Raw genomic sequence first — 56,916 nt, forward strand, 5'->3', positions numbered from 1 at the left:
TTCAGCGCGGCATCGAGCGACTGTGGAATGCCCAGGCCGCGTGCGAACAGGTTCATGGTGCCAGCCGGCAATATGGCAAGCGCTTTGTTCTTGCCCATCAGCCTGGCGGCCGCGGCGGAAATGGTTCCGTCGCCGCCACCGGCCAGCACGACATCGACGGCACGGCGCGAAGCGACGCTGTCGAGGGTTTCGACCACGTCCTTGCCGGCAACGACATCGATGCTGAGAGAATGGCCAGCACTTTCCAGGGTCCGACGCATCCTGTCGGAAAAAGCCGCGAGGTCGGTGGTGCGCATGGTGCCACCGTCCCGGTTCAGCACCGCCGCAAATTTCATGCCCCGCTCCGCTGCCTAAGACACAGTCCGGCCGGCATGCGCCCAGCCGAAGGCTGAAACGCAGCGAAGCGGAAAAGGTTCCGGCGGCACCGGGATCCGCGGTTGCATCCAGTGGGCCTGCCCCGCATTTCGCTTCAGGTTTTCATCACCAATGCCACGCGGCTTTTTGTCGGAACAACAGCATGGTCACGACGTTGTGAACTTGTAGAAATGCCGCGCTCGATCTCACCGGCGACGGTCAAAACCGGGCGCGGCGTGCACGCAACTCAGGCACGCAGGAGAGATGATCATGATCCGCACCCTTTTAGCTTCGACCGCACTCGCAGCCCTGGTCGCGACCGGCGCCTTTGCGCAGACCGAGGCAAGCCCGGGACCGGCCACACCTTCCGTCCAGCAGCCCGCCGCTGGTTCGGCGATACACGCCGAAGGTAGCATCGTCACCAACATCATCGGCGAATCCGTCTATAACGGCCCCGGTGACGACGCCGAAAATATCGGCAAGGTCACCGATGTCGTCTTCGACAAGGATGGCATGACGAAATCCGTCGTCATCGGCGTCGGCGGCTTTCTCGGTGTCGGAACGAAGGATGTCGCCTTCGACTACGACAAGCTGCAATGGGCCGAGAAGAATGGCGACCGGTGGCTGATTGCCAAGACAACCAAGGACGAGTTGAAGGCCCAACCTGAATTCGACAGCAAGCCTTATGAACCCGCGTCAGCGCCTGCGGCTTCCAACGCGGCAGCACCCGCGGCAACGGATACGGCACAGGCACCTGCCGCCGCACCGGCCGAGCCGGTAAAGCGCGCCGATGGCAATCTTGCCACCAACATCATCGGTGAGACCGTCTACAACGGCACCGGCGACGACGCGCAGAACATCGGCAGCGTCAACGACATCGTGCTGAGCAAGGAGGGCAAGGCCCAGTCACTGGTGATCGGCGTGGGCGGGTTCCTTGGCCTCGGGGCCAAGAACGTGACCTATGACTTCAACAAGGCACAGTGGGCCGAGAAGAACGGCGACCGCTGGCTGGTGGCGCAGACCACCAAGGAAGAGCTGCAGGCGCAACCGGATTTCAACCGCAAGGCCTATGATCCGGTGCCGGCAACGACGGCGTCCAATGCACCGGCGGCAACCACTCCGGCCGCCGCGCCCTCCGGCACGACGGCCCCCGCCGCTCCGGCAAACAAGACGGCGCAGGCGCCGGCATCCCCAGATGCCTCGGCTCCCGACCAGACGCAGACCGCGGCCATCGACAAGTCGGCGCTGACGGAAATGCCGATTGGCGAAATCCGTGGCGAGGACCTGAAAGGCACGACCGTCTATGGCGCCAATGATGCCAAGGTCGGCGAGATCGGCGATGTCGTGCTGACGCCCGACAACAAGCCCGACGCCGTGATCGTCGACGTCGGCGGCTTCCTCGGCATAGGCTCGAAGGAAGTGGCTGTCGGCATGGATAATTTGAAGTTCATGACCGACAAGAACGGCAAGAAGTACCTGTACACGACCTTCACCAAGGAACAGCTCCAGGCCCAGACCGCCTATGACAAGGGCAGCTATGCCGAGAAGCGGGACCAGCAGCGGATGATTGTGAGGTAAGGGAATAGGGATAGGCAGTAGGCAGTAGGGAATAGGGAAGAATAGAGCTGGCCAACATCAGGCCGCCGCGGATGCTCTACTGCCTACTGCCTACTGCCTACTGCCTACTGCCTACTGCCTACTGCCTACTGCCTACATACCCAGCCACACCATTGTCCGTCAGTTCCGCCAGCGCCAGTGACTGGTCGAGATGTTCGGCACGCCAGGCGAGAAGCCGCTCGGCGAATTCCAGACGGGTGGACAGATGCGCAGGGCTGGTGGCGAGGTTGGTCAGTTCGCCAGGGTCTGCCTCGACGTCGAAAAGCAAGGGTGGCAAGCCGCCGCCGAAATGTACGTATTTGAATTTTTTGGTGCGGATGACGGCCAAATTGCACTGGCGCGAGGCAATGCCGAAATGCCGCTCGGCCTCGCCGTCCGCGATCGAGCGGAAATCGAACTCCCAATGAGCGGCGTCGCGCCAGACAGCGGGCGTTCCGCCGCTCAGGAACGGTTTCAGCGAGCATCCGTCGAGATGCGGCTCGGGGGCCCCACCAAGCAGATCCATAAGCGTGGGTAAGATGTCGACCGCTTCGGTGAAGCGATCGACCGTGCTGCCGGCGGCTTTGCGATGTCGCGGATCGCGAATGACCAGCGGGATGTGGTAGCTGCCGTCGAAGTAGCCGCCCTTGCCCAGCATGAAATGGTCGCCCATCATCTCGGCGTGGTCCGACGTCAGCACGATGAGGGTGTCGTTCCACGCACCCGCGGCCTTGACTGCTTGCCAGATGCGGCCGAGTTGCGCGTCCATCTCCGCGATCATGCCGTAATAGATCGCGCGGATCTGGCGGAAATCATCCTCGCTCCAGTCGTGCACTTTGCCCACAGCGCCGGATCGGAACTTCGCGCGTTTCTGCCGGCCAAGATCATAGGCGAGATAGGGATGGCTCTGCGCTTCGGCGCGCCAGCTTTCCGCGCGGTGAAAGACCGGGCCGTCGGCCGGATCGTACAGCGTGTTGTAGGGCTCCGGCACGATGAAGGGTGGGTGCGGGCTGATGAAGGAGAGATGCGCGAACCAGGGCGTGGCCTGCTCCTGCTCGCCCAGCCAGCGGATGAACTCACCGGCAAGGAAAGCCGTCGGCGTATGGTCTTTCGAATAGGCTGGCGGCGCCTCTGTCACTGCGTCGGCATGATCTTCCAGGGGACGATGGATGCCGGGCGATCCGGCGCTGACATCGATGCCTTGCTGCTTCAGCCAGGAAAGCCATTGCTTCTGATGCTCGGGCAGCAGCTGGCGCACCGTGAAACCCGGCAGCACGCCTTCGTAGCTTTGCAGCCTTGGGTCGCCTGGCGCCAGCAAGCGCGGATCGAGCGACACATCGGTGTAGCCGAACAGCGTCGGGTCGTAGCCCAGACTGCGCGCATGCAGCGCAATGTTGCCGTGGCGAGCGTCGAGTGGCGTGCCGTTGCGGCAGACGCGATTGTTCATCTGGTAGAGGCCGGTGTAGAGGCAGGCGCGAGCCGGCGAGCAAGGTGCGGCGCCGCCATAGTGGCGCTTGAACAGCACGCCTTCGGCGGCCAGCGCATCGGCATTCGGCGTCTTCACCACGGGATGGCCGGCGGCCGAGAGGCTATCGCCGCGCCACTGGTCGCAGGTAATCAGGAGAACGTTGGGGCGCCTGCCTGTTCCAGCCACGTGTTATACCTTTCGCTGCATTGTTCGAACGCCGCTCATGGACCGATTTCCGGCAATGGCGCAAGACCGCTTCTGTCACTCGATTGGTGAACAAATAGCTTTCGATTGTTCACTTTTGCAGCACAGTCCATTCTGTGTTTGCCGCCTTTGCCGCAAACGGTGGTGTCCTCATATTGGCGTGGACAGCGGCGAGGGCCGCACAGACACCAAGGGAAGGAGCAAGACAATGCTCGACCAGATCAAGGGGCTGCATCACGTCACCTCGATGGCCAAGGATGCAAGGCAGAACAACGATTTCTTCACCCACAAGCTCGGCCTGCGCCGGGTTAAGAAAACCGTCAATTTCGACGCGCCCGACATCTACCATCTCTATTATGGCGACGAGGTCGGCACGCCCGGTTCGGTGATGACTTATTTCCCGTTTCCCAACATCGGCAAGGGCCGTCGCGGGGTCGGCGAAGTCGGCACCACGGTTTATTCCGTGCCGCAGGGCACGCTCGCCTATTGGGAAAAGCGCTTTGCCGATGAAGGCGTGACCGGCGTCTCGCGCGGGGAGAGCTTCGGTGAGAAGCGGATCAGGTTTGATGGCCCCGACGGCGACGGTTTCGCGCTGGTCGAGGACAAGGCCGACAGCCGTGCGCCCTGGGCCAAGGGCGGTATTCCCGCCGACGAGGCGATCCGTGGCTTTCACTCGGTTGCGCTCAGGCTGAAGGATGGCGGCGCCACCGAGGAGCTCTTGAAGTTCATGGGCTACGAGGAAGTCGAGAATCGGGCACGGTCAGGCGGCTGGCGCTGAAGAACGGCAACGGCGCCGATGTCGTCGACATCGAATCGCTGCCGACGGCGGCCTTCGCCGATCTCGGCGCCGGCTCCGTCCACCATGTCGCCTTTGCCGTCGAGAACCGCGCCAAGCAGCTCGAAGTGCGCAAGGCTCTGATCGACACCGGCTATGCGGTGACGCCGGTGATCGACCGTGACTATTTCTGGGCGATCTATTTCCGCACACCGGGCGGTGTGCTGTTCGAAGTCGCCACCAACGAACCGGGTTTCGACAGGGATGAAGATACCGCTCATCTCGGTGAGGCGCTGAAGCTGCCGACGCAGCACCAGCACCTCAGACCCTATCTCGAACAGCATCTGCAGAAACTGGAAGGCTGAAGCCATGAGCAAGGACGCCTACATCCACAAGGTGCTGCCCGGTTCGCCCGGCGGTCCGTTGCTCTTCGTCTTCCATGGCACGGGAGGCGACGAGAGCCAGCTTGTCTCACTGGGGCGCGATCTCGCGCCTCAGGCCACCATCATCTCGCCGCGTGGCGATGTGTCCGAACAAGGCGCGGCGCGCTTCTTCCGCCGTACCGGTGAGGGCGTCTATGACATGGACGATTTGGCGCGGGCGACGGGCAAGATGGCAGGGTTCGTCAAGGCGCATGTCGAGGCTGCGAAGCCATCGGCGGTGCTTGGCCTCGGCTATTCCAACGGCGCCAACATCCTGGCCTCGGTGGTGTTCGGGGCACCGGCACTGTTCGACGCTTCGGTGCTGATGCATCCGCTGATCCCGTTCGAACCACAGGTCAACGGCAGCCTCGCCGGCCGTCACATCTTGGTGACCGCCGGCAAGCGCGATCCGATCTGCCCGCCGAACCTGACGACACGGCTCGAAGCCTATTTGCGTGCCGACGGCGCCGATGTCACAGTGGAGTGGCACGATGGCGGGCACGAGGTGCGGCCGAATGAGATCGAGGCGGCCCGGCTTTTTTTTGCCGGTGCCGCGCAAGGAGTCTAGAGATGCCCGACCAACTGCCTGAAATCGAACTGGAGGATCGCGGCTCCAAGGGCCGCTATGTCTTGCGCGGCCCCGGTGGCGCCGAGGCCGAGATGACCTTCACCAAGATCGGCGAGCACCAGATCATCATCGATCACACAGAAGTGCCGGACGTCTTTCGCGGCCAGGGTGCCGGGCTTCGGCTCGTGACCCGCGCCGTCGAGGATGCGCGTGCGGCGGGCAAGAAGATCATCCCGCTTTGTCCGTTCGCCAACGCCCAGTTCCGCCGGCATAAGGAATGGGTCGACGTGCTGAAGCAATAGGATCGTACAGGCGGGTGATCAGCTGCGCGGGGACAAAAGCGCAGCCACTGGCACGGCTTTGTAATTTGCGCGGGTAGCACATCGTGCCTAAGTGGGTATGATAATCGCTCCCGCGCCGACAAACGAACCGAATGATCCCCCAATGACCGCATCCGATCTCGTCCCCGTCTTCGACGGCCATAACGACACGCTGCTCAGGCTGTATCAGTCCAAGGACACGGACGTCGAAAAGCTGTTTAGCGAGGGGAAATCGGGCGGCCACATCGATCTGCCGCGCGCCAAGGCCGGCGGCTTTGCCGGCGGCATGTTCGCCATCTTTCCGCCGCCGGTCGAGAAAGCCAGGCGCAGCGCCGTACCCTCGGCACCGAGCGACAGCGAGCCTTTGCCTCCCGAAGTCCCGCGCACCGATGCGCTCAACTCGACGATCGCTATGGCCTCGATCCTGTTTCGGCTGGAACGGGCGGGGACGCTGGCCGTCTGCCGCAGCGCCGCCGATGTGCGCAACGCCATGGCCAAAGGCACGACCGCGGCCGTGTTCCACATCGAGGGCGTCGAAGCCATCGATCCCGAACTCACCATGCTCGACGTGCTGCATGCCGCGGGCCTGCGTTCGCTCGGCATCGTCTGGAGCCGGCCGAATGCCTTTGGCCATGGCGTGCCGTTCCGCTTTCCCTCTTCGCCCGACACCGGGCCTGGGCTGACCGATGCCGGCAAGGCGCTGGTCAAGGCCTGCAACGAGCTGAAGATCATGATCGACCTCTCGCATCTCAACGAGAAAGGCTTTCGCGACGTGGTTGCGCTTAGTGATGCACCGCTGGTTGCCACGCACTCCAACGTGCATGCGATCTGCGGTCATTCGCGCAACCTCACCGACTGGCAACTCGGCGCGATCCGCGAGTCCGGCGGCATGGTCGGGCTGAACTTTGCCACCGGGTTCCTGCGCGAGGACGGCCGCATGAATGCCGACACCAGCCTCGATATCATGGTGCGCCATGTCGATTCCCTGCTGCAGGCCTTGGGCGAGGATGGCGTCGGTCTCGGCTCGGATTTCGACGGCGCCATGATCCCGGCAGTCATCGGAGATGTGGCCGGCCTGCCGAAGCTGATCGATGCGCTGGCCGCGCGCGGCTTCGGACGAGCGCTGATCGAGAAGATCGCTTACCGCAACTGGCTAAGCATGCTGGAAAGAACGATAGGCTGAACCACCTATTCGAAGCCGATGCGCTTCAGCCAGTCCTTGCCGACGCCACGATCCCTGATGATCGGCAGCGGGTTTTCCGAATCGAGCCTTGCGCAGATGCGATAGACTTCGAGCGTCTCGGCGCTCATCTCGCCGCGTTTGTAGAAGTACATGGCGGCGGCATAGCGCGTGCGTCCCGACCATTTCTCGCCGAGCGGCGTGTTGACCAGCTCCCACTGCTCGGTGGCTTCCCCATCTTCATCTGTCTTGCCGGCCATGGTCAGAAATCCGCCGGCGGATTGGCGGTGCGGCGATCGAGTTTTATGAAGGGTCGCGCCACCACCTTGGCCCGCTTCATCAGCTTCTGGTATTGCAGCTCGCGCATGGCGTAGATCTCGACCCAGAGGTCCTCCACCACAGTATCACCGTAGGGCCGCGCCAGCGAGGCGATGGCGATGTTGCGCTTGGCCATCGGCGACCACATGGCGGCGCTGACCAGACCGACCTCCTGGCTTTTCTTGTGGTAGACAATGGCGTGTTCGGCCGGGACGTTGCCTTCGATCTCCAGTCCGACCAGCACATGGCGGAGCCTGCGTTTGGCGCGGGCCTCGAGAATAGCGCGGCGGCCGTTGAAATGGCCTTTTTCGGGATCGATCATGAAGCCGAGCCCGATCTCGTCCGGCATGCGCAAGCGGTCGGCGCGAATGGCGTGCTCGGCTGTGGTGAAGTCCGCATTGGCGACGATCAGCCCGGCCTCGAGCCGCGCGCGATTGAGTGCGGTGTAGCCGATGGCGCGGATGCCGCGCAGCTCGCCCGCCGCCATCAGCCGGTCCCAGAGGCTCAGCGCCTTGTCGGCCGGCACGAACAGTTCGTAGCCGAGATCACCGGTGAAGCCGGTGCGCGAAATGTTGACGGCACCGCCGTCATGGGGAAAATCGGTGAGGTCAAAGACCTTGAGTTTCTCGACGCCGACGAAGCCGGCATCGCGCAGGACGGCGAAGGAGGTCGGCCCTTGCAACGCAAGGCCGGCGACGGCCTCGGTTTCTTCCTCGACCGTGACGCTGAAGCCAATGGCGCTGTCGAGAAGCCAGGGCAGATGCCGCTCCTGCGAACAGAGCCGGAAGCGTGTCGGCGACAGCCGGAACAGCATACCGTCATCGAGGACGAAACCCGCGTCGTCGCACCACGCCGTATAGTGGACGCGGCCGGGCTTGAGCTTCGTCACGTCGCGCAAGGTGACGCGGTCGAGGAAGGCTTCGGCGTCCGGCCCTTCGATCCGGTATTTGGTCATCGGCGAAATGTCGAACAGCGCCGCCTGGCTGCGGATGGCAAAATATTCAAGCTCCTCGTCCCACAGCGAATGCGGCGCGCGGTAGCCGGCCCAATTGTACCAGTCCTGGGTCTTGGCCAGCGCATCGAGGCGCGGCTGGAACGGCGTGCCGAGGCGCAGCGTGCGGAAATGGGATTGCGCGGCGATGCGGGCAGAGTTGATTTCCACATGATGATTCATGACGGCGTTCCTTTGCGCCCCCCTCTGTCCTGCCGGACATCTCCCCCTCTTGGGGGGAGATTGGACGTCGTCGTCGGCGATTTCGCCAATTCTCGACGTTGCAAGGAAAGCGCCGACCGAGCGAACTGCCAATCTCCCCCCAAGAGGGGGAGATGTCCGGCAGGACAGAGGGGGGCGCCGTGGGGCTGGACTTCCGTGAATAGAAAAATCATGCTCACCCCTTCATCGCAATAATACGCCGCGCAGCGTTCAGGCCCGGCGCACCCGAAACACCGCCACCTGGATGCGAGCCGGCGCCAGCCAGGAACAGTCCGTCGACGGGCGTGTCGTAGCCCGACCAGCCTGAGACGGGACGCGAGATCAGCATCTGGTCGGCCTGCAGTTCGCCGTGGTGCCAATGGCCGCCGGGCATGCGGTAGCGCGCCTCGATGTCGGCCGGTGTCAGAAGCCCGGCATGGACAACGCTCTTGCCGATGCCGGGGGCATAGGTGTCGAGCTGCGCCATGATAGCCTTGAGGAAGTTCGGCTTGCCGGCAGTCCAGCCCTCTTTCAACCCGTAGGGCGCGTATTGCACCACCGCCGACAGCACACAGGCTCCGTCAGGCGCGAGCGATGGATCGGCAAGGCTGGGCAGTGTGATCTCCATCACCGGCTCGGGCGAGAATTCGCCATATTTGGACGGGTTGAAGGCGCGCTCGACATGGTCGGACGAGGGCGCGATGACGAGGCGGCCCTTGTGACCGGCGGCATCGACGCCGGCGAATTGCGGCGGCCGGTCGAGCGCCAGATTGAGCTTTGCGGCATCGCCCTTCATGCGGATGTTCTTCACCTTGCGCACGAAGCCGGTGTCGAGCTGGCGCGGGCCGACAAGATCGAGGAAGGTGGTTGCCGGGTTGATGGCGGAGACGATTGTTCTGGCGCGCAGCTCCTCGCCATTGTCGAGCGCGACACCGACGGCGCGGCCGTTCTCGACAATGATTTTTGCGACCGGAACCGATGTGCGGATTGTCACGCCGGCCTTCTCCGCCGAAGCGCGAATGGCGGTGACGACCGCACCCATGCCGCCTTGCGGCAGCATCTGCGCACCGGCCGCCTCGCCGGCCTCGCCGGCCAGGCGATAGTAGAGGCCAAGCAGCGAAGTCGGCGAGCGTGGACCGAGATGGCTGCCGAGCGTCGCGTCGAAGGCGAGCAGGCCTTTCAGCCTGATATCGGTAAGCTGTTCGTCGAGCAGGTCGGCGACGTTCATCAGCAGCACGCGCAGGAAATCGCGCATGTCTTCCTTGCCGAGCTTCTTCAGCGCCAGCGCGGCCTGGCCGAGGGCAGCCGTCTCAAGCAGCGACATACCGGCAAGATCGGGCGGCCGGCGGGAGAGGAACGGTTTCAATATGCCGGCGTAGCGCAGCAGCTGCGCGCGCAATTCCTTCCAGGCCGATTGTTCGGAGGAACTGGCGCCGGTCAGCACCTCGCCATAGGCGCCATGCAGGACAAGCGGCGGACCATCCGTGGACAGAGCAACCGACGGCATGAAGTCGGCGCGCGCAATCTTTAGCCCGTGCTTCTCCAGTTCCAGCCTTTTAACCACATCGGGATGCAGCCGGTTCAGCAGATGAGCGACGGACGAGACGCGAAAGCCGGGCGCGAATTCCTCGGTGCGCGCGGCGCCGCCGATTTCGGCTCCAGCTTCCAGAACCAGCACCTTGCGGCCGGCCTTCGCCAGCGTGGCGGCGGCGACGAGGCCGTTGTGGCCGCCACCAATGATGATTGCATCAAATGACGTCATGGGCCGGGCTCATATGCGAGGTGGATCTGGCGAGATCACGCAGGATTTCTGCCGCGGCGTTGCGGCCGGGTGCACCCATGACGCCGCCGCCGGGATGTGTCGAGGAGCCGCACATATAGAGGCCACCGAGCGGCGAACGGTATTGCGCGTAGCCCGGCACCGGGCGGTTGAACAGAAGCTGGTCGAAGGTCAGTTCGCCCTGGAAAATGTTGCCTTCGGTGAGGCCGACCTCGGCCTCGATCTCGCGCGGCGTGCGCACCTCCATATGGACGATGCGGTCGCGGAAACCCGGCGAGTACTCGGCGATCTGCGCGATCACGCTCTCGGCGAAGCCGTCGCGATCGGCGTCGGTCCAGTCGCGGCCGTTCACCTTGGGCGGCGCATACTGCACGAAGCAGCTCATGAAGTGCTTGCCCGGCGGCGCCATCGTCGGGTCGAGCGTTGTCGGGATCACCATGTCGAGGAACGGGTCGGCCGACCAGCGACCGGCCTTCCAATCGTCGTAGGCGCGCTCCATGCGCTCCATCGAATCGGTGAAATGCATGTCGCCGCGATAGATTGGTGAATCCTTCGGCAGCGCCGGAAATTCCGGCAGCGAATCGAGCGCGATGTTGACCTTGCCGGAGGAGCCGCGGATCTTGAAGTTCCTGACCCGGCGCAGGAAAATGTCGGGCAGCTCCTTTTCCTCGACCAGCTTGAGGAAAGTGCGCTTCACATCGGCGTTGGAGACGACGAGCTTGCCGTAAATCTCCTCGCCGCCGGCCAGCACCACGCCCTTGGCCTTGCCTCGGTTCACCAGCACATGGTCGACCTCGGCGCCGGTGCGGATGGTGCCGCCCGAGGCCTTGAACGAAGCGGCCAGCGCTTTGGTCACCGCGCCCATGCCGCCGCGCGCATAGCCCCAGGCGCCGACCGAGCCGTCGACCTCGCCCATATAGTGGTGCAGCAACACGTAAGCCGTGCCCGGCGACATCGGCCCGAGCGCGGTGCCGATGATACCGGACAAAGCGAAGTTCGCCTTGATGACATCGGTCTCGAAATATTCGTCGAGGAATTCCGAGATCGACATGGTCCAGAACCGCAGCGTCAGCGCCATCTCCTCGGCGGAGAGGCCGGCGAATTTCTTGCCGAGATAGAGCAGCTCGCCGAGGTCGCGTGGCTTGAGGCTGGTCGGGTCGGGCGCGGTGCGCATCAACAGCGGCTGGATGAAGCGGCACTGCCGCGTCACATCGCGGGCGTAGCGGTCATAGGCTTCGGCGTCGCGCCTGGAGAAGCGGGCGAATTCGCGCCGATGGGCATCGTGGTCGCGGTAATTGGCGAGATAGTCGCCGTCGCGGGTGAACACCGCGCCGCCTTCGTAGGAGATGACCTGCAGGCCGAAGCGGGGCAATTCCAGGTCGCGCATGATTTCCGGACGAAACAGCGAGCAGACATAGGAGCAGTTGGAATAGAGGAAGCCCCGGGTCAATTCGCGGCTGGTGGCGGCGCCGCCGACCCAGTCGTTCTTCTCGACCACCAGCACGTCGAGGCCGGCGCGCTGCAGATAGCAGGCGTTGACCAGTCCATTGTGTCCGCCGCCGATGATGATCGCATCCCAAGCTTTCATTTTGGCTCAATTCCCACGTGCGACCCGCTGTTCATTTTTGCGTGATCTGTTCCCGATTGCGCGGAATTTGGCACGGCATCGGCCATTCTGTCCAGTCATACTGAATGAATGTTCAACAAATGATGTTGCGTTTTCCTCGGCATGCGCTACGCTTTGCCGACGTTCGAAACGGGCATTCATCGATTGGGGATCGAATGATCGAAACGGCAGATGCCGAGCCGGAGTATGACGACACCGCAATCCGCTTCCTCGAAGCGCTGTGGGGCGATGGTTACCTGTCGCCGGGTGGACCCGAGGAGGTCGACAGGGTGATCGAGGGGCTTTCGCTTGAGGGCAGGACGATCCTCGATATCGGCTGCGGCTCGGGCGGCATCACGCTGCATCTGGTCGAGCGCCACGGCGCCGCGCACGCCACCGGTTTCGATGTCGAACAGCCGGTGATCGAGGCGGCCCGACGGCGAGCTGCCGCGCGCGGGCTCACGGATCGCGCCAGCTTTCTCCAGGCGCCACCTGGACCGCTGCCTTTCGCCGATCGCTCCTTCGATGTCGTCTTTTCCAAGGACGCGCTGCTGCATGTGGCTGACAAGGACGCCTTGTTCGCCGAGATATTCCGCGTGCTGAAGCCCGGCGGTGTCTTCGCGGCCTCCAACTGGATGATTGGGCATGACGGCGAACCGTCACCCGAGATGAAGGCGTATGTCGCCGCCGAGGGCCTGTCCTTCGCCATGGCATCGCCGGCGCGCTATGCGCAGGCGATGCGCGGTGCGGGCTTTGCCGATGTCACCGTCACGGACCGCAATCCCTGGTATCGCGAGGTGGCGCGCGGCGAGCTGGAAAGGCTGAAAGGACCACTCTATGCGCCGGTCGCAGCCGCGGTCGGCGCGGCCTATGTCGACAAGAATATCAGGACCTGGGAAGCCATGCAGAAGGTGCTTGACAGTGGCGAGCACCGTCCCACTCATCTGCGCGGTTGGAAGCCGGTTGGATAGCCGGCAATGCTGGAGACCGTCACATCCATGAAGACTTCCGAAGCCAGGGACATTCTCGCTGAAACGGCGCCAAAGGGCGATGCCGAAAAGCGCGGCCGCAAGGCCTCGAAGGAGGTCCGTCGGCTGCAGCTGATCGAGGCGACGATCGATTCGCTGGCCAAGCGTGGCTATGCCGAGACGACGATGGCCGATGTCGCCGATGGCGCGGGCCTCTCGCGCGGCATCGTCAACTTCCATTTCGAGAGCAAGGAAAAGCTGCTGATCGCGACGCTGCAGCATATGTATGACGAGTATTCGGCGCATTGGCGCGCCTCCCTGCAGAAGGCAGGCGACGATCCGGCGCGGCAGCTGCAGCAACTGGTGTGGGCCGACTTCGACCGCTCGATCTGCAACAAGCGCAAGCTCGCCGCCTGGCTGGCCTTTTGGGGCGAGGCCAAGTCGCGGCCGACCTACCAGGCGCTGAGCAGTTCGCGCGATGCTTATTACCAGCAGGTCTTCATCGATCTCTGCACGACGCTCAAGCAGAGCGGCTCGTATGGCTATGAGCCACAGGTGATGGCGCTGGCGCTCAGCGCCATGCTGGAGGGGCTGTGGCTGCGGCTGATGATGGGGACCGAGGACACCACCCGCGAAACCGCCCTGCTGGCGGCCAACGAATTCCTGTCGGCTGCTTTCCCGAAGCACTACCCGCTGAAAGGCGCGACCAAAGCATAAGAAAACCACAGAGGATGGAACAGCAATGAAGACATTGACGAGACGCCTGACACTGACGCTCGCGCTGGCGGGAACGCTGGCGGCTTCGGCCGCCGCATTGGCGATCGCCGCCGACAAGGACCTGGTCGTATTCGACTGGTCCGGCTATGAAGACCCCAGCTTCCACCCGAAATATGTCGAGAAGAACGGCGATTCGCCCACCTTCGCCTTTTTCGGCGACGAGGACGAGGCCTTCGAGAAGGTGCGCTCCGGCTTCAAGGCCGATCTCGGCCATCCCTGTTCGCAAAGCGTGACGAAATGGCGCGAGGCCGGCCTGCTGCAGCCGCTCGACACGTCGAAGATCACCGGCTGGAAGGACCTCAACCCCGGCATCATGGGGATGAAGAACCTTGCCACGACCGATGACGGCAAGGCTTGGTTCATGCCCTGGGACTGGGGCAACACGCAGCTGACCTACAACTCCTCCAAGATCGACGAGAAGGACGTCCAGTCGCTGAAGGCGTTTGCCGATCCGAAGTTCAAGGGCCGGGTGTCGATCGGCGACAATGTCGATGACGCCTATGCGCTGGCGAGCCTCGCCATCGGTGTCAAGGACTGGACCAAGATGACGGACGACCAGTTCAAGCAGGCGTCCGACTTCCTGCGCCAGGTGCACAAGAACGTGCGCTCCTACTGGACCGACACCACCGACGTCGTTCAACTGCTGAGCGGCGGGGGGGTCGACCTCGCCTGGGCCTGGAACGATGCGACGGTGCAGTCGGTCGCGGCCGGCGTGCCGGTCAAGTCGAAGAAGGACACCAATGAGGGCATCTCGACCTGGGTCTGCGGCTATGTGCTGTTCAAGGATGCGCCCGGCAATATCGACAAGGCCTATGACTATCTGAACGCCGTCAACGATCCTGAGACAGCCAAGGTGCTGGTCAAGGACTGGGGTTACGGCCAGGCCAACGCCAAGGGCATGGCCGGCGTCGATCAGGCGATCCTGAAGGAAAAGGGCTATGACGACGTGCAGAAATTCATCGACAAGACCCTGTTCCAGTCGCCTGTTCCCTCGGATCTCAAGCTCAAGATGATCGCTGAGTTCGAGAAGATCAAAGCCGGTTACTGAGCCGGTTTCGCCTCTCCGTCCACGCGCCGGGATGGCGGGTGGACGGGCTCGCCAAGAGAGCCGAATTCTCCTAACCTCGCCGTAGCTTTTTCGCGATGGGGGAGTTTGCCATGAAGTCAGTGCTACGCCGCCTTGCCCTTGCCCTTGCCACTGTCTGCATGATCGGTGCCGGTCCGCTCCATGCCTTCGGCGAAGGCGGTGGCGATCTCGTGGTGTTCGACTGGTCGGGCTATGAGGACCCGCTGCTGCACCCGGCCTACACGACCAAATATGGCGCCGAGCCGACCTTCGCCTTCTTCGGCGACGAGGACGAAGCCTTCGAGAAGATGCGGGCGGGCTTCAAGGCCGACATCGCCCATCCCTGCTCGCAAAGCGTGGTCAAGTGGCGCGAGGCCGGCATGCTGCAGCCGCTCGACACCTCCCGGATCGCGGGCTGGAAGGATCTCAATCCCGGCATCATGGCGATGAAGGATCTAGCCGTCACCGCCGATGGCAAGGCCTGGTTCATGCCCTTCGACTGGGGCAACACGTCGTTGCTCTACCGCACCGACAAGGTAACGGCCGACGAGGCGCAGTCGCTCAGGATCTTCGCCGACCCGAAGTATAGGGGCCGCGTCACCATCGGCGACAATGTCGACGACGCCTATGCGCTGGCAAGCCTGGTCATTGGGCTGAAGGACTGGACCAAGATGACCGATGCCCAGTTCCAGGAGGCGTCCGCCTTCCTGCGCGATGTGCACAAGAACATCCGCTTCTACTGGACCGACGACACCGATCTCAACCAGGCCTTCATCGGCAATGAGGTCGATCTCGTCTGGGGCTGGAACGAGACCTATGTGACGCTGAAGGGGCAAGGCTTGCCGATCGCCATGAACCGCGACAGCAAGGAAGGCATTTCGACCTGGGTCTGCGGCTATGTTGTGATGAAGGATGCGCCGGGCAAGCTGGATGAAGCCTATGATTTCCTGAACGCGGTCAACGCTCCCGCTGTTTCGGACTATCTGGTCAAGACCTTCGGCTATGGCCACGGCAACGGCGCCGGCATGGCCGCGATCGACCACAAGGTGCTGGCCGACCGCGGCTTCGACAATCTCGACAAGTTTCTCGACAAGACGCTGTTCCAGCAGCCGGTGGCGCCAGAACTGAAGCAACGCATGGTCGCCGAGTTCGAGAAGATCAAGGCCGGCTATTGACGAACGATTTGGAAAGCACCGATGTCGTCATCGTCGGCGCCGGTTTCACCGGCCTGTCGGCAGCGCTCGAGCTGAAGAAGACCGGCATCGATTTCCTGCTGCTGGAAGCACGCGACCGTGTCGGCGGCAGGGTCGAAGCTGTTGGCAATGGGCTTGGCGAACGGATCGACAGTGGCGGACAGTTTTTCTGCGAAGACATGCCGGAAGTGACGTCGCTGGCCGCGGCGCGCGGCAAGGCCTTCGTCGAAACCTACGTGAATGGCGATTTCATCACCCATCCGTCGATGTCGATCGAAGAGGCCGCGCGAACCTATCATGGCGCGATGGCGATCCGCGAGCGCATGAACAGGATCGAGCCGGACGATGCCTCGATTGCCGGACTGACCGTCGCCGACTGGCTTGCCCGCCAGCCCGATCCGGCCGATGCCAGGGCGGCCTTCCGTTCTATGATCGAAGGCCTGTGGTGCCTGGCGCTGGACCATGTGCCGCTCTGGCATCTGATCGACAATGACCGGCGCATCACCAACGAGGTGCCGGAGCTGCAATATTTCCTGCGCGACACCATGCAATCGCTGGCCGACGATCTGGCGGGCGATCTGGGCGGCCAGGTGCGGCTCGGCGAGCCGGTCACGCGCGTCGAGCACGGTCCGCAAGGGGTTCGTGTCGTCTCGGCCAGCGGCGCCATAGAGGCGCGAGAAGTGCTGGTCGCGCTGCCGCCGGCGACGGCCGCGAAGCTCGATTTCGAGCCTGCCTTGCCGGTGGCCCTCAACAAGGCGCTTGGCGTGTGGGAAAGCGGTGCGGTGATCAAACTGCTCGTGCGCTATGCCAGGCCGTTCTGGCGTGATCGCGACTTGTGCGGCATGGTGATGTGGCGCGACCTGCCGGGGCTGTTTGCCTGCGACGCCAGCAAGGATGTCGACCACGCCGCGCTCGTCGTGTTCATCGGCGGCCCGCTGGCGCTGCGCTGGCGTGATCTCGGCGAGGCTAGGCTGCGCGCGGAAGTCACCGCCCGCCTGGAGGCAGCCCTCGGCCCGGAAGCCGGCGCCGTCATCGATTTCAGTTGGCGAGATTGGACACATGACCGCTGGAGCGGCGGCGCCTACAGCGATCTCGTCGTCGACGTGACGGCGAGGCACGCCGAGCGAACGATCCTTGCCGGCGCGCCGCCGGTGCATTTCGCCGCGTCGGAACTGTCGCCGTCATTTCCGGGCTATGTCGAGGGCGCGATCGTGGCGGGGCGCATCGCTGCCAGGAAGATCGCGGCCGCGCTTCAGTCCGACATCGCCACCAGGGCCTCGGGGTCGTAGGCGAGGCGAATCGGAGTGCCGACCGGAATGTCGTCGGCGCCGAAATCGTTGGTTTCGGTCACCGACAGCGGCTTTTCCAGGCCCGGTATCTCGACGATCAGATGGGTGATCTCGCCGAAATAGTGGCGCTCGACCACCTTGCCGGCGACCTCGAACTTCGCGGTTGCATTGTCCCACAGCACGCGCAGGCGCTCCGGCCGGATCCCCAGCGTGGCGCCACCGCCGTTGCGCACGAAAGCCTTCGGCTTGTCGGTCTTGACGCGGCCGAAGCCCAGCGTGTCGACGACCAGCGAGGCGCCGTTCTCCTCGACGATCTCGGCCTTGACGAAGTTCATGCCGCCGAGGAAGTCGGCGACCTGGCGGTTGACCGGCCGCTGGTAGATTTCCTTCGGCGAGGCGACCTGGGCGATCCTGCCGCCGAACATCACGGCAATGCGGTCGGACATGGCGAGCGCCTCATACTGGTCGTGGGTGACCAGCACGAATGTGATGCCGACCGCCTGCTGCAGGCGGCGCAGTTCGACCTGCATCTGCTCGCGCAGCTTCTTGTCGAGCGCCGACAGCGGCTCGTCGAGCAAGAGCACCTTGGGTCGCATCACCAGCGCGCGGGCGAGCGCCACGCGCTGCCGCTGGCCGCCGGAGAGTTCGGTGGCAAGCCGGTTGCCGAGCCCGGTCAGCGACACCTGCGCCAGCGCTTCCTCGACGCGGCGCTTCTCCTCGCCGCCTTGCAGCCTCAGCCGCTTCAGCCCGTATGCGACGTTCTGCTCGACATTGAGATGCGGGAAGATCGCGTAGCTCTGGAACACCATGTTGGTCGGTCGGCGGTTGGCCGGGATGCCTTCCATCGGCTGGCCGCCGACCGCGATCGAACCGCTGGTCGGATTGTCGAAGCCGGCGATCATGCGCAGCAGCGTGGTCTTGCCGCAGCCGGAAGGGCCGAGCAGCGAGAAGAACTCGCCTTCCCTGATGGTCAGCGAAGCATCGTCCAGCGCCTTGAACGCTCCGTAGCTGCGGGTGACGTTCTTGATCTCGATCATGGATCGCTGCGCCTGCTCAGGCATAAAGGCCTCCCTCGTTCTGGGTGCGTCTGGCCGCACGGCGACGCAGGATTTCGGCGATTGTCATCAGCAGGAAGGAGGCAACCAGTAGCAGCGTCCCAAGTGCCAGCACGCCCGGCAGCTTCGCCGCGAAGCGCAACTGGCCCCAGATATAGATCGGCAGCGTCGCCTCGGTGCCGGTCAGGAAGAAGGCGATGATGAACTCGTCGAGCGAGATGGTGAAGCAGACCAGCAGGCTGGAGATGATGGCCGGCGCCACCATCGGCAGCGTCACCCGACGGAAGGTGCCGAAGGCGCTTTCGCCGAGATCGGCGGAGGCTTCCTCCAGGCTGCGGTCGAAGCCTTCGAAGCCGGAGGTCAGCACCGTCATCGAATAGGGAATGCAGATCAGCACGTGGCCGAGCACGACGGTGAACAGCGAGAGGCTCAAACCCAGTTGCAGCATCACCAGCAGCATCGAGATGGCGACGATCACTTCGGGCAGCACCAGCGGCGCCATGATCAGGCCGTTGATGGTGCGGCGGCCGGGATAGCGGTAGCGGGTGATCGAGCGGGCGGCGAGAATGCCGAGCACCGTGGCGAGAACCGAGGCGCAGACGCCGACCTTCAGGCTGTTCCAGGCGGCGTCGAGCAGGGCCGGGGTGTTGGGCAGGTCCTCATACCATTTGAGCGTAAAGCCGGAGAGCGGAAACTTCGGCGTCGCGGCCGTGTTGATCGAGAAGATCGGCAGGAAGATCACGGGCAGATAGAGGAAGACGACATAGAGGAAGGCATAGGCGGACAGCCAGCCGCTGGACAGGAAGCGCCGCACCGCCGTCATCGTGCCAGCCTCTGCAGCGCGCGAATGACCAGCACCGTGGCCCCGGCCATCAGCGTCACGATCACCATGGTGGTGACGGAAAGGGCGGCGCCCAGCGGCCAGTTGGAAGCCTTGCCGAACTGCGCCTGGATGGCGTTGGCGATCATGACGCCGTCCTTGCCGCCGACGAGCTTGGGCGTGACGTAGTCGCCGACGGTCGGGATCATGACGATCAGCGCCGCCGAGATGACGCCCGGCGCCGACAGCGGCAAGGTCACGCGCAGGAACGAACGCAGCGGACCGTCGCCGAGGTCGGTCGCCGCCTCGACCAGCGTGCGGTCGACCTTTTCCAGCGAGACGAAGATCGGCAGGATGGCGAAGGCCGCCCAGGCATGGGTCAGCGTGATGATGACGGCGCTCGAGTTGTAGAGCAGCGCGGTCGACGGCTCGTCGATGATGCCGAGACCCATCAGGCCGGAATTCAGGACGCCGTTGTAGCCGAGAATGACCTTCCACGACATCACGCGCAGGAGATAGCTGGTCCAGAACGGGATGGTGATCAGGAATAGCCAGAGGCTCTTGTGACGGCCGCCATGGAAGGAAATGAAGTAGGCGATCGGGTAGGCCAGGACGACTGTGAACAGGCTGACCGTCAGCGAGATGTAGAGCGAGCGCCACAACAGATCGCGATAGATCGGCTCGGTCAGCGCGATGCGGTAGTTCTCCAGCGTGAAGGTGCGGTCGATGGTCAGGTAGTGCTGCGTCCAGAAGGAGTGGGCGATGACCACCAGGATCGGCAGGACCAGCAGGATGAGCGCGTAGAGAAAGGTCGGGCTGATCAGGGCAAAGCCCTGTACGGGTTCGGATTGCAGAAGGGCATTTCGTCTGGCCCGCGTCATGCGCAACGGGGGCGACCCTTCCGCGGCCGCCGTCATTGCCAAACTCCGCGGGGCCAGACTCGGGAGGGCAGGACTCCGGGTGTGATCTCGGTTGCTGGCCTGGACTGTCCCGCCATGCGGCATCCCATTGTGCTGGCGCCGGCTGTGTTCCCATTTTTGGTTTTGGAGCGCGATCGGACGCAAAACCGGTGACCACTTTTGCTGATCGCGTTCCTAGCTTGCCGGCTTTCTTTCATCATGCGCGCATCCGCCGATTGAAATCAAGCGCTATTTCTGAGATATTGATTGAATGGACATTCAAAATATGGTGAAGAAAGCCGCCATTTCCGGCATTTGCCGCCGAATTTTAAGTCCGAGAAAAGATTGATAGGCGGTATGGAGGCGACAATGGCGGCAGTGAGAGACCTGAAGGCGACTGAAATGGCAGCGCATGGCGGCGATGATGCGATCGAACTGGGCAAGCGCCACCTCATCCAGCCTTGGCCGTATGCCGGGTCCGTCGGTGCCGAAGCGCGCGCGCTGATCGGCGAGGGCGATGGGATCTACATTACCGACAGCACCGGCAAGCGGCTGATCGATGGGCCTGCCGGCATGTGGTGCGTCAATGTCGGCCACCGCCGCGAGGAGCTGGCCCGAGTGATGTACGACCAGGCGATGGCGCTGTCTTACAACACGCCGTGGTACACGATGAACGCGCCGTCGGCGGAGCTTGCCATGCGTATCGCCGGCCATACGCCTGGCGATCTCAGCCATGTCTTCTACACCACCGGCGGCTCTTCGGCCGTCGAGACTGCGCTGCGCTTCATGCAGTTCTACAACAATGTGCGCGGCCGGCCGGAAAAGAAGCTGATCCTGAGCCGAGGCGGCGCCTATCACGGCTCGACCTATCTGTCGGCCTCGCTCAACGGCCGCCCGCGCGACCGCGACTGGATGGATGGCGCCGACGAACTGGTGATCAAGCTGTCGTCGCCAGATCCGTTCCGTCGCCCGCACGGCATGAGCCTTGCCGCCTTCACCGATTTCCTGGTCGACCAGTTCCGCGACACCATCGCTCGCGTCGGCGCCGACAAGATCGGCGCTTTCGTCGGCGAGCCGGTGCAGGCCTCCGGCGGCGTCGTCGTGCCGCCCGACGGCTATCTCAAGCGCATCCGCGAGATCTGCCGCGACAACGACATCCTCTATGTCTCCGACGAGGTGGTGACGGGCTTCGGCCGGCTCGGCCATGTCTTTGCCTCGGGCGACGTGTTCGGCATCGATCCCGACATGATCACCTTCGCCAAGGGCGTCACCTCGGGATATTTCCCGCTCGGCGGCGTCATCATTTCGGAGCGGCTGCTGGAGGAACTGCGCCGCTCGAACCATCCCGACGCCTTGTTCGGCCATGGCCTGACCTACACCAGCCATCCCGTCGGGTGCGCCGTGGCGCTGAAAAACCTCGACCTGCTGGAACAGGGCGTGCTTGCGCACACGCAGGCGGTCGCGCCCTATTTCCAGGCGCAGCTGAAGACGCTGGAAGAGCTGCCGCTGGTCGGCGAGGTGAGAGGCGTCGGGCTGATGGGCTGTGTCGAATGCGTCGCCGACCGCGAAAGCAAGGATCCGCTGCAGCTCGACAAGGACGTCGGCAAACGCATCGACGCGCATTGCCACGAGCTCGGCCTCCTAGTGCGGCCGCTGATCAATATGTGCGTGATGTCGCCGCCGCTGATCATTTCGCGAGAGCAGATCGACGACGTGGTCGGCATCCTGCGCGAAGGCATTTCGCGCACCATGGACGATCTCAGGAAAGAGGGCGTGTGGCGGGGGTGAAGCTTGTCCCTTCTCCCCGTTTCACGGGGCGAGGGTGCCGGCAGGCGGATGAGAGGCGGCGCCAGCGTTGGCGATTGTTCGCATTCGCATCTCGTTGCCTGCCCGATGCAATTCCGCAAGGCTGCCCTTCACCTGCCTGCCGGCATCCCCTTCCCGTAGACCGGGCGAGAGGGACGCTCGCTTCGCGGTCAGCATCTTACGACCGCGACCGCAGCGCGTCGTTCAAGTTCCACATGTCCTTCTCCTCCGGCGCTGTCTCCAGGCCCAGCACCGGCAGCATCTTGCGCAGGTGGTCGTGGTGGGTGCGCACGCCATATTCGAGGTCGGAGAGGTAAAACCCCTCGAAGGCTTCGGACAGCATGGATTCGTTCGACCACACCGACAACTGCACGTCTTCCGACATCGTGTCGCGGTCGATGCGGAAGGAGAGGTAGCGGGCGGCGGCCTGCTCGCGGCTCTCGTCGCGATAGCGGTAGATGGCGCCGCGCAGCAGCGTCTGCCCGGTCGACAGCGGAAACTCCTGATAGAACTGCACCGATTCCGGCATCACCGAGATGACCGCATTGGGGAAGATGCCGTAATAGACCCAGGCCTTCTTCAGATAGTCGGGCAGATGCGTCGGCTCGGGCGCGATCTTGACGTAGTTCCGGACGCTCCAGCGGCGGCCGGCATGCGGGTTGTAGGTGGCGAAGGAGCGCGACACGCCGTTGATGAACGGCTCGTCGAAATAGGTCGCGCCATATAGATCCTGCAGGGCAGGATGGGCCATGGCGACATGATAGCCTTCATTGTCGACATCGCGCACCGACTTCCAGTTGACCGGCGTCTTCTGGTTCCAGATGCCCCAGGAGGGCACCATGTCGGCGGCCTTGTAGTGCGCGAATTCGGGCTCGATCGGCTTCATCAGTTCGGCGACCGAAGGCTGCGGCCCGCCATTGCGGAAACGGATGAAGATGAAACCCATCCAGATTTCGAGATCGAGCTGCATCAGTCCGAACTCGGTCTTGTCGAGATCGGGGAAAGAGCGCGGGCGCGCGGCGCCGCGCAGCGTGCCGTCGAGATTGTAGACCCAGCCATGGAACGGGCACACCAGCGCGTTCTTGCAATTGCCCTGGCTGTCGGCGACGACGCGGCTGCCGCGATGGCGGCACATGTTGTTGAAGCCGCGCACCACGCCATCCTTGCCGCGCACGATCAAGGCACGCTCGCCGACCACGTCCATGGTCAGATAGTCGCCGGCGTTGGGTACGTCGGAGACATGTCCGACGATCTGCCAGTGGTTGCGAAAGACATGCTCCTTCTCAAGCTCGAGAAGGGCATCGGAATGGTAACTCCAGCCCGGTAGTCCCCGCCGGTCCCAATCGTTGGGGATCGCCACGTCACGGAGGTGCGGGTTCATAAAAAGTCTCTTCTTTTTGTTGAATAATCATTCAATAAAAGCATATTTTTCATTGAAATGCAATGGCTTGCGAAAATCGTCCTGATTTTTCACTGAAATTCGAGCGCCGTTTCCGGTTGAATCCGATCGGGCTGTTGGCCGGGAAAATCCCGGAGAATCCGGGCGTTAGTCACGGTTTCCAAGGTGCTGTCCCGGCTCGATTCCGCATGGCGTGCCGAAGGACGAACAAGGCTTGTTGCGAGGGATCAAAATGGCCTCGGCGCTCGCCGGCTCTGCCCGCGCTGCAGCGGCGCTCTGGAACGGATCGGGCCCGAAACCGGCGGCGCGAACCTTTGTCCGACGAGCGTGCGGGCTGCGTTGTGACCGTTTTTGCCCGATTTTGCCCGGAACCATGTTTCGTTTCGGTTACATTGGCAGGCTCGCGTCACCTTTGCGCCGTTACAAAGTGCGGCTAGGTTCGTTTCATCACTAAAAAGAAACTCAGCGAAGGGGAAGGCAATGTATGCGAAAGTTGAGACCATCAGCAGCGACCACCGCCTTGAGGCTCCACAGCGCGCTGACCGCCGCCCGAAACTGGCGTTACGCCAACGCGCCAGCGACCACCCGATGGCCATGTTCATGGGGCTGGCTGCTTGCGCCTTCCTCGGCATGGCGCTTACGCCGACGGTCGGGCCGGCTTTCGCTTCGCTGAACCCGCCGGCCAACGCCATCGATGGCGCGCCGACAACCATCAAGACCGCGCGCCTGCCGATGCGCGCAATCGACTTCGCCTGCAAGGGCCAGTCCTGGGGCGCCGAGAGCGTGGATTGCCTGCGCGCCATTGCCCAGCAGTCCGGTACGCACAAGAACCGCGCCATCCGCATGATCGCCAACGCCGCACCGTTGACCGACACGCCTAACGTTTTCTGATTTCCGTCGAGGCATGATCCCGAACCGGTTCCCTCTCGGGATCGTGTCCTGACCTCCCCGAGCGCTCCTCCAGCGCTCCATTCGGCTCCCGCGGCGCAATCCGCCGGGGGCCACTTTTTATCCTTTGACCGTCGCCTGTTCGGCAATGGCGGACAGCACGCTGCGCACATCGAGCGTGCTGAACGGCTTTTCGAGGATCTGCGGCCGCTGCTGCGCCGGCAAGGCTTCGATCTCCGCTTTCGCACCGATCAGGTCGCCGGTGACCAGCACGAAACGCCGCGCCAGATCAGGCCTTTCGGCCAGCAGTTCGCGATAGATGGCAATGCCGCTGATGCCAGGCATGCGCAGGTCCGAAAACACGATGTCCGGCGGCATGTAGCCGCTCAAGGTGGCGGCGCCCGATTCCCAGACGAGCGCGACCCGCGACTTGATGCCCATCAATTCGAGGATGTCGGACAGCGAGCCGGCGACGTCAGGCTCGTCGTCGATGATCAGGGCATGGCGCAGGCCACTCGAGCGCGGCTGGTTCTCGCCGGCGGCAGCGATGCCGGCTTCAATGGCCGGCAGTTGGACGACGAAACGCGCGCCTCTCGGCAACACTTCCTCGAACCAGACATTGCCATTGTGCCGCTCGATGATCGACTTCGAGATCGACAGGCCGATGCCGGTGCCGACCCCAACCGGCTTGGTGGTGAAATAGGATTCGAAGATGCGGGAGCGGATCGCTTCGGGCACACCGGGCCCGTTGTCCTCGACCGAAAAGCCGGGTTTGCCCAGGTCGCCGCGGAACGTCCGTACCTTGATCAGCCGATCGCCGGCGACACCGGCCAGCGCATGCTGGCTGTTGATGAGGAAATTCGCCGCCACCTGCGTCACGTGGTCGGCATCGGCCATGGCCAGCAGCGGGCCGGCGGCGAAATCCGTGTCGATGATGATGCCGCTCGATCGTGCGCCATAGGCGGTGACCTCGAGAGCGGCGCGGATCACCTGGTTGAGGTCGGTTTCGGCCTGTGCCGCCGGATGAAGGCGGACCATCGACAGGAAGCTCTTGACGATGCGCCCGCAGCGCTCGGCTGCGGCGCGGACTTTCTCGGCACGAACCTTGGTCTGGGGGTCGGAAGCGAATTCGTGCAGCAGCGTCGATTGCGCGACCACCACCGCCAGCGGGTTGTTGAGCTCGTGCGAGACGCCGGCCAGCAGCGAGCCCATCGCCGCCATCTTTTCGTTCTGGTGCAGCTTCTCGCGCTGCCGGTTGATTTCCTCCTCGGCGCGCAGCCTGTCGCGCAGGTCGCGGATCGAGCCGAAGATCAGGCGACGGTCGCCGACGCGCATCTCGGTCGCCGTCAACTCGATCGGAAACACCTCGCCCGCGGCATTCTGCGTCACCGTCTCCAGCCGCTGGCCGACCATCGGCGCGCCGCGCCCCGACATGTAGTCGGCGCCCGACGTATAGCCCTTGCGGTAGTATTCCGGCACGACGGTGTCGAGCAGGTCCTTGCCGAGGATGTCGCTGCGTTGGAAGCCGAACATCTTTTCGGCGGCCGGATTGAATTCGATGATCGATCCGGCTTCGTCGATGACGATGATGGCGTCCAGCGAGGCCTGCAGCATCGTGCGGCGGATCACTTCGCTGGCATGGGCGTCGGAGAGCGAGTGTTCGATGGCGTCGCCGATAGCGAGCGCGATGATATGCAGCGTCGCCTCCTCCTCGTCGGTCCATTCGCGCTCGTCGGCGCAGTCATTGACGGCCAGCGTGCCCCACAGATGGCCATGCGCGAAGACGGACACGGACAGGAACGACTTGATGTCCTGCTTTTCGAAGTCGGTCCTCAGGAAACCCTCGAGATCGCGCGTGTGTCCGGCGAAGATCTTGCCCTGGCGTTCGTCCTCGGCCACCCGCTCCAGCAGCGGATCCGAATTGACGATCGACTGCATGATGACGGTCGGCGACGCCAGCTCTCCGCCGAAGTCGGGATCGATCCAGTAGGCGGCGACCGACTGGGCAAAGCCTTGGCCGGGCAGTTCGCGCAAGCGGAACAGGATACCGCGCTGGCACTCGATGGCGCGGCACAGCGTCTCCAGTATGCCGTCCATTTCGCGCTGCCAGTCGCCTGCCTCGCGCAGCCGGCGAACCACGCGCACGGCCGCCATCGCCGCGCCCTGCCTGAGCCCTTGCATATCCGTGCTTGCTGTTTCAGCGGTCATCGTCAGCCGTTATTCCAGGGTCCTGCCAATTCGATCGGCCCAATCGATCGGCCCAATCGATCGGCGAGCCACGGCTACGAACCTGAAACCTGTAGGCCTGGCTTTCAGTTGCCGTCGCCGGTCGGCAGCGAGAAGATATAGCCTTCGCCGCGCACCGTCCGCAGGAATTTCGGGTTGGCAGGGTCGATCTCGATCTTCTTGCGCAGGCGCATGATGCGAATGTCGACCGCGCGCGATGATTCCGGATCCTCGGTGAAGCCGATCGCCTCGGAAATCGCGGCGCGGGTCAGCAGCCGGTTGGCGCGCGTCAGGAAAACCTCGAGCACGTCGAATTCGCTCTTTGCCATGTCGATCACCGCGCCGTTGGCGCCGGTCACCAGCCTGCCGTCGAGATCGGCCTGGAAGGGGCCGAAGGCAACGGAGCGGCGATCCGTCCTGGCTTTCCTGTCCAGCAGTTCCGACGGCTGCGGAACACGGCGCAGCACGCTGCGCACCCGCGCCAGCACTTCGCGCAGCTCGTATGGCTTGACGATATAGTCGTCGGCGCCGAGCTCCAGCCCGACGATGCGGTCGAGCGCGGTGCCTGCGGCGGTCGCGTAGATGATGCCGATCGGCATTCTCGAGCGCAGCCAGCGGCCGAGCGACAGTCCGTCCTCGCCCGGCATGGCGATGTCGAGGATGGCTAGATGGAAGGGCTGCGTCTCGATCAGGATGCGGGCCGCGGCCGCGGTTTCCGCGGTCGTAACGTCATAGCCGGCGGCGCCGAGATACTCGGCGACCGCGTCCCTCAGGTCGGGCTCGTCCTCGACGATGACAATTCTTGCCCGCACGATGCTCTCGCTCCCACTTTCAGTGGAAAGTAGATTGGGTATAAACATGATGTCCAGCACTCATATCCGGTTGCCAGGGAACGGTTGGAGAATATGGCCCCACGAGCCGTCATTGCGCTTGTTTCCGTCGCCGACGTGATTGCGACCGAACTTGCCGATCATCTCGAGCGGCGTGGCCATGACGTGCGTCAAGCGCGGCAGCCCTGGGAAGCCGAATCGTTGCTGTCGGGGAAGGGCGTCGATGTCGTCGTTGTCGGCGACAGCCTCAGCCAGGCGGATGGCCGGGATCTGCTGCGGCGTTACGGCGGCCAAGGGAATGGCGGCGAGGACGGACCGGATTTCATCCTGATCTGCCGGCCGGCCGACCTCGTCGACAAGGTGCTGGCGCTCGAGCTTGGCGCTGCCGACGTCGTCGAGAGCCCGCTCAATGTGAGGGAACTCGCCGCCCGTGTCGGCGGCCTGCTTTCGCGACGCGGCAGGGGCAACCAGGAACTGATCGTGCTGGAGAACGCGACCGTCGACTTGAGGTCGGCGATGGTCATGCATCGCTCCGGCACCGAAGAGCAGCTGTCGCCCGGCCAGGTGGCGCTGCTCAGGCTGTTCCTGGCCAGTCCGCGCAAGGTGCTGACGCGCGACGACATCATCGCGGCGGCGCCGGCCGAAAACGCCGACGCCTTCGACCGTTCGATCGATTCGCGCATCGTGCGGCTGCGCCGCAAGCTCGACACCGAAACCATCACCACCATCCGTGGCGCCGGCTACCGGTTCGATCCGCCGCGTCAATTCGCCGACTGACTGCTGGGCACTCTCGGTGACGGTTTGGCCGAGCATCGGATTTTCCTGTTCGCCGATGCTCCCGGAGTTCAGCGTGCCACCAGCAGCGACGGACCCGATGGCATGTCATTGCTCATGACGAGTTCGTTTGCCTGGGCGCGCTCCTTGAGGAGCACCGTGGCAAGAGCGGCAAAGCCAAGCAGGCCCTGCGCATAAAGCAGTGCGGAAAGCACCGAGGCCGCGAATTTCGTTTTCATCGTCCGACTCCCAGAATGTCAATTCTTCAAAAAATTGAATGTGTCGCGGGTCGCCTCGGGAAACTCCCGAAGTGCCCGCGCCGCCCACGGAGCCCCCCGCAGCGGCGCGGGCCTTCGGTCCTCTCGGCAGCAAGTTGCCGGAGGGGCCGCGCAATGCCAGCAGCCGAAGGCCAACCCGCCAGAGGGCCTTCAATCGGGCGATGCGCACGCTGGTGGTAATCCAGACCGAGGCAGAAAACAGAGCGACGTGCGGGGTAGAGATCTCGCTCGAACTCATCGCCAGCCTTGTCACGGGGGCGCCGGCAAGAATGCCGACACTACCTATGGCCGCTGCCGTGATGCTGATCCTGAAGAACCAGAACTGCGTGTTCGCTTTCGTTCCCGTGGCCGTTGCCGTCTGCTTTCGTTACGTCAACCTTGCCGGCCAGCTGTATCGGCTTCATGCCGCTTGAAGCCGCGCTTTGTTGCAGATTGGTTTCGGGAAATCGGCTCTATCCTTTCATTAAGGGAAGTTCGAACTTTCGTTTCGGGCTGAATACCTATGTGCGGATTTGCACGCTCGTTCGGCGACAGCGATCGCGTCACCCGGTGACTTGGGCCGTTAACCAGAGGAAACAGATTCGAAACACAAACGAGCATTTCGCGAAATCTCTCCGAAACATGCGGAGCCGATAAGCCCCCCCATCGAATTGGAGCCGGCCAGACCGGCAGAGAGAGGGGACATCATGCACACCACCATCACCGCGAAGCTGATCAACATCACCGCCGCCACGCTCACCGGCGCCGCGCTTCTGTTCGGCGCCAACGCCGCTCACGCCGCCAACAAGATCGTAGCGCGGGTCTCGCTTTCGCAGCAGGTCATGGAGATCTCGGTCGATGGCCGGCCGACTTTCGCCTGGAAGGTCTCCACCGGTGACAGGGCGCATGTGACTCCGACCGGCTCGTTCAAGCCGACCCGCATGCATGAGATGTGGTATTCGAAGAAATACGACAACGCGCCGATGCCGCACTCGGTCTTCTTCAGCGGCGGCTATGCGGTCCACGCCACCTATGCCATCAAGCGTCTCGGGCAGCCGGCCTCGCATGGCTGCGTGCGGCTACACCCGGACAATGCCGCCGATTTCTACCAGCTGGTCGAGACCTTCGGGGCCGCCAACACCAGCATCGTCATCGTCAAGTAGCAGGCTGAAGAAGCGGGCCGGTTTACCGCCGTGCCCGTGTTCAGGCTCCCGCCGGAAATGTCCGCGGTATCGAGCTCGCTCAAACCGGTGATATTGAGCCCGCTCAAACCGGCGGTTTGAGCACAGCCAAAAAAAGAGGCCGGGGATTTTTCCGGCCTCTTTTTTGTTCTTCGGCTTTTCTATCAGTCCGGCAGGGCCGGCATCAGCTTCGGATCCGGCTTTTCCGCCAGATGCGGCAGGTCCTTGCTGGCGATGAAGGTGTAGAACATGGGCACGACGAAGAGCGTGAACATGGTGCCGACGAGGATGCCGGTGAAGATGACGAGGCCCATCGAATAGCGGGCCGCGGCACCGGCACCGCTGGACGTGATCAGCGGCACCACGCCGAGCGCCATCGCCGCCGTCGTCATCAGGATCGGCCGCAGGCGCACCTTGGCCGAGGCGATGATGGCATCACGCCGTCGCATGCCGTGGATTTCGCGCTGCTGGTTGGCGAACTCAACCAGCAGGATGCCGTGCTTGGTGATCAGGCCGATCAGCGTGATCAGGCCGACCTGGGTGTAGATGTTGAGCGTGCCGAGGCCCAGATTGAGCGGCACTATGGCGCCGAAGATCGACAGCGGCACCGCCATCATGATGATCAACGGGTCGCGGAAGCTTTCAAACTGCGCCGCCAGCACCAGATAGATGACGATGACGGCGGCCCCGAAGGCGATCAGGATCGTGTTGCCCTGCTCCTTCTCCTGCCGGGATTGGCCGGAATAGTCGATGAAGAAGGTGTCGGGCAGGCTCTCCCTGGCGATGTCCTCGAGCACTTTCAAACCATCGCCGGTGGTGACGCCGGGCAATGGCAGCGCGGAAATCGTCGATGAATTCAGCTGGTTGAACTGCTCGATCGCGGCCGGCGATGCATTGTTCGAAATTTTCACGACGGCCGACAGCGGCACCATCTCGCCCGTCACGCTGCGCACGAAGTATTGGCCGAGTTTTTCGGGGTTGTCGCGGAATTCCTGCGGCACCTGCGGAATGATGTCGTAGCTGTTGGAGTCGCGGTCGAATTGCGCCACTTCGGCGCCGCCGACAAGCAGCGTCAGCGTCCGGCCGATATCGGCGATAGGCAGGTTGAGGGCGGCGGCGCGATCGCGGTCGATGGTGACCGTCACCTGCGGCGAATCATAAGACATCGAGTTCTGCACGACGATGAAGCGGCCCGAGGCCTGTGCCTTGTTCTTGATCTGCTCGGCTTGCTGGTACACTTCCGAGGAATCGCCGGTCGAGCGCACCACCATGGCGATCGGCAGGCCGCCGCCGGAGCCCGGCAGCGTCGGCGGGGCGAAGACGAAGGCCTGGACACCCGCGACCTTGTTGATACGAGCCGTGATGTCGGCCTGCAGCTCCTTGGAATTGCGCTTGCGGTCAGCCCAATCCTTGAAGGCAAAGCCGACGAAAGCGCTGTTTGTCGTGCCACCGAAGGCCACGGCGGAGAACTGCGCCCGTGTTTCGGGAATGTCCCTCACCAGGCCGAGAATCTGGTTGACGTAGGTCTCGGTGTAATCGGATGTCGCATAGGCCGGCGCGGTCACGAGCGAGAGCAGGAAGCCCTGGTCTTCTTCCGGCGCCAGTTCGGTCGAGGTCTTGGTGAACATGAAGCCGGTCACGCCGACAAGCGCCAGCACGATGAGCAGCGTCAGCGGGCGATAGTTCAGCGAACCGGTGACGGCGCGCTCGTAGACATGCTCGACCCGCGAGAAAACGCCGTCGACGATGCGCTGGAACCGGCCGGCGTTGCCGGGCTTCAAGAGGCGCGCCGACATCATCGGGGTGATGGTGATGGCGATGACGCCCGACAGCACCACCGAGCCGGCGAGCGTCACCGCGAACTCGCGGAACAGCGCACCGGTCAAGCCACCGGTGAAGGCCAGCGGCGCGAACACGGCGGCCAGCGTCATGGTCATGGCGACGATTGCGGAGGCGATTTCGCGCATGCCGCTGAACGCCGCTTGCATGGGCGTCATGTGGTCTTCTTCCATGTGGCGGTGGATGTTTTCCACCACCACGATGGCGTCGTCGACGACAAGGCCGATTGCCAGCACCATGGCCAGCAGCGACAGAAGATTGATCGAATAGCCGACCGCGAACAGAAGGAAACAGACGCCGACCAGCGACAGCGGGATGGTGATGATCGGCATCATCACCGAACGGAAAGAGCCAAGGAACAGAAGGATGACGACGACCACGATGGCGACCGCCTCGGCGATGGTCTTGAACACCTCGTCGATCGAGGCGCTGATCTGCCCGGTGGCGTCGTAGACGACCTCGATCGTCATGCCTTTCGGCAGCGTTTCCTGGATCTGCGGCACAAGCTTGGTGAGCGCGGCCGCTGTGGTCAGCGGGTTGGCCGCCGGGGTCGGGAAGATGGCGAGGAAGGTGCCGGGCTTGCCGTTGAAGGAGACCCTGGTGTCGGTGTTCTCGGCGCCGAGTTCGACGCGGGCCACGTCACGCAGCCGCACGACATTGCCGTCGGTCGAGCGCAGCGGCAATTCGGCGAAGGCTTCCGGCGTCTGCAGCGTCGAGCGCACGGTAATCGACGAGACGACATATTCGTTCTGGGTGTTTCCGGGCGCAGACAGGAAGTTGGAGTTGTTGATCGCTGCCAGCACTTCGGCTGCCGTCACCCCGCGCGCGGCAAGCCGGACCGGGTCGATCCAAACGCGCATCGAATATTCCTGGGCGCCGAAGATCTGCACATCGGCGACACCTTCGACCGTCGACATGCGGGGCCTGATGACGCGCTCGATATACTCGGTCAGCTGCTCCTTCGTCATGTTCGGATTCTGCATCGAGATGTACATCATCGCGAACTGCTGGCCGGTGCCCTTGACGATGACCGGGTCCTTGGACGCGTCCGGCAAGGTGCCGCGCACGCCCTGGACCTTGGACAGCACTTCGGTCAGCGCCACGTCGGGGTTGGAGCCGAGCTTCATCTGCACCGTCACGGTGCTGGACGACGGACGGCTGGACGAGGTGACGTAGTCGATGTTTTCGGTCGAGGCGACGGCGCGTGCGATCGGGGCGGAAATGAAGCCCTGGATCAGGTCGGCGCTGGCACCCGGATAGGCGGTCGTGATGGTGATCGCCGTTTCATCAACCTTCGGATACTGCCGGATCGACAGGTTGAAGATGCCCTGGAACCCGAGCAGCAGGATCATGCAGGCAAGGACCGTCGAAAGGACGGGCCGGCGAATAAAGAGATCGGAAAAGCTCATTGCTGGTCGGCCTGCTTGTTCGCCGATTTGGTCGGGTCGATGGTGTTGTCGACGTTGACGGACATGCCGTTGAAGAGGCGGTTCTGGCCCGCGGTGACGATCTCGTCGCCTGCCTTCAGCCCTTCGACGATCTCGACCATGCCCTGGTTGCGGCGACCGGGCTTGACGAAGACCTGCGACAACACCAGCGCTGGCTTGTCGCCTTCCGCCGCCGGCTTGGCCGCATCGGTAGCGGGCTGGTCGGCAGGTTTAGCCGCATCGGCCGCGGGCTTGGCCGCTTCAGCGGCCGGCTTCATGGCATCGGTTGCCGGCTTCATCGCGTCCGCCGGCTTGGCATCCGCTGGCTTGGCATCCGCCGCCTTGTCGGTAGCCGCAGCGGGTTTTTCTTCCGGCTTGGCCGGCGCCGCCGCAGCCGGTTTGGCCGGTTGCACGACGAAGACGTAGTCGCCGTAGAGGCTGGTGGTCAGCGCCGTCTGTGGCAGCATCAGCACGTTCTGCTCCTCGGGCAGTTCGACACGCACCTGCACGAACTGGCCGGGGGTCAGCTTGCCGTCGGGGTTGGCGACCTCCGCCCGGATGTTCACCAGCCGGCTGGACGGGTCGATCTTGGGGTCGATGCCGCGAATGGCGCCGGCAAACGGCTTGTCGTCGCCACCAAGTCCCAAGCGAACCGTCTGGCCGATCTTGAGCAGCGGGAGCTCCTGTTCGGGAACCGTGAAGTCGGCCCGCATCGTGTCGAGATCCTGCAGTGTCACAACGGAAGTGCCGGGCGACAGATACTGGCCGAGGTCGATCTTCGGGATGCCGACCGTACCGGCGAAGGGAGCCGTCAGCTGCTTCTGCTCGAGCACGGCCTGGAGCCTGGTGACCTGGGACGCCGAAGCGGACGCCGCCGCCCGCGCGCTGTCCAGTGTCGAGTCGGAGCCGACGCCGCGTTTTGTCAGTTCGAGGGCGCGGTTCAGCGACACCTGATCGAGCGCGGCCTGCGCTTTCTGCGCGTCGAGATCGGCGCGCTCGACGGCGTCGTCAAGTTGCAGCAGCACCGCGTTGGCCGCGACTTTCTCGTTGGCGTGGAAGGGGATCTCCTTGACGATGCCGGCGGTCTCGACCGTCAGGTCGACACCACGCACCGCCCGCACGGTGCCGATCGCCTCGACGCCGGGCGTCCAGCTCGATGGCTTGACGATTGTCGTCGACACGGTCGCCGCGGGCGGCTTCATGGTGGCGAAATACTGCTTGATGCCGTTGTCGCGCAGGAAGTTGAAGCCGACGATGCCGCCGACCACGATGACGAGCACGGCCAGGACCGCAATGATGATAATGATACGGAGTATGCGCTTGAACAAGGAAGTCCCCTCAGTCGAAATCCGGCGCAAAGCGCGGACATCGGGACACATATCGACTGCAGGCCCCGATTTCAAATAGCGGCGGTCTTACTGTACCGTCTGGACGGTCTTGTCAATTGGGCCTAAGTTTGCCAAGGGAGGCGCCATGAGAGCCCAACGACCGAATTCGCGCGAGAAGATTCTCGCCGCGGCGGCAGATGTTGCCCGGGAAACCGGGCCCGGCAGCCTCTCGCTGGAGGCCGTCGCCAGCCGCGCCGGCGTGTCGAAAGGCGGGCTGCTCTACAATTTTCCGACCAAGGCCAAATTGATGCAGGGGCTGGTCGAGGACTATCTGCGCGAATTCGAGCGGGCGTTGGAAGTCGCCAATCGCAATGGCGAGGGTAAAAACCCGCTCGCCGTCTACATCAGGCTGTCGGCCAATGACTGCGAGGAAAAGCAGCCCTCGGCCTCCTGGATCTTTTCGGCGATCGCCGAGGATCCCGATTTCATGACGCCGATCAAGACGTTCAAGCGCCAGCTTTTCGAACGGCTGAAGGGCGAAACATCAGACCTCAAATCGCTGCTGGTCTGCTATCTCGCCATCGAGGGGTTGCGCAGCATGAACCTCTTCGATTCCGATGTGCTGTCGAAAGACGAGCGGGAGCTGTTGGTCTCCTCCCTGCTGGAGATCGCCAAATAGTCGGGGCGGTGCGAGCCGACAGCGCTGCCCCGTGCGCGGCTTGTCTCAGGCCGTTGGTAGGGCCTTGCCTGTCGAAGGGTCGAATAGGCGAAGCGCAGTTTCATCGAAGGTGAGATTGTGCTTTTCGCCCTTGGCGACCCGGGCTCGCGGCGGCAGGCAAGCGGTTAGCCTTTGCGTGCCGATCCGTGCCGTCGTGACCAGTTCGGGGCCAGTCAATTCGACAACCTCGATCTCCACGGGCAATGACAGTTCCGTCGCGGTGTCGCTCGCCACGCGAAGCGCTTCGGGTCTGATGCCGACGATAACGGGAGCGCCTTCGCGAGCCGCGTTCGCATAGCGCGCGGGCAGAGGCATCAGCACATCGGACTCGGCAACGGCCAGCTTGCCGCCGGTGACGATGGCCTGAAGCATGTTCATCGACGGTGCGCCGACAAAGCCCGCGACGTAGAGCGTTGCCGGCTCGTTGTAGATCTCTTCCGGTGTGCCGAGCTGTTCGATCCTGCCGTCGCGCATCACCGCGATGCGCGTCGCCAGCGTCATCGCCTCGATCTGGTCATGGGTGACGTAGACGACGGTGGTCTGCAACATCTGGTGCAACCGCTTCAGCTCGGTGCGCATTTCCAGGCGCAGCTTGGCGTCGAGGTTGGACAGCGGCTCGTCGAACAGGAAGACCTGCGGCTTGCGCACCAGCGCCCTGCCGATGGCGACGCGCTGGCGCTGGCCGCCGGAAAGCTGGCTCGGCTTGCGGTCGAGCAAGGTCTCGATCTGCAGGAGTTTCGCCGCCTCGCTCACGGCCGTCTCGCGCTCATCGGCCGCAACCCCGCGCATCTCGAGCCCGAAGCCGATATTGCGGCGCACGGTCAGGTTCGGATAGAGCGCATAGGACTGGAAGACCATGGCGATGTCGCGGTTCTTGGGGTGAACGCCGAGGATCGAGCGGCCGCCGATCAGCACATCGCCACTTGTCGCTTCGGCGAGCCCGGCGATGATGTTGAGCAGCGTCGACTTTCCGCAGCCGGACGAGCCCAGCAGCACCAGGAATTCGCCGCTCTGCAGCGCGATGTCGATGCCCTTCAGCGTCTCGACGCTGCCATAGCTCTTGCGGATGCCGCGGATTTCAAGCGCGCTCATGCATGGGCTCCTCGAGATGCATCGGCCCGCCATAGTTGCGGGGCAGAGTGGAAATGGCGCGCGAAGCGACATGCGTCGCGGCGCGAAGGCAGGCGGACAGCGGCCGTTCCTGGGCGAGGGCCGCCAGGAAGGCGGCGTTGAAGACATCGCCGGCACCGATCGTGTCGACAACGCGGACATCAGGCGCCGTGGCTTCGACGAGGTTCCCGTCGGGACCAATGGCGATGGCGCCTTGCGGCCCGCGCTTGACGACGAAGGTCGCACCCTGCCGCATGCTGGAGCGGATTTCGCGCGCGGCTTCCACCGGGCTTGGGGTTGCCGCCAGCGTCACCGTCTCGACCTCGTTGAAAAGGGCTAGGTGGCAGCGCGAGAGCCATGCCCTTGTCGCGGCGCAGTTGGCTTCGGTCCAGCCGTCGATCGGCCAGCCGGTGTCGAGCGCGACGGCAATGCCGTGGCCGTCCGCCCAGTCGAAAAACGCCTCGTAGTCGCGCGTCAGGTCTTCGGTCAGGAAGGAGCCGCAGAGCAGTGCGTAGCCGCCAGAAAGCGCGTTGCCGTCCAGAACGGACAGGACGTCGGCAAGGCTGAAGCGCGGCAGGTGGCCGCGCGTGGTGAAGAAGGTCCGCTCGCCATCCGGATGGGTCATGCCGACCGACAGCGTCGTGCCTTCGGGACGCACCGGCCATTTTTCGGCGCGGCTTGCGAAAGCCTCGCGAAGCCAGCGGCCGAACTGGTCGTCGCCGACATTGGCGGCAATAGCGAAGTCGACGCCCAGCGCCTGCCAGGCCAGTCCGCTGTTGCCGGCCTGGCCGCCAACGCGCAATTCGTCATGATCGACGACGGTTTCGGTTCCCGCCTTCGGCCATGGCGCGACCGGGCCGACGATCAAATCGACATTGACGTTGCCGATAACCGCGAGTGGACGCATCATTCGCTCCTGGTGATCTTGGTGGTGCGAACAGGCGTGCCGGCATTGTCGACACGGGCATCGGCGAAAGCGATCATCAGGCGCTGGGCGACCGGCAGCATGGCAAAGATGGCGGCCATACCGGAAGCCGGTTTGAAAGATAGGGTGGCCGCACCCACGACCGGCGCGAGCTCAGACGAATCGAAGATGACGAGCGGCGCGCCGGCCTCGACCACGGAGGTGGCCATGGCGGTCACCAGGTCCGCCGTCGGATCGTTGCCGCGAAACAGGATGACGCCGATCCGCGGGCCGAGCATCTCCATCGGCCCATGCCGCAACTGGCCGCCTTCGAGTGAAAAGCACGGCAACCGCGACAGTTCGGTGAGGCCGAGCGCCAGGGCCTCGGCGACGCCCTGCAGCCGGCGGCCGGAGGTGACGATGGTCGTTACCCTTTCCAGTGCCACAAGTGCCTGTTTGATGTCCGTATCGTGCGGCTGGTCCAGCGCGCCGAGCGCGGCATCCGGGCCGTCGCCGAGGGCTGCAAGGATGGCCAGGTGCAAGGCGAAGCTCACGGTCAGGCTGCGGGTCGCGGCGAAGGCCAATTCGGTGCCGCCGGCGCCGACCAGGCAAGGCGCGGTGCGGGCGAGAAACGAGCCGTCCTCGAGTGTCAGGCCGAAAACATCGGCGGCACCGCCGGCCTCCGCAAACCACCTGACGACCTCGGCGCTCTCGCCGGATTGCGAGGTGACAAGCACCGTCCGTCCCGCCAACGGTAGGGGCTGGCCGAGCTGTTCGGAAAGCGGCAGCGCCAGGGCATCGATGCCGAGCGCGCGATAGAGCGGCTCGACGGCGCGCCCAACCGCATGCGAACCACCCATGCCGAGCAGCAGCAGGCGTCCGGTCTTCCCGATCGAGGCGGCGACCTGTTGCGCCACGGCGGCGTTCTGTTCGAACGAAGTGCGCGCGTCGGCATGCTGTCGCGCCATTTCGCGGTCGATCGCGGCCAGTCCGGCCGGCCGGGTTTTTGTCGCAGTCATCATCATCCTTTCACACCGCCGCTGGTCAGGCCCGAAATCAGCGCCCGCTGCATGACCAGGCCGATCAGCACCGGCGGCAGAGCGGCGAGTACGCCGGCGGTGGCGATCAGCCCATAATCGGAAACACGGCCGCCGGCCAAATCGGCGATGGCGACGGTCAGGGTCTTGGCGCGCTGGTCGGAGGTGAACAGCAGCGCATAGAAGAATTCATCCCAGGCGAGCAGCACGGCAAACAGCGCCGAGGTCGCCATTACCGGTGCGGCGAGCGGCAGAGTGATGATGCGCAGGGTCTGGAACAGGCCGGCGCCGTCGATCATCGCCGCCGCCTCGATTTCGCGCGGGATGGAATCGAAGCCCGATTTCATCAGCCAGGTGGTGAAGGGCGCCAGGATGGTCAGGTAGACCAACGCTAGGCCGAAGACATTGTTGAGCAGGCTGAGATGCGACAGGCCCATATAGAGCGGCACGGCCAACGCCACCGGCGGCAGCATGTAGGTGGCGATGACCATCGACAGCGACCAGCCGATCGCCGGCGTGCGGGACACCGCCCAGCCGGCGGGGATGGCGAGGGCCAATGCCGCCAGCGTCGCCATGCCGGCGATCTCCAGGCTGTTGCGCAGCGACGAGGTGAAGGCGGCGCCGGCGCTGTTTTCAGCGGTCGACAGCAATTGCCGGTAGCGCGAGAAGTCGGCGGCCTGCGGCCACCAGCGCAGCGGCTTGGCGGCAAGGTCGGCGGCCGGCGATATGCTCATGATGAACAGCCAGGCGATGGGCGCCAGGATGATCGCAGCGAGCAGCAATGCGCAGGCGTGGATGAAGATGGTGAAGCCGAGGCTCTTGCGTTCCATCAGGCGGCACTCCCGGCGGTCTTCCTGACCAGCGTCGCATAGGCGACGGCGAGCACCGTCACGAGCAGCGTGACGATCAGCGCCAGCGACGCGCCGGAGCCGGCGCGCTGGAAGGAGAAGGCCTCCTGGTAGACGAGGATCGACAGCGTGCGCGTGCTGTTGGCCGGGCCGCCTCGGGTCATCACCCAGATAATGTCGAAGACCTTGAACGCCTCGATGGTGCGCAGCACCAGCGCCACCATCAGCGGGCCGGCGAGGTAGGGCAGGATGACGAAGCGGAAGCGGTTGAAGGGCCCGGCGCCGTCGACCAGCGAGGCTGCGGTGATGTCGCGTGGCACCGCCTGCAGGGCGGCGAGCGCGATCAACGCCACCAGTGGAAAATTCTTCCAGCAGTCGGCGACGATCAGGGCCGCCAGCGCCGTGCCGGGTTCACCGAGCCAGGAGCGATAGGCGTCGATCAGATGGAGTTGTGTGAGAGCCGCGTTCAGCGCGCCATATTCAGGATTGTAGATCAGCCGCCACAGGGTGGCGTTGACCACCGTCGGCAACGCCCAGGGCAGGATCATCAGGGCACGCAGGACGGCGCGGCCGTGGAACTCCTGATTGAGCAAAAGAGCCGCGAGAACGCCGATCACCATTTCGGCGGCAACCGAAATGACCGCGAACAGCGCCGTGGTGACCAGCGTGCGCGAGAAATTCGAGCTCGACAGCATCTTCGTGTAATTGTCGAAGCCGACGAAATCGCCACCCGTGCCGACCAGCTTGGCATCGGTGAAGGAAAGGCTGACCGTATCGACCAGCGGCCAGCCGATGACGGCGATCATGACCACGAGCAGCGGCAGCATCAGCAACCACGCACGGGTGGTCATCCAGGTGCCCGACATCAGAGCAGCCTCTCTTCATTCATCGTGATTTCAGACATAGCACGGGCGGCGCTTAGGCCGCCCGTGCTGAGAACAAGACGAGTTCAGAGGCCGCTGTTCTGCGCGGCGGTCTTCAGGGCGTCTTCCGGCGAGGACTGGCCGAGCAGCGATTCCTGGATCGCTTGCTGCAGCGCGGTCGACAGCTCCTGGTATTTCGGCGTGGTCGGACGCGGATACATTGCGGCCAGGCCGAGCTTGGCGGCGGCGATCAGCTCTTCCTGGCCCTTGGTCACCGCCGGGTCGTCATAGGATGAGGCCCAGATTGGCAGCGAGAGCTTGGCATACTGGTTCTGCGTCGCCTGCGAGGTCATGAACTCGATGTACTTCCAGGCTTCGTCCGGATGCTTCGAGACAGCCGTGACGCCGAGGCCCATCGAGCCGTTGACGGCCGAAACCTCGCTGGTGCCGGCAACGCCCGGCGCCGGCACAACGCCGACCTTGCCGACGACCTTCGAGTCCTTCGGATCGTTGGCCATGTTGTACATGTAGGTCCAGTTCAAGGCGAAAGCGGCGTCGCCGTTTTCGAAAACCTTGCGCACGTCCTCCTCCAGGAACTCCTTGGAGTTCGGGTTGGTGAGGCCGGACTTGTAGCTGTCGACCATGTATCTCAGCGCCTCGAGGCCGCCGCCGTTCTGGAAGTCCGGCTTGCCGTCCTTGAGGAAGTCGCCGCCATAGGCGCTGACCAGCGTGGTGTAGTCGCAGATCGCGGCTTCGGCCTGCGACCAGCTCCAGGCGATCGGCGTTTTCAGCAGGCCTTTGTCCTTGATGATCTTGGCCTGCGCGCCGAGCTCTTCCCAGGTCTTCGGCGGTGTCTTGATGCCGGCCTTTTCCAGGATTTCCTTGTTGTAGAACAGGTATTTGGTGTCGAGGATCCAGGGCATGCCGTAATATTTGCCGTCGTAGCGGACGGTGGTCCAGGCGCCGGGCAGCACACCCTTCTTCATGTCGTCGGTGATCTTGGACGACACGTCGATCAGCACCTTGTTGGTGGCGTATTCGGCTGGCCAGATGACGTCGAACAGCACGACGTCGTAGCCGCCGCCCGAGCCTTGGGCGAGCACGGTCTTGTCGTGCAGGCCTTCATAGGGGACGAATTCGAGATTGACCTTGAGGTCCGGATTGGCCTTGGTGAAGGCATCCGTCATGGCGCGCACATCGGCCTCGCTGTAGGCGGCCTGCGCCATGAAAAGCGCGTTGAGCGTGGTTTCGGCGAAAGCGTGCGGAACGAACAGTCCGCCAGCGAAGACCGCGCCGACCAGTGTTTTGGTGATTGTCTTAAGCATCTTCTTCTCCCATTTCCGGCGTTGATGGGCCGGCGGTGCAGATGTTTCGCATCGTCTTCCCGGATCCATGTCGCGTGACCTGATGATCACCCGGCTGCCCGGTGGCGACGGGCCGAGGCCCTGGCCATCTTGTTTTGCGGCATTCGGTTCGCATTAAGTCAACTCGCTTGACTTAATTAGTCGATCAATATTCTAATGGAGTCAAGAGGGGAAACGCCGGTGGATGACATCAGCCCGATCCGCGCCAAAAGCGGCACCAATCAGGAAGGCACCAGCGCGCACAACCGCCGTGTGATGATCGAGGCATTGCGCCTCAATGGTGCCCTGTCGCGCGCCGACCTGGCGCGGGCGACGCAGCTAACCAAGCAGGCGGTTTCCAACATCATCGAGGATCTCGAAAGCGACGGCCTTGTCGTGGCGCTCGATGCGGTGCGCAAGGGCAGGGGGCAGCCCTCGACACCCTACAGGCTGGTTCCCGAAGGCGCCTTCGCCATCGGCTTGCAGATCGACCGCTACCTGACGCGGGCGGTCGCGGTCGATCTGATGGGCAGTGTGCTGGCGCGCGCCGAGGCGAACCTGCCGTTCGATGAGCCTTCGAAGGGCGTCGAGGTGATCCTCGGCCTGATCGACGGCGTCCGGCGCGACCTGGCCGGGATTTCCTCGCAGTCGGAGAAACGGCTGGTCGGTCTCGGCGTGGCCATGCCCGGCCCTTTCGGGCTGAAGGATTCGGACGACAAATGGATGATGCCGGCCTGGCAGAAGTTTCCGCTGCTGGAGACGCTGGCCAAAGGCACGGGGCTGAATGTCGGCCTGCAGAACGACGCCGCCGCTTGTGCGACGGCGGAACGCATCGTCGGCGCGGCGCATGGCGTCGATCACGCGGTCTGCCTCTATGTCGGCTACGGCATCGGCACCGGACTGATCCTCAATGGCGAACTCTACAGCGGCGGCCACGGCAATGCCGGCGAAATCGGCATGGCCTTGCTGTCGCCGGCCGGTCCCGGCTCGACACCGCTCGAACATCGCGCATCGCTGGCCTCGCTCTACCAGCATCTCGGCCTCAACCCGGCGGACAGCGATATCTACGAGCAGATGAATGCCCTGGTCCTGGCCGGGAACCCCGGGATGATGGCCTGGATCGAGGGCGCGGCGCATGATTTGCGCTGGAGCGTGCATCTGATCGAGACGATCTTCGATCCGCAGACCGTCATCCTGACCAGCGGCGCGCCGGAAGCACTGGCCCGCCGGCTGGTCGAGGCGATGCATCCGCTGCTGCCGTCGATCGCCGACCGGCCGGGCCGGACCTTGCCACGCCTGCAGCTCGGCACAACCGACCCTTGGTCGATCGCGCTCGGCGCCGCGGCGGCGCCGATCAGCCGCGCCTTCGATCCGCTGTTCTCGGCAATCCTGAAGACAAGCTCCGGTCCGGCCTAGGAGCTTCAGGGGTCTACCCGGCGTCACACAGGGTTCATCGTCCGGACATAGCGTCTTTCCCAGTTCTTTGCTGCAATGCAATAGGAGTGGGACATGGTGGACATAGTTTCTAGCGAGGCGGGCATTCCGAGACCGGAGCATCCGCTGGATCATTCAGGTGGCGCGAAGTGGTTCCTGCCGGCCTTCGGTGTGCTTGTGCTGGTCGGCATCGTCTATGTCGGATACGCGCTCAGCCAGGACCTGGCGGTGGCCAAGACCGTGCCGTGGATCCTGCTCGGCATTGCCTTGCTGATCGCGCTCGGCTTCGAATTCGTCAACGGCTTCCACGACACCGCCAATGCGGTGGCGACCGTCATCTACACGCGCTCCCTGCCGGCCGAATTCGCCGTCATGTGGTCGGGCGTCTTCAATTTCCTCGGGGTCCTCACCTCCAGTGGCGCGGTCGCCTTCGGCATCCTGTCGCTGCTGCCGGTCGAGCTGATCCTGCAGGTCGGCTCCTCCTCGGGCTTTGCCATGGTGTTCGCGCTGCTGGTCGCCGCCATTCTTTGGAACCTCGGCACCTGGTTTCTGGGCCTGCCGGCCTCGAGCTCGCACACCATGGTCGGTTCGATCATCGGCGTCGGCCTCGCCAACCAGTTCATGGCCCCGGCCGGCAGCGCCACCAGCGGCGTCGACTGGTCGCAGGCGACCAATGTCGGCACCACCTTGCTGGTATCGCCGATCGTCGGCTTCTTCGCCGCCGCCATCCTGCTCTATGCGATGAAGCTTCTGGTGCGCAATCCGGCGCTCTACGAGGCGCCGAAGGGCAATGCCCCGCCGCCCTGGTGGATCCGTGCCCTGCTGATCTTCACCTGCACCGGCGTCAGCTTCGCGCACGGCTCCAATGACGGCCAGAAGGGCATGGGCCTGATCATGCTGATCCTGATCGGCGTGGTGCCGACGGCCTATGCGCTGAACAGGACGCCCGACATCAACTACCTCGAAGCCTACAAGTCGGCCTCCGTCAATGTCGAGACGGCGCTCGGCAAATATGCAAAGCCCGGCATCACCGTCGCCGACGCCAAGGCCGCTGTCCAGGATGCCGTTCGCACCCGGACGTGGAGCGACCAGACCACCGTGGCGCTGCAGACTTATATCCACAACACGACCGCCGGGCTGCAGCCCTATGCTTCGGTCGACAACGTGCCGACCGATCTCGTCAGCAACGCCCGTAACGACATCTATCTGATCGGCGAGGCGCTCAAGCTGATCGACAAGAAAAAGCTGTTGCCGATGGAAGCGGCCGATCTCAAGGCGGTCACCGACTACCACAAGGCGGTCGACAACGCGACGAAGTTCATCCCGTTGTGGGTGAAGATCGCCGTCGCCCTGGCGCTTGGCCTTGGCACGATGGTTGGCTGGAAGCGCATCGTGGTCACCGTCGGCGAGAAGATTGGCAAGAGCCACCTGACCTACGGCCAGGGTGCGGCCGCCGAACTGGTGGCGATGGTGACCATCGGCATGGCCGACAGGCTCGGCCTGCCGGTGTCGACAACCCATGTGCTGTCGTCGGGCGTCGCCGGAACGATGGCCGCCAACGGCTCGGGCCTGCAATGGTCGACGGTGCGCAACCTGCTGCTGGCCTGGGTGCTGACCCTGCCGTGCTCGATCGCGCTCGCCTTCGTGCTGTTCATCGTCTTCCGCCAGGTGTTCTGAGCGGAGCATGTACTTTCAGAAAAAAGGCAGCGCCGGTCGCCGACGCTGCCTTTTTCTTGTTCATCCCGAAGCGTCGCGGGACAGCACCCCCCCTCTGGCCTGCCGGCCATCTCCCCCGCAAGAAGGGAGATTAGCAGTTCATGCGCCCCGCCAGTCTTGAGAGCTATTGGAGATTGGCGAAGGCGCAGCCCTCATCGATCTCCCCCCTTGCGGGGGAGATTTCCGGCAGGACAGAGGGGTGTGTGAAGGAACTCGACGGCGGGATTGTTGCGGGTACCGCCCTTGCCCGACTCTAGGTCGGATCCTCGCGATGCAGATCGTGGATGGCAACGCCATCGACATTGGTCGGCAGGGTCAGCCATTTGCGATTGCGCAAGGTGCGCTGGGTGTCCTCAAGGCCTGTCTCCCAATGCTCGCGCATCGAGGTGCCGGAGAACTCATAGTCCTTGGCGTGACCTTCATAGCCCTTGTGCTGGTAGATCAGGTGCACGATGTTGACGATGCCGGCGTCGGAATAGTCCGCGATCAGCACTTCCTCATCCGGCGTCAGCTGCTCCTTGGGCACCCGCTTCAGCGCGTCGAGCAGGCGCATCTTCAGGCCATGGATGCGCTTGAAGTTGTCGGTGTTCTGGCGCGTGCGGCTGGAATACATGATGTCCTTGTGACGCGACAGCACGTCGGGCATGCTGCGCGGCAGGACACCGCGGGCGCTGAACAGGTCGACCTGGAAGACGAGGGAAGAACGGTCCTCTTCCTGGTCGAGCAGATATTGCAGCGGCGTGTTGGAGACGATGCCGCCGTCCCAGTAATACTCGCCCTCGATGCGGATCGCTGGGAAAGCAGGCGGCAGCGCGCCGCTGGCCATGATGTGCTCCGGTCCGATGCGGACCTTGTCGGTGTCGAAATAGACGAAGTTGCCGGTGCGGACATTGACCGCGCCGACGCTCAGCCGCTTCTTGCCGTCGTTCAGCACGTCGAAGTCGATCAGGCTCTCCAGCGTGTCCTTCAACTCGGCGGTGTCGTAGAAGCTGGTGGCGCCCTCGGCGCCCTGCTGCTCGAACCAGGGATTAGGGCTTCGCGGCTTGAAGAAGCCGGGCTGGCCCATGGTCATCGTCATCCAAGAGGAGGTGCGGTTGCGGATATCGCGATAGATATCGCCCTCGGGCGTATAGGACCAGATCTTGCGGCCCGAGATCGTTTGCCAGAACTGCTCCAGACGCTGCAGGCGGCGGCTTGACTCATTGCCGGCGATGATCGCCGCATTGATGGCGCCGATCGATACGCCGGACAGCCATGTCGGTTCGCAGCCGGCGTCGGCCAGCGCCTGGTAGACCCCGGCCTGGTAGGCGCCGAGCGCGCCGCCACCCTGAAACACCAGCGCGATACGGTCGTACTGCGCCGAGATTTCCTCGATGGTGGCGGTGGCCTCCTTCTTGCGGTTGCGTTCAAGCACGGGCTTTCTCCAGCTGGTTGGCGGCGGACAGGCCGTGATCGCCGAGATAGTCGTGGACCACCTCGCCCAGTCCCAGCGTCAGATCGGCTTTGAAATGAACGGCGGATACGATGTCGAGCACCGGCAGCTTCGCCACGTCGGCCATGACGTGTGGTCTGAGATCGAGCGCCGCCGGCGCCGTCCAGGCCTCCTTCAGCGTGATATCGGTGAGGTAGTAGCGCACCAGCTCGCAGATGCGCGGGCTTCCGTCGACATGCGGGATGATCTTGATCAGGAAATTCGGCGCGGCGAGCGCTGCGAGCACGGAATCGTGGTCGGCCTCGCGGTGCTTGTAGCCCATGGTGCCGGTGGCGCACAAAACGCTGCCATAGTGCAGCGTGCCGACGATCACCTCGCCCTCATGGATGATCTTGGGGTTGGCCAGCTTCTTCGGGAAACCCCACAACTCGCGGCCGCCGGCGATCGGCGCGTCGTCGTCGAGATACATCGAATGGACGTAGCCGCCATGCTGGCCCTTGTAGCGCACGGGGATGACCTGGCCGGTCTCGGTATAGTCGCCGAAGCCGGTCGAGTCCGGCATGCGGATGAATTCGTACTTGACCAGGGGTTCGTCGATCTCCAGCGGCGCCGGCACGACCGCCTCGAGCGCCTCACGCGTCGTGCGGTAGGTGATGATGATGTATTCGCGGTCGAAGAAACGGTAGGGCCCTGGCGGAAAGGACGGGTTGGTCAGCGGCATCGCATAGGCGCGCTTCACGACATCGGCGATTTCCAAGCTGCACCCCCAAGGTTCTTCGGGCAATATTTTCGTCAGGAATGACCGCGCGAATGCGCAAGCGATTATGTTGCACGGCACCATGACAGGGCCGTGTCAGGCTCACGACCATGGTTTCGAAGGGGGCGAGGGGCCGTGCCAGCGGTGTCGTCTGGCTGTAATCGCATCGACACATGGCTCTGCCATTGTCATGTTGCGACGCACAATTATATCGTCATGTTCCCTCCCACTTCGCGCGAGATCACCATGGGTTCCCTGTCTTCGAAGAATGCCCTCGTCACCGGCTCGACCAGCGGTATCGGCCTGGCCATCGCCCGCGCCTTTGCCGCCGAAGGCGCCAACGTCACCATCAACGGCCTTGGCGATGCCGCCGCGATCGAGCAGGAACGCGCCGGCATCGAGAAGGATTTCGGCGTCAAGTGCCGCTATTCCGATGCCAACATGATGGATGGGGCTGCGGTGAGCGCCATGGTGCACGACGCCGAGGCGGCGTTCGGCAGTCTCGATATCCTGGTCAACAATGCCGGCATCCAGCATGTCGCGCCGATCGAGGACTTTCCCGACGACAAGTGGGAAGCCATCATCCGCATCAATCTTCTGGCCGCCTTCTATGCCATCAAGGCGGTGGTGCCCGGCATGAAGGCGCGCAAATGGGGCCGCATCATCAACACGGCGTCGGCGCATGCGCTGGTCGCCTCGCCGTTCAAGTCGGCTTATGTCTCGGCCAAGCACGGCATTGCAGGCCTGACCAAGACGGTGGCGCTGGAAACCGCGCAGGACGGCATCACCGTCAACGCGATCGCGCCGGGCTATGTCTGGACGCTGCTGGTCGAAAAGCAGATCCCCGACACGATGAAGGCGCGCGGCATGACCGAGGAGCAGGTCAAGCACGACGTGCTGCTCGCCGCACAGCCGACGAAGGAATTCGTCACCGTCGAGGAGCTTGCGGCGCTGACGCTGTTCCTGTGCTCGGACGCGGCCAGGCAGATCACCGGCACGACCTTGCCGATGGACGGCGGTTGGACGGCGCAGTAGAGGGTAGCCAGCGCGTTCCGTTTGCCGGCTGATGCCCACGGCGTCGGCAGGCAAGCCCATGGTCAGGACCATGAAAGTCATCCAGCTCTCCGATCCGCATCTGATGGCACCTGGTGGTCGCCTTTACGGCAGCGATCCGCTGGCGCGGCTGGATGCCTGCCTTGCCGATATCGTCAAGAACCACGCCGACGCCGAACTCGTGGTGATTTCGGGCGATCTCACCAATGACGGCGAGCGCGCCGCTTATGCGGCGTTGAAGGAAAGACTGGCGGCATTCGCCCCGCCTTGCCGGCTGATGCTCGGCAATCATGACGACCGGGCGCTGTTTTTCGAGATGTTTCCGCAGGCGGCCGCCGAAGGGGGCTTCGTCCAGAGCGTTTTCGATGGCAGCCAAGGCCGCCTGATCCTGCTCGACACGCTGGACAGCGGACATGTCGAGGGCAGGCTATGTCAAGCGCGTCTCGACTGGCTCGACCAACGGCTGCAAGAAGCGCGAGACCGGTCGGTCCTCCTGTTCATGCATCACCCGCCGTTCCGGATACAGATTCCGGTGCTCGACGAGGTCAGGCTCGCCGGCGCCGATATCTTCCATGACGTCCTGTCGCGCCACGGCAATGTCCGCCACATCTTCGCCGGCCACGTTCACCGGCTGATCGCCGGCAGCTGGCGCTGCATCCCGGTCAGCACGCTGCGCAGCACCAACCACCAGACGGCGCTCGATTTTTCGGAAAGCTGGAGCCTGGGTCACGAACCGCCCGCCTATGCCGTGATCCTCATCGACGCCGATGGGGTGGTCGTGCATTTCCACGATTTTCCCCTTGCCGGCGGCATCTGATCGAACTCCGTAGGGCTCTCCATACTGGAGACGGTCCGCCATCATGGCGATCGTTACGGCCATGGGGCCGGCCTGCTTGTTCCCTCCGTCGGGAAGCCCCGCCGCCGCGCCTGCCTGTCGATATGCACCCGCCGTGCGGCTGCCGTTGCCTAGGGCGCCGCAGCCTCCGCGAAGGCGCGTCAAAAAGCACCGAATTTGGACATTAGTCTTGACAGGAATACAGATGTTCAATACCCGTCAAGCACTTGAACATGGCCTGCACTACGGGAGGAATGAGCGGTATGGCTTCCAATGTTTCATTGACGGGCCTTGCCCGCGATCTCGAGGAACGCGGCAAGTCGGGCAAGCCCATTCGTATCGGCCTGATCGGCTCCGGCGAGATGGGAACCGATATCGTCACCCGCGTCGCGCATATGTCCGGCATCGAGATCGGCGCGATTTCCGAACTGAACCTGCCCGCTGCCAGCAGAGCGGTGGACATCGCCTTCCAGGAAACCGGCCACGCGCGCGAGGTGTCGAACGCTTCGGCGATGACGGCCGCCATGGAGGCCGGCAAGGTGGCGGTCACCAACGACGCCAACCTGGTCATCGACAATGATCTCATCGACGTCGTCATCGACGCCACCGGCGTTCCCGCCGTCGGCGCCGAGATTGGGCTGCGCGCCATGGAACACGGCAAGCACCTGGTGATGATGAATGTCGAGGCCGACGTCACCATCGGCGCCTATCTGAAGAGCGAGGCCGACCGGCTTGGCGTCACCTATTCGCTGGGTGCCGGCGACGAGCCGTCCTCCTGCATGGAACTGATCGAGTTCGTCTCGGCCATGGGCCATCCGATCGTCGCCGCCGGCAAGGGCAAGAACAACCCGCTCAACATCGACGCCACGCCGCCCGCCTATGAGGAAGAGGCCAGGCGCCGCCACATGAATGTGCGCATGCTGGTCGAATTCGTAGACGGCTCCAAGACCATGGTCGAGATGGCGGCGATCGCCAACGCCACCGGACTGGTACCCGACAAGGCCGGCATGCATGGCCCGGCCGCGACGCTCGGCGAACTCTCGAAAGTGCTGGTGCCGCAGAAGGATGGCGGTGTGCTGTCCAGGGTCGGCGTCGTCGACTACTCGATCGGCAAGGGTGTCGCACCCGGCGTCTTCGTCGTCGCCGACATGTCGCATCCTCGCATTTCGGAGCGCATGGAAGATCTGAAGATGGGCAAGGGTCCTTACTTCACCTTCCACCGTCCTTATCACCTCACCTCGCTCGAAGTGCCGCTGACCTGCGCCCGCGTCGTGCTCTACGGCAAGGCCGACATGGTGCCGCTGGCCAAGCCCGTGGCCGAAGTCTGCGCGGTGGCCAAGAAGGACATGCAGCCGGGCGAGAAGCTCGATGCGATCGGCGAATATTGCTACCGTGCCTGGATCATGATGGCACCCGAAGCGCATGCGGCCCGGGCCATTCCCTGCGGCCTGCTGCAAGGCGGCTCGGTGACGGCGCCGATCAAGAAGGGCGAGCTCATCACCTATGCCAATGCGGCCCCGGCTCCGGGCTCCAAGATCGCCGAACTGCGCGCCCGCCAGGACAAGCTCGTCTATGGAACCGTTGGAGCCTGATCATGGCTGGATTGAGCAAAGTCGTGGCGGACAGCCGCGCCAACCTGCCCTTCGTCTATCGCCAGTACAGCGCCGAGCAGCTCAAGCAGGTGCTCTACAAGATGTACCTCATCCGCCGCTTCGAAGAGGGCGCGGAGGAGTGCTACACGCGCGGCCTCATCCACGGCACCATGCATTTGTCGATCGGCCAGGAGGCCAGCGCCATGGGCATCTGCATGCCGCTTGGCGAGGATGACCAGATCACCTCGACCCATCGCGGCCATGGCCACTGCATCGCCAAGGGCGCCGAGGTCAAGCGCATGTTCGCCGAGTTCTTCGGCAAGACCACCGGCTACTGCAAGGGCCGCGGCGGCTCGATGCACATTGCCGATGTCGGCAAGGGCAATCTCGGCGCCAACGGCATCGTCGGCGGCGGCATTCCGATCGCGGTGGGGGCAGCGCTCTCCTCCAAGAGGATGAAAACCGGCAAGGTTGTCGTGTCCTTCTTCGGCGACGGCGCCAACAATGAAGGCGCCTTCCACGAGGCGCTCAACATGGCGGCGATCTGGAAGCTGCCCGTCATTTTCGTCTGCGAGAACAATGGCTACGGCATGTCGACGTCGACGGCTCGCTCGACCGCGGTCAAGAACATCGCCGACCGCGCAGCCGCCTATTCGATGCCCGGCGTGATCGTCAACGGCAATATCTTTTCGGAGGTCGCCGAGGCCTCCTACAAGGCCATCGAGCGTGCGCGGGCGGGCGAGGGGCCGACGCTGATCGAATCCAAGACGTACCGTCATCGCGGCCATTCCAAGAGCGACCGCAACCGCTATCGCACCAAGGAGGAGATCGAGGACTGGATGTCGAACCGCGACCCGATCACGCTGTTCGAAAACGAGCTGCGCGAATTCGGCTTCATCGACGACAAGGGCATCGAGGCCATCCGCGATGCGGTGGCGCGGGAAATCGCCGACGGCATCGAATTCGCCAAGGCAAGTCCGTCGCCGGACATCAGCGAGACCGGAAATTATGTCTATACGGAGCAGGCGTGATGGACGCGATGGTGCGTGAACTGAGCTACGCCCAGGCGATCCAGGAAGCCATGGCAATCGCCATGGACATGGACGAACGCGTCTTCCTGATGGGCGAGGATATTGGCGTCTATGGCGGCGCCTTTCAGGTGACCGGCGATCTGGTCGAGCGCTATGGCGCGGACCGCGTGATGGACACGCCGATTTCGGAACTGGGCGGCGCCGGCGTCGCGGTCGGTGCGGCCCTCACCGGCATGCGGCCGATATTCGAATTCCAGTTTTCCGATTTCGCGACGCTCGCCATGGAGCAGATCGTCAACCAGGCGGCCAAGATGCGCTTCATGCTGGGCGGCGAGGTTTCGGTTCCCGTGGTGATGCGCTTTCCCGCCGGCTCCGGCACCGGCGCGGCCGCGCAGCACAGCCAGAGCCTCGAAGCCTGGCTCGGACATGTGCCCGGCCTCAAGGTCATCCAGCCGGCAACGCCCTACGATGCCAAGGGCATGCTATTGGCGGCGGTCGCCGATCCCGATCCGGTGATGATCTTCGAGCACAAGCTGCTCTACAAGATGAAGGGCCCGGTGCCCGAAGGTTATTACACGGTGCCGATCGGCAAGGCCGATATCCGCCGCGAGGGCCGCGACCTCACCATCGTCGCCACCTCGATCATGGTGCAGAAGGCGCTCGACGCCGCGGCCACCCTGGAAGCCGAAGGCATCGATGTCGAGGTCGTCGACCTCAGGACCATCCGGCCGATGGACAAGCAGACCGTCATCGACAGCGTCAAGAAGACCTCGCGGCTGATGTGCGTCTACGAGGCGGTCAAGACGCTGGGCATCGGCGCCGAGGTCAGCGCCATGATCGCCGAGAGCGAAGCGTTCGACTATCTCGACGCGCCGATCGTGCGGCTGGGCGGCGCGGAGACGCCGATCCCCTACAATCCGGAGCTGGAAAAGGCCACCGTGCCGCAGGTTCCCGACATCATCACCGCCGCGCGCGACCTCGCGAAAGGGGTTCGCTGAGAGATGCCGACCGAAGTCATTCTTCCCAAGGTCGACATGGACATGGCGACCGGACAGATTTCGCGCTGGTTCGCCGAGGAAGGCGCGCACGTCAAGAAGGGCGACGTGCTGTTCGAGATCGAGACCGACAAGGCGGCGATGGAGATCGACGCCCCGGCCAGCGGCGTCCTGCGCGATGTCACTGGCAAGGAAGGTGTCGATATCGCGGTGGGTGCGGCTGTTGCCTGGATCTATGCTGATGGGGAGGCGTATGGGGACAAGGCGCCAATCTCCCCCCTCGAGGGGGAGATGTCGGCGAAGCCGACAGAGGGGGTCGTCTCAGGAGGCACCGCTCCTGCGTTGAGCCCGGTCGAACCGACCCCACCCGACCGGCCCGCGGCCGGCCACCCTCCCCTCAAGGGGGAGGGGGACGTGCTGCGTTTGTTCGAACCTGGCTCCTACGAACTCGTCCCGCACGACAATATGCGCAAGACGATCGCGCGCCGCCTCGTCGAGGCCAAGACCACCATCCCGCATTTCTACCTGACGCTCGACTGCGAGCTCGATGCACTCTTGGCATTGCGTACGCAGATCAATGCCGCGGCTCCGGTGAAGAAGACCGAAAAAGGCGAGGCGCCGGCCTACAAGCTGTCGGTCAACGACATGGTCATCAAGGCGATGGCGCTGGCGCTGAAGGCGGTGCCGGATGCCAACGCCTCATGGACCGAAAGCGCCATGGTCAAGCACAAGCATGCCGATGTCGGCGTTGCCGTGTCGATCCCCGGTGGCCTGATCACGCCGATCATTCGGCATGCGGACGAAAAGACGCTGTCCGTGATCTCGAACGAGATGAAGGACCTGGCAAGCCGCGCCCGCAGCCGCAAGCTGAAGCCGGAAGAGTACCAGGGCGGCACGACGGCGGTGTCGAACCTCGGCATGTTCGGCATCAAGGACTTTGCCGCCGTCATCAACCCGCCGCATGCGACGATCCTGGCGGTCGGTGCCGGCGAGGAGCGGGCGGTGGTCAAGAACGGCGAGATCAAAATCGCCACCGTGATGTCGGTGACGCTGTCGACCGATCACCGCGCAGTCGATGGAGCGCTCGGCGCCGAACTGCTGGTCGCCTTCAAGCGGCTGATCGAAAATCCGATGGGCATGCTGGTCTAGGCCCTCTGTCGCAAGCCGATGCCGAATGGTATGCCGGCTTACGAGGGAAATGACTTGTCAGGCGCTGACCCTTGACCCATCTTCTCTGTGGACCGCGATCCAGGGAGGCCAGCATGCCCGCATTCGACCCATCTGATGTCAAAACCCTGTTTGGCAAGGTCATGGGCGCCTCGCCATCCGACATCAAGCTGGTGGCGCAGCGCCTGCACGACCATGCCTTCGAACCGCGCATGTCGGCGGAAGAGACGAAGCAGCTTGTCGCAAGCCTCGGCTACGACAGCCTGGATGCATTCTGTGCCGATATCGGGCTGCCCATGCATATCGCCGAGCGGTGGAGCCGTTTTGGCGTTTCCGGCGAGATGAAGCAGGTGTTCACGCTGCTGGCTGCCCAGCGCAAGCGGGTGGCCGAGGCGATCGCCGAGTTCGAATCCATGACCCATGTCGGCGTCGAGGATTTTTTGCGCGAACGCGGACTTATCTAAACCAAACTGTCTGGGTGGAGGTCGCCTCAACCGGCCTTGGCGAGCAGCGCTGCGGCCGTGTCGCTGTCGGTGATCAGCACATTGGTGCTGACGGCCTTCAGCGCGGCGAGGATCGCGGCAACCTTGCGTTTTCCGCCGGCGGCCAGCACGACATTCGGCACCTGGCCGACCATTTCGAGATCGATGGCCATGACGCGCCCATTGACCTCGTGGTCGACCAGCCTGCCCGCGGCATCGACGAAGTAGCACAGCATGTTGGCGACCGCGCCTTTCGCCTTCAGCGACGCGATCAGCGACGACGGCACGATGCCGTGCCGGAAGATGGTGGCGTCCGGCGACATGTCGCCGACCGTGAGCAACGCGATGTCGGCGGCGGCCGCGCGCTGCCGCACATCCTGCAGGGTTGGTTGCGCCCACAGGAGATCGCGAAGCGAGGGATCGTCGACCGTCACCGGCGCGGTGATCTGATAGCTGTCGACCTCGAAGACATCGGCGACCTTGGCGGCGACGATCGACGGGTTGATCCATTGCGAATGCGGCAGGCTGCCGACCAGCGCCACCACCGAGGCGCGCTTCAACTGCCGGCGGGCGAGAAAGCCCAGGCTGGCATGCAGCGTCGCGCCGCCGCCGATGGCGAGCGTCATGCCGTCCTGCATCTGCTCGCCGAGATAGGCGGCGACGGCATGGCCGATCGCCTTTTCCAGATGGTCCTGGGCCGAGGGCGTCGGAATGACGACCGCGGCGTTGAGGCCCCAGCGCTTCTCAAGCGCTCGTTCGAGCGCCACCTGCTCGGCGGTCGGCGCGTTGATCATGGTGACGACGATGCCTTCGGCGGTGCAGGCGGCCAGCGTGCGCATGACCTTCACCCGGGAGACATCGAGCTTTTCGGCGATCTGTTCCTGCGTGAAGCCTTCGACATAGTAGAGCCAGGCCGTCTTGACGTTGAGATCCGACGACACCATCGGCAGGCGGGCCGGTGTGGGTTTTTGCGTGGGCATGTCTTCTGGTCCCTCATCAGCCGTGGCCGGGCCGCGTTCTCCTCATCGGAGAAACGCCGGCCGGATGTCAACCGGATGCCGGGTTGCGGCATGCCGATTGTTGCACATCTCTGTTCATTTGTAATTGACATTGTACATATGAACATATTTTGTGGGTTTCACGCGCTGTGTCATCCACCAGTCATATGCGCCGTGCAGGGAGGAAGAGACGGGGAGCCGGCCAGGGGCCGGACCGGTCATGCACAGACAAGACAGGAGGTCTCATGAAGACGCACTTCATCAAGCTGCTGGCCAGCCAGCTGGCGCTCGCGGCAACTTTGTTTGCCGGCGCGGCAAACGCCGAAACACTGACGCTCTACACATCGCAGCCGGAGGCCGACGCGGCCAAGACCGTGGACGCCTTCAAGAAGGCGCAGCCCGGCATCGACGTGACCATCTATCGCTCCGGAACCAGCGACATCCTGACCAAGATGGCGGCCGAGTTCGCCGCCGGCAGCCCGCAGCCCGACGTGCTTTTGATCGCCGACGCGGTCTCGATGGAGCTTTTGAAGAAGGACGGCCGGCTGATGGCCTATCCCGAGGCCAAGCTCGATGGCATCGAGGCCGACACCTATGATTCCGACAAGACCTATTTCGGCAGCAAGCTGATCACCACCGGCATCGTCTACAACACCGCTGCCGCCGAAAAGCCAGAGCATTGGGCCGATCTCGCCAAGCCCGCCTATGCCGATGGTCTGGTCATGCCGAGCCCGCTCTACTCGGGTGCCGCCGCCTACCTGCTCTCGGGCTTCGTCGGTGACGCCAACTATGGCTGGGATTTCTTTCAGAAGCTGAAGACCAACAACACCGTCAGCGTGCGCGGCAATGGCGCGGTGCTGAAGTCGGTGGCATCGGGCGAGAAGCCCTATGGCATCCTGGTCGACTTCATGGCGATGAATGCCAAGAAGAAAGGCTCGCCGGTCGAGTTCGTGTTCCCCAGCGAGGGCGTGCCTGCAGTGACCGAACCGGTCGCCATCATGAAGACCGCCAAGAATGTGGACGGCGCCAAGAAGTTCGTCGACTTCATTCTTTCCGATGATGGCCAGAAGCTGGCGCTGTCCATGGGCTACCTGCCGGCGCGCGCCTCGGTCGGCCGTCCCGACTGGCTGCCGGAAGGCGTCAAGGTCAAGGTGATGGCGTTCGACACCAAGGCGATCGTCGCCAAGACCGACGCCGACAAGGCAAAGTTCTCCGAACTGTTCGGCGGCTGAGCCGGCAATCGCTTCGGGATGCCGTCTCAGCGGCATCCCGAAGCGCTACGAACAAAGCCGATCGCGGATCGATCCCAGGAAAATCAATCATGTCCACACGGATAAGGGAAAGTCGGGGCCAGGAAATGGCCCTGACGGCGGCGGTGGCCGTCGTCATCGTACTGCTTTCCCTGTTGCCGATGCTGCGGCTCGTCAAGGAGATCGTGGCGCCCGGCGGCACGATGTCGACCGTGGCCATCGAGGCCGGGCTGAGAAGCCCGGCGACCTGGATCGCCACCTGGCATACGCTGGTCGTCGGCATAGGCGGCACCCTGCTTGCGGTGCTGTCGGGAACGCTGGTGGCAGTTCTCGTCTCGCTGACGGACATTCGCGGCCGAAGCGCCCTGGTGCTTTGCTACGTCATGCCGCTGATGATCGCCCCGCAGGTGACGGCTCTGGCCTGGCTGCAATTGTTCGGCCCGGCCAGTCCGTTTCTCAAGCTATTCGGCGCGGCACCGCCGCTCGGCACGAAAAATCCACTCTATTCGACATCGGGCATCATTCTGCTGCTCGGCGTGCAGTATGGTCCGCTGGTCTTCCTGCTGGTGCGTGCCGGCCTGCGCAAGCTGCCGCGCGAACTGGTCGAGGCGGCGCGCGCCGGCGGCGCCGGCTGGTTCACCGTGCTGGTCACCATCGTGCTGCCCCTGATGACGCCGTCGATCATGGCCGCGGCGGCACTGGCCTTCGTGTCCTGCGTCGGCAATTTCGGCATCCCGGCCTTCCTCGGCATTCCCGCCAACTATCTCGTGCTGCCGACGCTCATCTACCAGAAGCTGGCCGGCGGCGGCCCCGCCGTGCTTGGCGAAACGGCCTTTCTTTCGGTGCTGATCGGCGTCATCGCCATGGCGGGCATTCTCGCCCAGGAGCTCATGAGCCGCCGCCGCGACTACCGCATCAGCTCCACCTCGCTGTCGGCCGAACCCTACGAGCTTGGCTGCTGGCGCCCCGCCGTCCAGGCCGGCATGTGGCTGCTGATCGTGCTGGTGCTATTCCTGCCGCTGTTCGGGCTGATGCTGACCTCGCTGGTGCCCGGCTACGGCATTGCGCTCACCGCCAAGACGGCGACGCTCGACAATTATCGCTTCGTGCTATTCGAGCACGATGCGGCGAGCCGCGCCTTCTTCAACAGTTTCTGGCTGTCGATCGCGACGGCCTTCTTCGCGGTGCTCGTCGCCGTGCCGATCGGCTATCTGATCGCTTGGGGCAAGCAGCGCTGGGTGCGGCTGCTCAATCTGTCGGTGGAACTGCCTTATGCCTTGCCCGGCGTGGTGCTGGCGATCGCCTCGCTGCTGCTCTTCCTGCGACCGATCCCGCTGACCGGCATCCAGCTCTACAACACGGTCTGGATCATCCTCTACGCTTACCTTGCCCGCTTCCTGGTGCTGGCTCTGCGGCCGACCATCAGCGGCTATCACCAGATCGACCGGGCGCTGGAGGAAGCGGCGCAAGTGGCGGGCGCCGGGCTGTTCACGCGCATGCGCACCATCATCTTTCCGCTGGTGGCACCAGCGGCGATCGCCGGCGG

49 protein-coding genes and 2 pseudogenes (2 of these 51 cut by a window edge) are annotated in these 56,916 nt (G+C 63.9%); 27 read left to right on the top strand and 24 right to left on the bottom strand.

Annotated features, from left to right (window positions below; genetic code table 11):
• Window positions 1-335, bottom strand: partial view of a diacylglycerol/lipid kinase family protein gene (locus LB568_RS10065; protein ID WP_013892674.1) — the start only. The gene continues 586 nt to the left of window position 1, outside the view; only the first 335 of its 921 coding nucleotides appear in the window; the start codon lies at window positions 333-335; the stop codon falls past the left edge of the window.
• A gap of 289 nt (window positions 336-624) precedes the next feature.
• Here LB568_RS10065 and LB568_RS10070 point away from each other — a divergent pair, with 289 nt between their 5' ends.
• Window positions 625-1,932 (top strand): PRC-barrel domain-containing protein, encoded by a 1,308-nt coding sequence (locus LB568_RS10070; RefSeq protein ID WP_013892675.1) that lies wholly within the window; start codon window positions 625-627, stop codon window positions 1,930-1,932.
• A 118-nt stretch (window positions 1,933-2,050) separates the two neighbouring features.
• On the opposite strand, the gene LB568_RS10075 is transcribed toward LB568_RS10070, so the two are convergent.
• On the bottom strand, window positions 2,051-3,604 hold the full coding sequence (locus LB568_RS10075) for an alkaline phosphatase family protein (RefSeq protein ID WP_224730003.1): 1,554 nt from the start codon (window positions 3,602-3,604) through the stop codon (window positions 2,051-2,053).
• A 226-nt stretch (window positions 3,605-3,830) separates the two neighbouring features.
• On the opposite strand from LB568_RS10075, the pseudogene LB568_RS10080 reads away from it, so the two are divergent.
• The 4 genes and pseudogenes from LB568_RS10080 (at window position 3,831) to LB568_RS10095 (ending at window position 6,890) form a co-directional block, all read left to right on the top strand.
• Window positions 3,831-4,762, top strand: a pseudogene (locus tag LB568_RS10080) (VOC family protein).
• Window positions 4,763-4,766: 4 nt separating this feature from the next.
• On the top strand, window positions 4,767-5,387 hold the full coding sequence (locus LB568_RS10085; RefSeq protein ID WP_140573296.1) for an alpha/beta hydrolase: 621 nt from the start codon (window positions 4,767-4,769) through the stop codon (window positions 5,385-5,387).
• 2 nt (window positions 5,388-5,389) lie between these two features.
• Window positions 5,390-5,689: a GNAT family N-acetyltransferase gene (locus tag LB568_RS10090; RefSeq protein WP_140573295.1), complete on the top strand. Its 300-nt coding sequence runs from the start codon at window positions 5,390-5,392 to the stop codon at window positions 5,687-5,689.
• A gap of 142 nt (window positions 5,690-5,831) precedes the next feature.
• Window positions 5,832-6,890: a dipeptidase gene (locus LB568_RS10095; RefSeq protein WP_224730004.1), complete on the top strand. Its 1,059-nt coding sequence runs from the start codon at window positions 5,832-5,834 to the stop codon at window positions 6,888-6,890.
• Between the two features lie 5 nt (window positions 6,891-6,895).
• On the opposite strand, the gene LB568_RS10100 is transcribed toward LB568_RS10095, so the two are convergent.
• The 4 genes from LB568_RS10100 to LB568_RS10115 all read right to left on the bottom strand — a co-directional run bounded on the left by LB568_RS10100 (window position 6,896) and on the right by LB568_RS10115 (window position 11,765).
• Window positions 6,896-7,147 (bottom strand): hypothetical protein, encoded by a 252-nt coding sequence (locus LB568_RS10100; RefSeq protein ID WP_224730005.1) that lies wholly within the window; start codon window positions 7,145-7,147, stop codon window positions 6,896-6,898.
• 2 nt (window positions 7,148-7,149) lie between these two features.
• Window positions 7,150-8,379 carry an aminomethyltransferase family protein gene (locus LB568_RS10105; RefSeq protein ID WP_224730006.1) on the bottom strand — a complete coding sequence of 410 codons (1,230 nt, stop codon included), beginning with the start codon at window positions 8,377-8,379 and terminating at the stop codon, window positions 7,150-7,152.
• Between the two features lie 214 nt (window positions 8,380-8,593).
• Window positions 8,594-10,159, bottom strand: coding sequence for a phytoene desaturase family protein (locus LB568_RS10110; protein ID WP_224730007.1), 1,566 nt, complete (start codon window positions 10,157-10,159; stop codon window positions 8,594-8,596).
• Complete coding sequence (locus LB568_RS10115; protein WP_224730008.1) at window positions 10,146-11,765, bottom strand: phytoene desaturase family protein; 1,620 nt, start codon at window positions 11,763-11,765, stop codon at window positions 10,146-10,148. Before LB568_RS10115 ends, LB568_RS10110 begins: the two co-directional genes overlap by 14 nt.
• Window positions 11,766-11,959: 194 nt before the next feature.
• On the opposite strand from LB568_RS10115, the gene LB568_RS10120 reads away from it, so the two are divergent.
• From LB568_RS10120 to LB568_RS10140, 5 genes and pseudogenes are all read left to right on the top strand, one after another.
• Window positions 11,960-12,754, top strand: coding sequence for a methyltransferase domain-containing protein (locus LB568_RS10120; protein WP_224730009.1), 795 nt, complete (start codon window positions 11,960-11,962; stop codon window positions 12,752-12,754).
• 6 nt (window positions 12,755-12,760) lie between these two features.
• On the top strand, window positions 12,761-13,468 hold the full coding sequence (gene betI, locus LB568_RS10125; RefSeq protein ID WP_224730010.1) for a transcriptional regulator BetI: 708 nt from the start codon (window positions 12,761-12,763) through the stop codon (window positions 13,466-13,468).
• A 25-nt stretch (window positions 13,469-13,493) separates the two neighbouring features.
• Window positions 13,494-14,576: an ABC transporter substrate-binding protein gene (locus LB568_RS10130; protein WP_224730011.1), complete on the top strand. Its 1,083-nt coding sequence runs from the start codon at window positions 13,494-13,496 to the stop codon at window positions 14,574-14,576.
• A 110-nt stretch (window positions 14,577-14,686) separates the two neighbouring features.
• A complete protein-coding gene (locus LB568_RS10135) occupies window positions 14,687-15,769 on the top strand; it encodes an extracellular solute-binding protein (protein ID WP_224730012.1) in 1,083 nt (360 codons plus the stop codon).
• A pseudogene (locus LB568_RS10140) lies at window positions 15,763-17,076 on the top strand (flavin monoamine oxidase family protein); the annotation flags it as partial. The gene LB568_RS10135 and the pseudogene LB568_RS10140, both read left to right, overlap by 7 nt.
• Here LB568_RS10140 and LB568_RS10145 read toward each other — a convergent pair.
• Genes LB568_RS10145 through LB568_RS10155 form a run of 3 tightly spaced genes read right to left on the bottom strand, consistent with a single transcriptional unit; the run spans window position 17,040 to window position 19,868 of the window.
• Window positions 17,040-18,113, bottom strand: a complete 1,074-nt coding sequence (locus tag LB568_RS10145; protein ID WP_224730106.1) for an ABC transporter ATP-binding protein — start codon at window positions 18,111-18,113, stop codon at window positions 17,040-17,042. The pseudogene LB568_RS10140 and the gene LB568_RS10145 overlap by 37 nt on opposite strands.
• Before the next feature lie 16 nt (window positions 18,114-18,129).
• Window positions 18,130-18,954, bottom strand: coding sequence for an ABC transporter permease (locus LB568_RS10150; protein WP_013892691.1), 825 nt, complete (start codon window positions 18,952-18,954; stop codon window positions 18,130-18,132).
• Window positions 18,951-19,868 (bottom strand): ABC transporter permease, encoded by a 918-nt coding sequence (locus tag LB568_RS10155; protein WP_224730014.1) that lies wholly within the window; start codon window positions 19,866-19,868, stop codon window positions 18,951-18,953. The genes LB568_RS10150 and LB568_RS10155 overlap by 4 nt, the downstream gene beginning before the upstream one ends.
• A gap of 351 nt (window positions 19,869-20,219) precedes the next feature.
• Between LB568_RS10155 and LB568_RS10160 the strand changes: the two genes are divergently transcribed.
• A complete protein-coding gene (locus tag LB568_RS10160; protein WP_224730015.1) occupies window positions 20,220-21,638 on the top strand; it encodes an aminotransferase in 1,419 nt (472 codons plus the stop codon).
• 196 nt (window positions 21,639-21,834) lie between these two features.
• Here LB568_RS10160 and LB568_RS10165 read toward each other — a convergent pair whose 3' ends face one another.
• Window positions 21,835-23,037 carry an aromatic ring-hydroxylating oxygenase subunit alpha gene (locus tag LB568_RS10165; protein WP_224730016.1) on the bottom strand — a complete coding sequence of 401 codons (1,203 nt, stop codon included), beginning with the start codon at window positions 23,035-23,037 and terminating at the stop codon, window positions 21,835-21,837.
• A gap of 498 nt (window positions 23,038-23,535) precedes the next feature.
• On the opposite strand from LB568_RS10165, the gene LB568_RS10170 reads away from it, so the two are divergent.
• Window positions 23,536-23,946, top strand: a complete 411-nt coding sequence (locus tag LB568_RS10170; protein WP_023776855.1) for a hypothetical protein — start codon at window positions 23,536-23,538, stop codon at window positions 23,944-23,946.
• Between the two features lie 117 nt (window positions 23,947-24,063).
• Here LB568_RS10170 and LB568_RS10175 read toward each other — a convergent pair whose 3' ends face one another.
• Both LB568_RS10175 and LB568_RS10180 read right to left on the bottom strand, forming a co-directional pair.
• Entirely contained in the window at window positions 24,064-26,151 is a 2,088-nt protein-coding gene (locus tag LB568_RS10175; RefSeq protein WP_224730017.1) for a PAS domain S-box protein, read from the bottom strand.
• Window positions 26,152-26,255: 104 nt separating this feature from the next.
• Window positions 26,256-27,029 (bottom strand): response regulator, encoded by a 774-nt coding sequence (locus LB568_RS10180; protein WP_224730018.1) that lies wholly within the window; start codon window positions 27,027-27,029, stop codon window positions 26,256-26,258.
• Window positions 27,030-27,074: 45 nt separating this feature from the next.
• Between LB568_RS10180 and LB568_RS10185 the strand changes: the two genes are divergently transcribed.
• Entirely contained in the window at window positions 27,075-27,776 is a 702-nt protein-coding gene (locus tag LB568_RS10185) for a response regulator transcription factor (RefSeq protein WP_023763781.1), read from the top strand.
• Between the two features lie 68 nt (window positions 27,777-27,844).
• Here the strand turns inward: LB568_RS10185 and LB568_RS10190 are convergent, their stop codons facing one another.
• Window positions 27,845-28,012, bottom strand: a complete 168-nt coding sequence (locus LB568_RS10190) for a hypothetical protein (RefSeq protein WP_013892699.1) — start codon at window positions 28,010-28,012, stop codon at window positions 27,845-27,847.
• Between the two features lie 200 nt (window positions 28,013-28,212).
• Here LB568_RS10190 and LB568_RS10195 point away from each other — a divergent pair, with 200 nt between their 5' ends.
• A complete protein-coding gene (locus LB568_RS10195) occupies window positions 28,213-28,464 on the top strand; it encodes a hypothetical protein (RefSeq protein WP_224730019.1) in 252 nt (83 codons plus the stop codon).
• Window positions 28,465-28,737: 273 nt separating this feature from the next.
• Window positions 28,738-29,193, top strand: a complete 456-nt coding sequence (locus LB568_RS10200; RefSeq protein ID WP_023763784.1) for a L,D-transpeptidase — start codon at window positions 28,738-28,740, stop codon at window positions 29,191-29,193.
• A gap of 182 nt (window positions 29,194-29,375) precedes the next feature.
• Here LB568_RS10200 and LB568_RS10205 read toward each other — a convergent pair whose 3' ends face one another.
• On the bottom strand, window positions 29,376-32,459 hold the full coding sequence (locus LB568_RS10205; protein WP_224730020.1) for an efflux RND transporter permease subunit: 3,084 nt from the start codon (window positions 32,457-32,459) through the stop codon (window positions 29,376-29,378).
• Complete coding sequence (locus LB568_RS10210; RefSeq protein WP_224730021.1) at window positions 32,456-33,805, bottom strand: efflux RND transporter periplasmic adaptor subunit; 1,350 nt, start codon at window positions 33,803-33,805, stop codon at window positions 32,456-32,458. The genes LB568_RS10205 and LB568_RS10210 overlap by 4 nt, the downstream gene beginning before the upstream one ends.
• Before the next feature lie 145 nt (window positions 33,806-33,950).
• Between LB568_RS10210 and LB568_RS10215 the strand changes: the two genes are divergently transcribed.
• On the top strand, window positions 33,951-34,484 hold the full coding sequence (locus tag LB568_RS10215; RefSeq protein WP_023763787.1) for a TetR/AcrR family transcriptional regulator: 534 nt from the start codon (window positions 33,951-33,953) through the stop codon (window positions 34,482-34,484).
• Window positions 34,485-34,529: 45 nt separating this feature from the next.
• On the opposite strand, the gene LB568_RS10220 is transcribed toward LB568_RS10215, so the two are convergent.
• From LB568_RS10220 to LB568_RS10245, 6 genes are all read right to left on the bottom strand, one after another.
• On the bottom strand, window positions 34,530-35,615 hold the full coding sequence (locus tag LB568_RS10220; RefSeq protein ID WP_224730022.1) for an ABC transporter ATP-binding protein: 1,086 nt from the start codon (window positions 35,613-35,615) through the stop codon (window positions 34,530-34,532).
• Window positions 35,602-36,540, bottom strand: a complete 939-nt coding sequence (locus tag LB568_RS10225; RefSeq protein ID WP_224730023.1) for a PfkB family carbohydrate kinase — start codon at window positions 36,538-36,540, stop codon at window positions 35,602-35,604. The genes LB568_RS10220 and LB568_RS10225 overlap by 14 nt, the downstream gene beginning before the upstream one ends.
• A complete protein-coding gene (locus LB568_RS10230; RefSeq protein WP_224730024.1) occupies window positions 36,540-37,562 on the bottom strand; it encodes an SIS domain-containing protein in 1,023 nt (340 codons plus the stop codon). The genes LB568_RS10225 and LB568_RS10230 overlap by 1 nt, the downstream gene beginning before the upstream one ends.
• Window positions 37,559-38,404 (bottom strand): carbohydrate ABC transporter permease, encoded by an 846-nt coding sequence (locus LB568_RS10235; protein WP_224730025.1) that lies wholly within the window; start codon window positions 38,402-38,404, stop codon window positions 37,559-37,561. The genes LB568_RS10230 and LB568_RS10235 overlap by 4 nt, the downstream gene beginning before the upstream one ends.
• On the bottom strand, window positions 38,404-39,288 hold the full coding sequence (locus LB568_RS10240) for a carbohydrate ABC transporter permease (protein WP_224730026.1): 885 nt from the start codon (window positions 39,286-39,288) through the stop codon (window positions 38,404-38,406). The genes LB568_RS10235 and LB568_RS10240 overlap by 1 nt, the downstream gene beginning before the upstream one ends.
• Window positions 39,289-39,371: 83 nt before the next feature.
• Complete coding sequence (locus LB568_RS10245; RefSeq protein WP_224730027.1) at window positions 39,372-40,610, bottom strand: extracellular solute-binding protein; 1,239 nt, start codon at window positions 40,608-40,610, stop codon at window positions 39,372-39,374.
• Between the two features lie 219 nt (window positions 40,611-40,829).
• On the opposite strand from LB568_RS10245, the gene LB568_RS10250 reads away from it, so the two are divergent.
• Both LB568_RS10250 and LB568_RS10255 read left to right on the top strand, forming a co-directional pair.
• On the top strand, window positions 40,830-42,044 hold the full coding sequence (locus tag LB568_RS10250; RefSeq protein WP_224730028.1) for an ROK family transcriptional regulator: 1,215 nt from the start codon (window positions 40,830-40,832) through the stop codon (window positions 42,042-42,044).
• 93 nt (window positions 42,045-42,137) lie between these two features.
• Entirely contained in the window at window positions 42,138-43,739 is a 1,602-nt protein-coding gene (locus LB568_RS10255; RefSeq protein WP_224730029.1) for an inorganic phosphate transporter, read from the top strand.
• Window positions 43,740-44,031: 292 nt separating this feature from the next.
• On the opposite strand, the gene LB568_RS10260 is transcribed toward LB568_RS10255, so the two are convergent.
• Window positions 44,032-45,192, bottom strand: a complete 1,161-nt coding sequence (locus tag LB568_RS10260) for a patatin-like phospholipase family protein (RefSeq protein WP_224730030.1) — start codon at window positions 45,190-45,192, stop codon at window positions 44,032-44,034.
• Complete coding sequence (locus tag LB568_RS10265) at window positions 45,185-45,967, bottom strand: acetoacetate decarboxylase (protein ID WP_224730031.1); 783 nt, start codon at window positions 45,965-45,967, stop codon at window positions 45,185-45,187. The genes LB568_RS10260 and LB568_RS10265 overlap by 8 nt, the downstream gene beginning before the upstream one ends.
• Window positions 45,968-46,213: 246 nt before the next feature.
• Between LB568_RS10265 and LB568_RS10270 the strand changes: the two genes are divergently transcribed.
• From LB568_RS10270 to LB568_RS10300, 7 genes are all read left to right on the top strand, one after another.
• On the top strand, window positions 46,214-47,002 hold the full coding sequence (locus LB568_RS10270) for a 3-hydroxybutyrate dehydrogenase (protein WP_224730032.1): 789 nt from the start codon (window positions 46,214-46,216) through the stop codon (window positions 47,000-47,002).
• 58 nt (window positions 47,003-47,060) lie between these two features.
• Entirely contained in the window at window positions 47,061-47,837 is a 777-nt protein-coding gene (locus LB568_RS10275; RefSeq protein WP_224730033.1) for a phosphodiesterase, read from the top strand.
• Window positions 47,838-48,118: 281 nt separating this feature from the next.
• Entirely contained in the window at window positions 48,119-49,447 is a 1,329-nt protein-coding gene (locus tag LB568_RS10280; RefSeq protein ID WP_013892718.1) for an NAD(P)H-dependent oxidoreductase, read from the top strand.
• 2 nt (window positions 49,448-49,449) lie between these two features.
• Window positions 49,450-50,478, top strand: coding sequence for a thiamine pyrophosphate-dependent dehydrogenase E1 component subunit alpha (locus LB568_RS10285; protein ID WP_013892719.1), 1,029 nt, complete (start codon window positions 49,450-49,452; stop codon window positions 50,476-50,478).
• Window positions 50,478-51,476: an alpha-ketoacid dehydrogenase subunit beta gene (locus LB568_RS10290; RefSeq protein WP_224730034.1), complete on the top strand. Its 999-nt coding sequence runs from the start codon at window positions 50,478-50,480 to the stop codon at window positions 51,474-51,476. The genes LB568_RS10285 and LB568_RS10290 overlap by 1 nt, the downstream gene beginning before the upstream one ends.
• Window positions 51,477-51,479: 3 nt before the next feature.
• Window positions 51,480-52,622: a dihydrolipoamide acetyltransferase family protein gene (locus LB568_RS10295; protein WP_224730035.1), complete on the top strand. Its 1,143-nt coding sequence runs from the start codon at window positions 51,480-51,482 to the stop codon at window positions 52,620-52,622.
• A gap of 113 nt (window positions 52,623-52,735) precedes the next feature.
• A complete protein-coding gene (locus LB568_RS10300) occupies window positions 52,736-53,104 on the top strand; it encodes a hypothetical protein (protein WP_013892722.1) in 369 nt (122 codons plus the stop codon).
• A 26-nt stretch (window positions 53,105-53,130) separates the two neighbouring features.
• Here the strand turns inward: LB568_RS10300 and LB568_RS10305 are convergent, their stop codons facing one another.
• On the bottom strand, window positions 53,131-54,102 hold the full coding sequence (locus LB568_RS10305; RefSeq protein WP_224730036.1) for a sugar-binding transcriptional regulator: 972 nt from the start codon (window positions 54,100-54,102) through the stop codon (window positions 53,131-53,133).
• Window positions 54,103-54,365: 263 nt separating this feature from the next.
• On the opposite strand from LB568_RS10305, the gene LB568_RS10310 reads away from it, so the two are divergent.
• Window positions 54,366-55,352 (top strand): ABC transporter substrate-binding protein, encoded by a 987-nt coding sequence (locus LB568_RS10310; RefSeq protein WP_224730037.1) that lies wholly within the window; start codon window positions 54,366-54,368, stop codon window positions 55,350-55,352.
• A gap of 89 nt (window positions 55,353-55,441) precedes the next feature.
• On the top strand, window positions 55,442-56,916 hold the 5' portion of the coding sequence (locus LB568_RS10315) for an ABC transporter permease (protein ID WP_013892725.1). 229 nt of this gene lie beyond the right edge of the window; only the first 1,475 of its 1,704 coding nucleotides appear in the window; its start codon is at window positions 55,442-55,444; its stop codon lies off the right edge, out of view.

Source organism: Mesorhizobium sp. B263B2A, assembly GCF_020165775.1.
In the GTDB taxonomy this organism is placed as follows: domain Bacteria; phylum Pseudomonadota; class Alphaproteobacteria; order Rhizobiales; family Rhizobiaceae; genus Mesorhizobium; species Mesorhizobium opportunistum.

What these genes read in the sequence shown, in the direction of transcription:
- LB568_RS10070 (WP_013892675.1), top strand. Translation starts at nt 625, where the DNA reads ATGATCCGCACCCTTTTAGCTTCGACCGCACTCGCAGCCCTGGTCGCG.
- LB568_RS10085 (WP_140573296.1), top strand. Translation starts at nt 4,767, where the DNA reads ATGAGCAAGGACGCCTACATCCACAAGGTGCTGCCCGGTTCGCCCGGC.
- LB568_RS10090 (WP_140573295.1), top strand. Translation starts at nt 5,390, where the DNA reads ATGCCCGACCAACTGCCTGAAATCGAACTGGAGGATCGCGGCTCCAAG.
- LB568_RS10095 (WP_224730004.1), top strand. Translation starts at nt 5,832, where the DNA reads ATGACCGCATCCGATCTCGTCCCCGTCTTCGACGGCCATAACGACACG.
- LB568_RS10100 (WP_224730005.1), bottom strand. Translation starts at nt 7,147, where the DNA reads ATGGCCGGCAAGACAGATGAAGATGGGGAAGCCACCGAGCAGTGGGAG.
- LB568_RS10105 (WP_224730006.1), bottom strand. Translation starts at nt 8,379, where the DNA reads ATGAATCATCATGTGGAAATCAACTCTGCCCGCATCGCCGCGCAATCC.
- LB568_RS10110 (WP_224730007.1), bottom strand. Translation starts at nt 10,159, where the DNA reads ATGACGTCATTTGATGCAATCATCATTGGTGGCGGCCACAACGGCCTC.
- LB568_RS10115 (WP_224730008.1), bottom strand. Translation starts at nt 11,765, where the DNA reads ATGAAAGCTTGGGATGCGATCATCATCGGCGGCGGACACAATGGACTG.
- LB568_RS10120 (WP_224730009.1), top strand. Translation starts at nt 11,960, where the DNA reads ATGATCGAAACGGCAGATGCCGAGCCGGAGTATGACGACACCGCAATC.
- betI (WP_224730010.1), top strand. Translation starts at nt 12,761, where the DNA reads ATGCTGGAGACCGTCACATCCATGAAGACTTCCGAAGCCAGGGACATT.
- LB568_RS10130 (WP_224730011.1), top strand. Translation starts at nt 13,494, where the DNA reads ATGAAGACATTGACGAGACGCCTGACACTGACGCTCGCGCTGGCGGGA.
- LB568_RS10135 (WP_224730012.1), top strand. Translation starts at nt 14,687, where the DNA reads ATGAAGTCAGTGCTACGCCGCCTTGCCCTTGCCCTTGCCACTGTCTGC.
- LB568_RS10145 (WP_224730106.1), bottom strand. Translation starts at nt 18,113, where the DNA reads ATGATCGAGATCAAGAACGTCACCCGCAGCTACGGAGCGTTCAAGGCG.
- LB568_RS10150 (WP_013892691.1), bottom strand. Translation starts at nt 18,954, where the DNA reads ATGACGGCGGTGCGGCGCTTCCTGTCCAGCGGCTGGCTGTCCGCCTAT.
- LB568_RS10155 (WP_224730014.1), bottom strand. Translation starts at nt 19,868, where the DNA reads ATGACGGCGGCCGCGGAAGGGTCGCCCCCGTTGCGCATGACGCGGGCC.
- LB568_RS10160 (WP_224730015.1), top strand. Translation starts at nt 20,220, where the DNA reads ATGGCGGCAGTGAGAGACCTGAAGGCGACTGAAATGGCAGCGCATGGC.
- LB568_RS10165 (WP_224730016.1), bottom strand. Translation starts at nt 23,037, where the DNA reads ATGAACCCGCACCTCCGTGACGTGGCGATCCCCAACGATTGGGACCGG.
- LB568_RS10170 (WP_023776855.1), top strand. Translation starts at nt 23,536, where the DNA reads ATGTATGCGAAAGTTGAGACCATCAGCAGCGACCACCGCCTTGAGGCT.
- LB568_RS10175 (WP_224730017.1), bottom strand. Translation starts at nt 26,151, where the DNA reads ATGACCGCTGAAACAGCAAGCACGGATATGCAAGGGCTCAGGCAGGGC.
- LB568_RS10180 (WP_224730018.1), bottom strand. Translation starts at nt 27,029, where the DNA reads ATGTTTATACCCAATCTACTTTCCACTGAAAGTGGGAGCGAGAGCATC.
- LB568_RS10185 (WP_023763781.1), top strand. Translation starts at nt 27,075, where the DNA reads ATGGCCCCACGAGCCGTCATTGCGCTTGTTTCCGTCGCCGACGTGATT.
- LB568_RS10190 (WP_013892699.1), bottom strand. Translation starts at nt 28,012, where the DNA reads ATGAAAACGAAATTCGCGGCCTCGGTGCTTTCCGCACTGCTTTATGCG.
- LB568_RS10195 (WP_224730019.1), top strand. Translation starts at nt 28,213, where the DNA reads ATGCGCACGCTGGTGGTAATCCAGACCGAGGCAGAAAACAGAGCGACG.
- LB568_RS10200 (WP_023763784.1), top strand. Translation starts at nt 28,738, where the DNA reads ATGCACACCACCATCACCGCGAAGCTGATCAACATCACCGCCGCCACG.
- LB568_RS10205 (WP_224730020.1), bottom strand. Translation starts at nt 32,459, where the DNA reads ATGAGCTTTTCCGATCTCTTTATTCGCCGGCCCGTCCTTTCGACGGTC.
- LB568_RS10215 (WP_023763787.1), top strand. Translation starts at nt 33,951, where the DNA reads ATGAGAGCCCAACGACCGAATTCGCGCGAGAAGATTCTCGCCGCGGCG.
- LB568_RS10220 (WP_224730022.1), bottom strand. Translation starts at nt 35,615, where the DNA reads ATGAGCGCGCTTGAAATCCGCGGCATCCGCAAGAGCTATGGCAGCGTC.
- LB568_RS10225 (WP_224730023.1), bottom strand. Translation starts at nt 36,540, where the DNA reads ATGCGTCCACTCGCGGTTATCGGCAACGTCAATGTCGATTTGATCGTC.
- LB568_RS10230 (WP_224730024.1), bottom strand. Translation starts at nt 37,562, where the DNA reads ATGATGATGACTGCGACAAAAACCCGGCCGGCCGGACTGGCCGCGATC.
- LB568_RS10235 (WP_224730025.1), bottom strand. Translation starts at nt 38,404, where the DNA reads ATGGAACGCAAGAGCCTCGGCTTCACCATCTTCATCCACGCCTGCGCA.
- LB568_RS10240 (WP_224730026.1), bottom strand. Translation starts at nt 39,288, where the DNA reads ATGTCGGGCACCTGGATGACCACCCGTGCGTGGTTGCTGATGCTGCCG.
- LB568_RS10245 (WP_224730027.1), bottom strand. Translation starts at nt 40,610, where the DNA reads ATGCTTAAGACAATCACCAAAACACTGGTCGGCGCGGTCTTCGCTGGC.
- LB568_RS10255 (WP_224730029.1), top strand. Translation starts at nt 42,138, where the DNA reads ATGGTGGACATAGTTTCTAGCGAGGCGGGCATTCCGAGACCGGAGCAT.
- LB568_RS10270 (WP_224730032.1), top strand. Translation starts at nt 46,214, where the DNA reads ATGGGTTCCCTGTCTTCGAAGAATGCCCTCGTCACCGGCTCGACCAGC.
- LB568_RS10275 (WP_224730033.1), top strand. Translation starts at nt 47,061, where the DNA reads ATGGTCAGGACCATGAAAGTCATCCAGCTCTCCGATCCGCATCTGATG.
- LB568_RS10280 (WP_013892718.1), top strand. Translation starts at nt 48,119, where the DNA reads ATGGCTTCCAATGTTTCATTGACGGGCCTTGCCCGCGATCTCGAGGAA.
- LB568_RS10285 (WP_013892719.1), top strand. Translation starts at nt 49,450, where the DNA reads ATGGCTGGATTGAGCAAAGTCGTGGCGGACAGCCGCGCCAACCTGCCC.
- LB568_RS10290 (WP_224730034.1), top strand. Translation starts at nt 50,478, where the DNA reads ATGGACGCGATGGTGCGTGAACTGAGCTACGCCCAGGCGATCCAGGAA.
- LB568_RS10295 (WP_224730035.1), top strand. Translation starts at nt 51,480, where the DNA reads ATGCCGACCGAAGTCATTCTTCCCAAGGTCGACATGGACATGGCGACC.
- LB568_RS10300 (WP_013892722.1), top strand. Translation starts at nt 52,736, where the DNA reads ATGCCCGCATTCGACCCATCTGATGTCAAAACCCTGTTTGGCAAGGTC.
- LB568_RS10305 (WP_224730036.1), bottom strand. Translation starts at nt 54,102, where the DNA reads ATGCCCACGCAAAAACCCACACCGGCCCGCCTGCCGATGGTGTCGTCG.
- LB568_RS10310 (WP_224730037.1), top strand. Translation starts at nt 54,366, where the DNA reads ATGAAGACGCACTTCATCAAGCTGCTGGCCAGCCAGCTGGCGCTCGCG.